The 55213-nt window shown below is 69.1% G+C and carries 55 protein-coding genes (2 of these 55 running past the window's edge); 17 read left to right on the forward strand and 38 right to left on the reverse strand.

From position 1 onward, the window contains the following. Positions 1-570: the 5' portion of an NAD(P)H:quinone oxidoreductase gene (gene wrbA, locus ASF25_RS16570; protein WP_056305972.1), read on the reverse strand. It extends 30 nt beyond the left edge of the window; 570 of the gene's 600 nt are visible here — the first part of the coding sequence; its start codon is at positions 568-570; the stop codon falls past the left edge of the window. Positions 571-715: 145 nt separating this feature from the next. Here wrbA and ASF25_RS16575 point away from each other — a divergent pair, with 145 nt between their 5' ends. Beyond that, positions 716-1597: a LysR family transcriptional regulator gene (locus tag ASF25_RS16575; RefSeq protein WP_056305974.1), complete on the forward strand. Its 882-nt coding sequence runs from the start codon at positions 716-718 to the stop codon at positions 1595-1597. A gap of 9 nt (positions 1598-1606) precedes the next feature. On the opposite strand, the gene greA is transcribed toward ASF25_RS16575, so the two are convergent. The 8 genes from greA to ASF25_RS16610 all read right to left on the reverse strand — a co-directional run bounded on the left by greA (position 1607) and on the right by ASF25_RS16610 (position 9260). Beyond that, positions 1607-2068: a transcription elongation factor GreA gene (gene greA, locus ASF25_RS16580; RefSeq protein WP_056173438.1), complete on the reverse strand. Its 462-nt coding sequence runs from the start codon at positions 2066-2068 to the stop codon at positions 1607-1609. Positions 2069-2122: 54 nt separating this feature from the next. Next, on the reverse strand, positions 2123-3109 hold the full coding sequence (locus tag ASF25_RS16585; protein ID WP_056260953.1) for an MDR family oxidoreductase: 987 nt from the start codon (positions 3107-3109) through the stop codon (positions 2123-2125). Positions 3110-3194: 85 nt separating this feature from the next. Continuing rightward, positions 3195-3782, reverse strand: coding sequence for a hypothetical protein (locus ASF25_RS16590; RefSeq protein ID WP_056305976.1), 588 nt, complete (start codon positions 3780-3782; stop codon positions 3195-3197). A 221-nt stretch (positions 3783-4003) separates the two neighbouring features. After that, positions 4004-5011, reverse strand: a complete 1008-nt coding sequence (locus ASF25_RS16595) for a cell wall hydrolase (protein WP_056305978.1) — start codon at positions 5009-5011, stop codon at positions 4004-4006. A gap of 140 nt (positions 5012-5151) precedes the next feature. Beyond that, on the reverse strand, positions 5152-5406 hold the full coding sequence (locus ASF25_RS16600) for a hypothetical protein (protein WP_056305981.1): 255 nt from the start codon (positions 5404-5406) through the stop codon (positions 5152-5154). Between the two features lie 190 nt (positions 5407-5596). Next, on the reverse strand, positions 5597-8290 hold the full coding sequence (gene ppdK, locus ASF25_RS16605; protein WP_056305983.1) for a pyruvate, phosphate dikinase: 2694 nt from the start codon (positions 8288-8290) through the stop codon (positions 5597-5599). A 157-nt stretch (positions 8291-8447) separates the two neighbouring features. Continuing rightward, positions 8448-8600 carry a DUF3096 domain-containing protein gene (locus ASF25_RS22180; RefSeq protein ID WP_082483460.1) on the reverse strand — a complete coding sequence of 51 codons (153 nt, stop codon included), beginning with the start codon at positions 8598-8600 and terminating at the stop codon, positions 8448-8450. Between the two features lie 18 nt (positions 8601-8618). Further along, on the reverse strand, positions 8619-9260 hold the full coding sequence (locus ASF25_RS16610; protein ID WP_056173418.1) for a L,D-transpeptidase: 642 nt from the start codon (positions 9258-9260) through the stop codon (positions 8619-8621). 235 nt (positions 9261-9495) lie between these two features. On the opposite strand from ASF25_RS16610, the gene ASF25_RS16615 reads away from it, so the two are divergent. After that, entirely contained in the window at positions 9496-9936 is a 441-nt protein-coding gene (locus tag ASF25_RS16615) for a VOC family protein (protein ID WP_056260962.1), read from the forward strand. 3 nt (positions 9937-9939) lie between these two features. On the opposite strand, the gene ASF25_RS16620 is transcribed toward ASF25_RS16615, so the two are convergent. After that, positions 9940-10383 (reverse strand): Crp/Fnr family transcriptional regulator, encoded by a 444-nt coding sequence (locus ASF25_RS16620; protein ID WP_056305984.1) that lies wholly within the window; start codon positions 10381-10383, stop codon positions 9940-9942. Positions 10384-10652: 269 nt separating this feature from the next. Between ASF25_RS16620 and ASF25_RS16625 the strand changes: the two genes are divergently transcribed. Continuing rightward, a complete protein-coding gene (locus ASF25_RS16625) occupies positions 10653-10847 on the forward strand; it encodes a general stress protein (RefSeq protein WP_056305986.1) in 195 nt (64 codons plus the stop codon). Positions 10848-11857: 1010 nt separating this feature from the next. Here ASF25_RS16625 and ASF25_RS16630 read toward each other — a convergent pair. Then, a complete protein-coding gene (locus tag ASF25_RS16630) occupies positions 11858-12661 on the reverse strand; it encodes a response regulator (protein ID WP_056173403.1) in 804 nt (267 codons plus the stop codon). 191 nt (positions 12662-12852) lie between these two features. On the opposite strand from ASF25_RS16630, the gene ASF25_RS16635 reads away from it, so the two are divergent. After that, complete coding sequence (locus tag ASF25_RS16635) at positions 12853-13071, forward strand: NepR family anti-sigma factor (RefSeq protein WP_056306129.1); 219 nt, start codon at positions 12853-12855, stop codon at positions 13069-13071. A gap of 125 nt (positions 13072-13196) precedes the next feature. On the opposite strand, the gene ASF25_RS22190 is transcribed toward ASF25_RS16635, so the two are convergent. From ASF25_RS22190 to ASF25_RS16645, 3 genes are all read right to left on the reverse strand, one after another. After that, complete coding sequence (locus tag ASF25_RS22190; protein ID WP_003599466.1) at positions 13197-13373, reverse strand: DUF1328 domain-containing protein; 177 nt, start codon at positions 13371-13373, stop codon at positions 13197-13199. Between the two features lie 559 nt (positions 13374-13932). Beyond that, entirely contained in the window at positions 13933-15342 is a 1410-nt protein-coding gene (locus tag ASF25_RS16640; protein ID WP_244473068.1) for a carbohydrate porin, read from the reverse strand. A 148-nt stretch (positions 15343-15490) separates the two neighbouring features. Beyond that, positions 15491-16831, reverse strand: coding sequence for an Nramp family divalent metal transporter (locus ASF25_RS16645; protein WP_056305988.1), 1341 nt, complete (start codon positions 16829-16831; stop codon positions 15491-15493). A 165-nt stretch (positions 16832-16996) separates the two neighbouring features. Between ASF25_RS16645 and ASF25_RS16650 the strand changes: the two genes are divergently transcribed. Beyond that, positions 16997-17914 (forward strand): MBL fold metallo-hydrolase, encoded by a 918-nt coding sequence (locus tag ASF25_RS16650; RefSeq protein WP_056306133.1) that lies wholly within the window; start codon positions 16997-16999, stop codon positions 17912-17914. 3 nt (positions 17915-17917) lie between these two features. Here ASF25_RS16650 and ASF25_RS16655 read toward each other — a convergent pair whose 3' ends face one another. Then, on the reverse strand, positions 17918-18697 hold the full coding sequence (locus ASF25_RS16655) for a DUF1499 domain-containing protein (RefSeq protein ID WP_056305989.1): 780 nt from the start codon (positions 18695-18697) through the stop codon (positions 17918-17920). Positions 18698-18847: 150 nt separating this feature from the next. Between ASF25_RS16655 and ASF25_RS16660 the strand changes: the two genes are divergently transcribed. Beyond that, on the forward strand, positions 18848-19339 hold the full coding sequence (locus ASF25_RS16660) for a MarR family transcriptional regulator (RefSeq protein ID WP_056173392.1): 492 nt from the start codon (positions 18848-18850) through the stop codon (positions 19337-19339). Here the strand turns inward: ASF25_RS16660 and ASF25_RS16665 are convergent. Both ASF25_RS16665 and ASF25_RS16670 read right to left on the reverse strand, forming a co-directional pair. Then, positions 19336-20082: an HAD family hydrolase gene (locus ASF25_RS16665; RefSeq protein ID WP_056305991.1), complete on the reverse strand. Its 747-nt coding sequence runs from the start codon at positions 20080-20082 to the stop codon at positions 19336-19338. The two genes, ASF25_RS16660 and ASF25_RS16665, sit on opposite strands and share 4 nt — an antisense overlap. Next, positions 20072-20626 carry a hypothetical protein gene (locus ASF25_RS16670; protein ID WP_056173385.1) on the reverse strand — a complete coding sequence of 185 codons (555 nt, stop codon included), beginning with the start codon at positions 20624-20626 and terminating at the stop codon, positions 20072-20074. Before ASF25_RS16670 ends, ASF25_RS16665 begins: the two co-directional genes overlap by 11 nt. 112 nt (positions 20627-20738) lie before the next feature. On the opposite strand from ASF25_RS16670, the gene ASF25_RS16675 reads away from it, so the two are divergent. From ASF25_RS16675 to ASF25_RS16685, 3 genes are all read left to right on the forward strand, one after another. After that, positions 20739-22136 carry an aminotransferase gene (locus ASF25_RS16675; RefSeq protein WP_056173377.1) on the forward strand — a complete coding sequence of 466 codons (1398 nt, stop codon included), beginning with the start codon at positions 20739-20741 and terminating at the stop codon, positions 22134-22136. A 299-nt stretch (positions 22137-22435) separates the two neighbouring features. Continuing rightward, positions 22436-22651 (forward strand): hypothetical protein, encoded by a 216-nt coding sequence (locus ASF25_RS16680; protein WP_056174120.1) that lies wholly within the window; start codon positions 22436-22438, stop codon positions 22649-22651. A gap of 117 nt (positions 22652-22768) precedes the next feature. Next, the gene (locus ASF25_RS16685; protein ID WP_056173374.1) at positions 22769-23731 is read left to right on the forward strand and encodes a metallophosphoesterase; all 963 of its coding nucleotides are present in this window, start codon (positions 22769-22771) and stop codon (positions 23729-23731) included. A 15-nt stretch (positions 23732-23746) separates the two neighbouring features. Here the strand turns inward: ASF25_RS16685 and ASF25_RS23920 are convergent, their stop codons facing one another. Next, positions 23747-23875, reverse strand: a complete 129-nt coding sequence (locus tag ASF25_RS23920) for a hypothetical protein (protein WP_274533103.1) — start codon at positions 23873-23875, stop codon at positions 23747-23749. Between the two features lie 217 nt (positions 23876-24092). On the opposite strand from ASF25_RS23920, the gene ASF25_RS16690 reads away from it, so the two are divergent. Further along, entirely contained in the window at positions 24093-24647 is a 555-nt protein-coding gene (locus tag ASF25_RS16690) for a TerB family tellurite resistance protein (protein WP_056173371.1), read from the forward strand. 124 nt (positions 24648-24771) lie between these two features. On the opposite strand, the gene ASF25_RS16695 is transcribed toward ASF25_RS16690, so the two are convergent. The 11 genes from ASF25_RS16695 to ASF25_RS16740 form a co-directional block, all read right to left on the reverse strand. Then, entirely contained in the window at positions 24772-26304 is a 1533-nt protein-coding gene (locus tag ASF25_RS16695) for an acyl-CoA carboxylase subunit beta (protein ID WP_056260978.1), read from the reverse strand. Positions 26305-26424: 120 nt separating this feature from the next. Next, positions 26425-27258: an ATP12 family protein gene (locus ASF25_RS16700; protein WP_056174118.1), complete on the reverse strand. Its 834-nt coding sequence runs from the start codon at positions 27256-27258 to the stop codon at positions 26425-26427. 62 nt (positions 27259-27320) lie between these two features. Continuing rightward, positions 27321-27980 (reverse strand): HAD-IA family hydrolase, encoded by a 660-nt coding sequence (locus ASF25_RS16705; protein WP_056173366.1) that lies wholly within the window; start codon positions 27978-27980, stop codon positions 27321-27323. 13 nt (positions 27981-27993) lie between these two features. After that, positions 27994-28479: a hypothetical protein gene (locus ASF25_RS22195; protein ID WP_082502849.1), complete on the reverse strand. Its 486-nt coding sequence runs from the start codon at positions 28477-28479 to the stop codon at positions 27994-27996. Between the two features lie 200 nt (positions 28480-28679). After that, positions 28680-30137 carry an RluA family pseudouridine synthase gene (locus ASF25_RS16710; protein WP_056305994.1) on the reverse strand — a complete coding sequence of 486 codons (1458 nt, stop codon included), beginning with the start codon at positions 30135-30137 and terminating at the stop codon, positions 28680-28682. A gap of 72 nt (positions 30138-30209) precedes the next feature. Continuing rightward, positions 30210-31457 (reverse strand): Hsp70 family protein, encoded by a 1248-nt coding sequence (locus tag ASF25_RS16715; RefSeq protein WP_056305996.1) that lies wholly within the window; start codon positions 31455-31457, stop codon positions 30210-30212. Between the two features lie 203 nt (positions 31458-31660). Then, on the reverse strand, positions 31661-32977 hold the full coding sequence (locus ASF25_RS16720) for a replication-associated recombination protein A (protein WP_056305998.1): 1317 nt from the start codon (positions 32975-32977) through the stop codon (positions 31661-31663). A gap of 80 nt (positions 32978-33057) precedes the next feature. Next, positions 33058-34551 (reverse strand): Do family serine endopeptidase, encoded by a 1494-nt coding sequence (locus ASF25_RS16725; protein WP_056305999.1) that lies wholly within the window; start codon positions 34549-34551, stop codon positions 33058-33060. Positions 34552-34665: 114 nt separating this feature from the next. Then, complete coding sequence (locus ASF25_RS16730; protein WP_156369044.1) at positions 34666-35394, reverse strand: hypothetical protein; 729 nt, start codon at positions 35392-35394, stop codon at positions 34666-34668. 235 nt (positions 35395-35629) lie between these two features. After that, positions 35630-35992, reverse strand: coding sequence for a phasin (locus ASF25_RS16735; protein WP_056306003.1), 363 nt, complete (start codon positions 35990-35992; stop codon positions 35630-35632). 142 nt (positions 35993-36134) lie between these two features. Further along, positions 36135-37382 carry a glycosyltransferase gene (locus ASF25_RS16740; protein ID WP_056306005.1) on the reverse strand — a complete coding sequence of 416 codons (1248 nt, stop codon included), beginning with the start codon at positions 37380-37382 and terminating at the stop codon, positions 36135-36137. A 109-nt stretch (positions 37383-37491) separates the two neighbouring features. Here ASF25_RS16740 and ASF25_RS16745 point away from each other — a divergent pair, with 109 nt between their 5' ends. Then, positions 37492-38805 (forward strand): glycosyltransferase family 4 protein, encoded by a 1314-nt coding sequence (locus tag ASF25_RS16745; RefSeq protein ID WP_056260990.1) that lies wholly within the window; start codon positions 37492-37494, stop codon positions 38803-38805. A 53-nt stretch (positions 38806-38858) separates the two neighbouring features. Beyond that, entirely contained in the window at positions 38859-39041 is a 183-nt protein-coding gene (locus tag ASF25_RS16750; RefSeq protein WP_056173340.1) for a hypothetical protein, read from the forward strand. Between the two features lie 148 nt (positions 39042-39189). On the opposite strand, the gene ASF25_RS16755 is transcribed toward ASF25_RS16750, so the two are convergent. Both ASF25_RS16755 and ASF25_RS16760 read right to left on the reverse strand, forming a co-directional pair. Then, the gene (locus ASF25_RS16755; RefSeq protein ID WP_056173337.1) at positions 39190-40872 is read right to left on the reverse strand and encodes an acyl-CoA dehydrogenase family protein; all 1683 of its coding nucleotides are present in this window, start codon (positions 40870-40872) and stop codon (positions 39190-39192) included. 192 nt (positions 40873-41064) lie between these two features. Further along, complete coding sequence (locus ASF25_RS16760) at positions 41065-41949, reverse strand: DMT family transporter (RefSeq protein WP_056306006.1); 885 nt, start codon at positions 41947-41949, stop codon at positions 41065-41067. A 162-nt stretch (positions 41950-42111) separates the two neighbouring features. On the opposite strand from ASF25_RS16760, the gene ASF25_RS16765 reads away from it, so the two are divergent. Together ASF25_RS16765 and ASF25_RS16770 are read left to right on the forward strand one after the other, a co-directional pair. Beyond that, entirely contained in the window at positions 42112-42996 is an 885-nt protein-coding gene (locus tag ASF25_RS16765; RefSeq protein ID WP_056173331.1) for a YihY/virulence factor BrkB family protein, read from the forward strand. Between the two features lie 148 nt (positions 42997-43144). Next, positions 43145-43966, forward strand: coding sequence for a transglutaminase family protein (locus ASF25_RS16770; protein ID WP_056260992.1), 822 nt, complete (start codon positions 43145-43147; stop codon positions 43964-43966). 86 nt (positions 43967-44052) lie between these two features. Here the strand turns inward: ASF25_RS16770 and ASF25_RS16775 are convergent, their stop codons facing one another. Continuing rightward, positions 44053-45828 (reverse strand): glucan ABC transporter ATP-binding protein/ permease, encoded by a 1776-nt coding sequence (locus ASF25_RS16775; RefSeq protein WP_056260994.1) that lies wholly within the window; start codon positions 45826-45828, stop codon positions 44053-44055. 280 nt (positions 45829-46108) lie between these two features. On the opposite strand from ASF25_RS16775, the gene ASF25_RS16780 reads away from it, so the two are divergent. Continuing rightward, the gene (locus tag ASF25_RS16780; RefSeq protein WP_056306008.1) at positions 46109-46882 is read left to right on the forward strand and encodes a MotA/TolQ/ExbB proton channel family protein; all 774 of its coding nucleotides are present in this window, start codon (positions 46109-46111) and stop codon (positions 46880-46882) included. 40 nt (positions 46883-46922) lie between these two features. Beyond that, complete coding sequence (locus tag ASF25_RS16785) at positions 46923-47753, forward strand: flagellar motor protein MotB (RefSeq protein ID WP_056173318.1); 831 nt, start codon at positions 46923-46925, stop codon at positions 47751-47753. Between the two features lie 8 nt (positions 47754-47761). On the opposite strand, the gene ASF25_RS16790 is transcribed toward ASF25_RS16785, so the two are convergent. Together ASF25_RS16790 and ASF25_RS16795 are read right to left on the reverse strand one after the other, a co-directional pair. Then, positions 47762-48250, reverse strand: a complete 489-nt coding sequence (locus ASF25_RS16790; RefSeq protein WP_056174116.1) for a CAP domain-containing protein — start codon at positions 48248-48250, stop codon at positions 47762-47764. Between the two features lie 34 nt (positions 48251-48284). Beyond that, positions 48285-50879 carry a DUF3772 domain-containing protein gene (locus ASF25_RS16795; protein ID WP_056306010.1) on the reverse strand — a complete coding sequence of 865 codons (2595 nt, stop codon included), beginning with the start codon at positions 50877-50879 and terminating at the stop codon, positions 48285-48287. A 656-nt stretch (positions 50880-51535) separates the two neighbouring features. On the opposite strand from ASF25_RS16795, the gene ASF25_RS16800 reads away from it, so the two are divergent. Then, the gene (locus tag ASF25_RS16800) at positions 51536-52084 is read left to right on the forward strand and encodes an HNH endonuclease (protein WP_056173314.1); all 549 of its coding nucleotides are present in this window, start codon (positions 51536-51538) and stop codon (positions 52082-52084) included. Here the strand turns inward: ASF25_RS16800 and ASF25_RS16805 are convergent, their stop codons facing one another. The 4 genes from ASF25_RS16805 to ASF25_RS16820 all read right to left on the reverse strand — a co-directional run. Beyond that, a complete protein-coding gene (locus tag ASF25_RS16805) occupies positions 52085-52309 on the reverse strand; it encodes a hypothetical protein (protein ID WP_156369045.1) in 225 nt (74 codons plus the stop codon). It abuts the gene before it with no gap. 170 nt (positions 52310-52479) lie between these two features. Continuing rightward, complete coding sequence (locus tag ASF25_RS16810) at positions 52480-53418, reverse strand: outer membrane beta-barrel protein (RefSeq protein ID WP_056173308.1); 939 nt, start codon at positions 53416-53418, stop codon at positions 52480-52482. Positions 53419-53527: 109 nt separating this feature from the next. Beyond that, positions 53528-54334, reverse strand: a complete 807-nt coding sequence (locus tag ASF25_RS16815) for an outer membrane beta-barrel protein (protein WP_244473078.1) — start codon at positions 54332-54334, stop codon at positions 53528-53530. Positions 54335-54627: 293 nt separating this feature from the next. Beyond that, positions 54628-55213 carry the 3' portion of an outer membrane beta-barrel protein gene (locus tag ASF25_RS16820; protein ID WP_056173301.1) on the reverse strand. The gene runs 293 nt beyond the window's last position, so 586 of the gene's 879 nt are visible here — the last part of the coding sequence; the start codon falls outside the window, past its right edge; it ends in the stop codon at positions 54628-54630.

Below are 55213 nucleotides of genomic sequence, written 5' to 3' on the forward strand. Positions count from 1 at the left end.
GACGTGGCGGCCCTGGTAGCGGGCACCGGCCAGATCCGTGGCGCTCGGCTGGCGCGAGCCGTCGCCGTCCGCCAGGGTGGTGGAGCCGTAGGGCGAGCCGCCCTTCACCTCGTCGACACCCATCTGGCCCTGGAACGCGTAGGGCAGGCCGACCACCACCATGCCGTGGTGCAGCAGCACCGTGTGGAAGCTCGTCAGTGTCGTCTCCTGGCCGCCATGCTGGCTCGCCGTCGAGGTGAAGGCCGAGCCGACCTTGCCGACGAGTGCGCCCTTGGCCCAGAGGCCGCCGGTCTGATCGATGAACTGCTTCATCTGCGCGGCCATGTTGCCGTAACGGGTCGGGGTACCGAAGATGATGGCGTCGTAGTCCGGGAGTTCGTCCACCGTCGCGATGGGGGCGGCCTGATCTAGCTTGTAGTGCGATTGGCGGGCGACCTCCTCGGGCACCAGTTCCGGCACGCGCTTGATCGTGACCTCGGCCCCGGCCTCGCGAACGCCCTCGGCGACGGCCTCGGCCATCTTCTCCACGTGGCCCCACGACGAATAGTACAGCACCAGAACCTTGGTCATCGGGTCGTCTCCTACGGTGTGGCACGGGTCGGCCCATCGGAGCCGGCACGCGTTTCGCCGTGCCTTATCGCTCGGAACTGCCTTTGCGAAAACGCCCTGTTCTGCAAAACGATCTTTGCAGGAATGCACGATCGGAGCCGACGGAATGGACTGGGACGATTTTCGCCTCGTGCGCAGCGTCGCTGAACACGGCGGCCTGGCGCGGGCGGCCGAGCATCTCGGCATCAATCCCTCGACCGCGTTCCGTCGTCTCGCCGGGATCGAGGCAGCCCTCGACACGACGCTGTTCGACCGTCACCGCGCCGGCTACGCACTGACGGGCGCCGGTCTCGCCATGGTGGAGGCTGCCGGGCGGATGGAAGCCGACGTCGCGCGCTTCACCCGCGAACTCGCCGGACAGGATCGCAGTCCCGTGGGCGACCTTCGAATCACCACCCCGGCGGGTCTCGTCGCCGATATGCTGATGCCGGTGCTGGCCCGATTCACCGTGCGCTACCCACGCATCCGCCTGCACCTGCTGGTTTCGGAGGAGGCCCTCAACCTGTCGCGCCACGACGCGGACGTGGCGCTGCGCGCCAGTGATGCACCCGCCACGAACCTGGTCGGGCGCCGGCTCGCCACCATCGCCTGGGCCGTCTACGGGCGGTCCGAGTTCACCGGGCGACCGACGGAGGAATGTCCGTGGGTGGTGCCGGGTAACGGTGTGGCGGGTGGACGTTTCGTACGGTTCCGCGAGAGCCATGCCGCCGCCGAGCGCGTGGTCCTCACCCTCAACACGGTGCTGGGCCTGCGAGAGGCGGTGGAGGCCGGCATCGGCATCGGCCCCCTGCCCTGCTGGTCGGCCGACGCACGCCCGGGTCTCGTGCGGATGTCGGACCACCTGCCGGAGCTGTCCGCCGGCCTGTGGCTCCTGACCCATCCGGACCTGCGCCATGCCGCGCGGGTCCGGGCCTTCATGGATTTCATGACCGAGGAGATCGTGACGTTGCGCCCCGGAATTGAGGGCAAGACGGCTCCGCCTCGATGATCTCCGAGCCTACTTGGTCTCGATGATCTCGATCTCCTGGCCGTTCACCTCGACGGTGTCGCCGACGCCCTTGCCGGTCAGGGCCCGTGCCATGGGCGAAACGTAGGACAGGCTGCCCTGGGTCGGATCCGCCTCGTCTTCGCCCACGATACGGAAGCTCTGATGACTTTCGTCCGCGCGGGCGATGGTCACTGTGGAGCCGAACCGCACCACGTCGCCGGGCTCGACCTCGACGAGCTGGGCCGATCCCAGCCGCGCCGTCCAGTAATGCAGGTCGCGGGTCACGCGGGACTCGTCCGCCTTGGCGTCGGGCGTCAGGGCCGAGAACGCATCGCGCAGGCGGGCGACCTCGGCCTCGATCTGCGCCAACCCCTCGGGTGTGACGAAGTTCGGGTGCTCCGAGATGGGGCGATCGGGGAGATCCTCGAAGGCTTCGCCGCCTTCGGTCTCTTTGACAAATGCACTGCTCATGAAACCAGCAATGCGCCTCGGTACGGCTAAGTTCCGCCCCGACCGACGATCCGTTTAAGGAACGGTCACCACCGTCCGTCCGCGTACGCCGCCCGAAAGGATCCGTTCGGCGAGGCGATCCACCTCGGCCAGGGGCACCGTCGTGGTCATCGCGGCCAAGGCCGTGCGGTCGAGGTCGCTGGCGAGGCGCGCCCACGCCGCGCGGCGTTTCGGCAGCGGCGTGGTCACGCTGTTGATGCCGAGGAGCGACACGCCGCGCAGGATGAACGGTGCCACGGAGGTCGGCAGGTCCATGCCCTGGGCGAGCCCGCAGGCGGCGACGGCGCCGTCCGCCTTGGTCCCGGCGAGCACGTTGGCGAGGGTCACGGAGCCGACGGCGTCGACGGCGACGGCCCAACGCTCCTTCGCCAGGGGTTTGCCCGGGGACGAGAGTTCGGCACGGTCGAGGATCTCCGTGGCGCCGAGGCCGCGGAGGTAATCCTCCTCGCCGGTCCGGCCCGTGGAGGCGATGACCTGCCAGCCGGCCCGGGCGAGCAGCGCCACGGCGACGGAGCCGACGCCGCCGGATGCGCCGGTGACCAAGGCGGGCCCGTCGCCGGGCCGAGCGCCGTGATGTTCAAGGGCCATGAGACACAGCATCGCCGTGTAGCCCGCGGTGCCGATGGCCATGGCGTCGGCTGCGTCGAGCCCTTCCGGCAGGGGCACGAGCCAGTCGCCCTTCACCCGCGCCCGCTCGGCATAGGCGCCGAGATGGGTCTCACCAACGCCCCAGCCCGTGAGGATCACCGCATCGCCGGGGGCGTAATTCGGGTGATCCGACGCCTCGACCACACCGGAGAAGTCGATGCCGGGGATCATCGGGAAGCGGCGCACCACCGGCGAGCGCCCGGTCATGGCCAGTCCGTCCTTGTAGTTCACGGTGGAATGGGTGACCCGGACGGTGACGTCGCCGTCCATGAGGTCGGCCGCGTCGAAATCGCGGAACGTCAGGGCTTGCCCCGTCTCGGTCTTCTCGACCACCCACGCCTTGAACCGGTCCATGCGCACCTCCCGCGTCAGCAGGGAGGTGTGGCATGGCCGGGCGGAATCAACCGCCCCGGCCGGTTCGGCCGGGGCGTCAGGCGTCTCAGTACCCGTCGTAGATGCTGCCCGTCGAGAAACCGAGGCCGACGCCGATATCCGCCGAGCTGGCGCCGGCGATGCCGACGGCATCCGGGATCGAGCCGATGCGGGGTCCGTAGACGCCCGGATAGCCGCCGCCGTTGCCGTAATTGGCCGGGACCCATCCGGCGCGGGCCGGCTGCACGAGGACGCGGCGGCGGATGCTGGCGTACTCGGCCGGGATCGTCTCGGGGATCGATTGGGCCGGCTGGACCAGCACCCGGCGATGGCGCACAGAGTATTGCGGCGGCACGTCGACCCAGCAGCCGATGAGCGCGCCGTAGGGATCGCGACGGGTCTGCCAGACCCGGCCGCCCGGGCTGACGACGACGCGCTCGGACACGGTCTCGTAGATCGGCGGGATCGTGCGGTAGACGGTCTCGGCTGGGCGCACGAGGACGCGCTCGGACACGGCGCCGTAGACCGGCGGGGTCGAGACGTGGCGGTAGCATTCGGCACCGCCACAGCCGCCCGCCTGGGCGGAGGCTGCGAACAGAACGGCGCCGGCGATGGCGGAGGCAAACGGGATGAATCGGGTGACCGGCGCGGTCATGCGGGCTTCCTCGGGCTGTGACGCGGATACTGGCGGGATGGCGCCGTTGTGGTGCGCGCATCTCGACGTATCAGAGGCAGCCAAGTTGCCGCTCGGGCAAGCCGAATCCAGACTCAGGGTAAAATTAACCTAAGCTTAGGACTACTTAGATCTTCCCCTACTTAGGTAGAATTCGATGGAACCGGATCACTTTTGCTCATTGGTTTGCGCTGGACCGGCCTTCAGGTCTGCCCGCGCTTGAGCTGGTAGAAGATGTGCCTCCCGATGACGTCCATCTTGCGCAGGCGCCGCGACCAGCCGGGTTTCACGTAATCGGCATGGTAATGCGTCGCCCCGCCGACCTCGCTGAGGTACGTCCGTCCCTCGATCACCGCGCTTGCAATGCGGGTGGCCGATTGCCACGACGGCCCGTCGGTGATGCGCAGGGACTTGCCCTCGCAGGCGAAGGAGAACTGGCAGCCCATGTAGCGGTGGCGGTTCTGGTAGACCACACCGCAGACGTTGCTGGGGTAGAGCCCGCTCTTGACCCGGTTCAGCACCACCTGTGCCACGGCGGCCTGGCCGTCCTCAGGCTCGCTGCGGGCTTCGAAGTAGACGGCTTCGGCGAGGCAGCGCTGTTCGCGATCGAGGGCGTCGGGACCGATGAGGTCGGCGTAGCGATGGCGGGCGCTGTCGCCGACCAGCCCCTCGGCGTCGCGGCGCGGCGAGAACCCCGGAATGGCGAGCCCGCCCGGAATGGCGAGGTTCGCGGCCGCGACCTCGATGGGCGTCGCATCGGCCGGGGCCGGGGTCGTCGACGACAGGGCGACGGCGCGGGGGATCGCGGGCGTCGCACCGTCGCTTGTCTCGACGGCCTCCTCCCCGTCGGCCGGGGGCGGGACGAAGCCGAGATCCGGTTCGAGCTCCGGATTCCAGACGGCCGGTCCCGGCAGGAGGGCGCCGTTGGCCGAGCCGGAGAGGTTGGCATGCAGAACCGAAGCGGTGCCGCGGTCGAGCTCGGCAGAAAGCCCCGCCCGCATCCGCTCGGTGCTCACCCGTCCACCGATGAGGGGGACCCCGTGCGGCAAGGCCGAGGCGATCCGCACATCGTGCGCGAGGGAGCGGGTCGTGCCTTCGGTGCCGGCGCTGGCTGTGAAGGAGACAAGGAAGCCCATGCCGGCGGCCCAGGGCGCCATGGCGGCGCTGAACCAGCGCAGGCTCGAATCGCGTCGTACCCGTTTCGTGCCCACGCCCAACCGATCCACGTTCCGCAACACCGTTCCGGTCGGCCGATCAGGTCACCCGAAGGGGTTCCCTATGCAGCAGCCGGTTCAGGCATATTTGCGTGGCATGGTTGCGGAGCGGTTAAGCCCGTTCCGCAACGGTTGGTTCAGAATGTGCCGGGGCGTCCGTGGGCGACGGCAAATGCCTTGACCAGGGCGGAGGGTGCGCTGTCGCCGCCCGTCCGCATCTCGGCGATCCGCTCCGCATCCGCACCGCTCTGGGTGGCGACGGCGAACACGAACAGCGCCAGGGTGGCGAGGCCGCCGAATGTCCAGAGGGAGGCCTGCTGGACCACCTTCGGGATCGGGGTGACGGCGGAATTTTCGTTGAGGTAGAGCGGGGTGGGCGTCGTATCGATCATGGCCGGCGTTCCCACGCGATGGCAGCCGCCCCAATGAGCTGGAATGCTCGCGCAATGGATCGGCACTAGCATTGAACGTGCCGGCACGAAATCGGTTCGCCGCGTTTTCGACAATTTGTTGAACGGATTTCGCCGCGACTCTCCCGGGCGGCGCGAAGCCACCCGGAAGAGTTCGGATCGAGCCTCCGGATCAGGCCTTCTTGACGGCGTCCTTGGCGGCGTCGCGGGCGGCCAGAGCCGCCTGTGCCGCAGCGAGGCGGGCGATCGGCACGCGGTAGGGCGAGCACGACACGTAGTCGAGGCCGACCTCCTGGCAGAAGCCGATGGAGGCCGGGTCGCCGCCGTGCTCGCCGCAGATGCCGAGCTTGATGTCCGGACGCACGGCCCGGCCGCGCTCGACGCCGATGCGCACGAGTTCGCCGACCCCCTCCTGATCGATGGAGATGAACGGGTCGGCCGCGAGAATCCCCTTCTGGGTGTAGGCCCCGAGGAAGGTCGCGGCGTCATCGCGGGAAATGCCGAGCGCCGTCTGGGTCAGGTCGTTGGTGCCGAAGGAGAAGAACTCCGCCGTCTCGGCGATGTCGCCCGCCCGCAGGGCGGCGCGGGGCAGCTCGATCATGGTGCCGACCTGATAGTCCACCGCGCTGCCGGTCTCCTCGGAGACGGCCTTCGCCATGGCGTCGATGCGCGCCTTGACGATGTCGAACTCCATCTTGGTGAAGACCAGCGGGACCATCACCTCCGAGGTCACCGGGGCGCCGGTCTCCTTGGCGGCCTGGACGGCGGCCTCGAAGATGGCGCGGGCCTGCATCTCGGCGATCTCCGGGAACGCGATGGCGAGGCGGCACCCACGGAAGCCCAGCATCGGGTTGAACTCGTGCAGTTCCGTCATCCGACGGCGCAGCTTGTCCTCCGACACGCCCATGCTGCTGGCGACGTCCCGCACCTCCACGTCGGTATGCGGCAGGAACTCGTGCAGCGGCGGATCGAGCAGGCGGATCGTGACGGGCAGACCCGACATGATCGTGAACAGCTCGACGAAGTCCTGGCGCTGGTAGGGCAGGATCTTGGCCAGCGCCGAGCGGCGCCCTTCGGCGTCGTCGGCGAGGATCATCTCACGCACGGCGACGATGCGGTCGCCCTCGAAGAACATGTGCTCGGTGCGGCACAGGCCGATGCCCTCGGCGCCGAAGTTGCGGGCGGCGCGGGCGTCGGTCGGCGTGTCGGCGTTGGTTCGGACCTTCATGGTGCGGACCTTGTCGGCCCAACCCATCAGGGTCGCGAACTCGCCCGACAGGGACGGCTCCAGCATCGCCACCTCGCCCAGCAGCACCTGACCGGTGGACCCGTCGATGGTGATCTTGTCGCCGGCCTTCAGAACCGTGCCGGCCACCGACAGGGTGCCGGCCTTGTAATCAACCCGGACGGTGCCGCAGCCCGAAACGCAGGGCTTGCCCATGCCGCGCGCCACCACGGCTGCGTGCGAGGTCATGCCGCCGCGCGTGGTGAGGATGCCCTCGGAGGCGTGCATGCCGTGGATGTCCTCTGGCGAGGTCTCCACGCGCACCAGGATACACTTCCGCTCGGCCTTGCGGGCGGCCTCGGCATCCTCGGAATTGAACACGATCTCGCCCGTGGCGGCGCCCGGCGAAGCGGGCAGGCCCGACGCGATCACCTTGCGCTCAGCCTTCGGGTCGATGGTCGGGTGCAGGAGCTGGTCGAGGGCCGCCGGTTCGATCCGGCCGATGGCCTCCTCCTGGGTGATCAGACCCTCCGCCGCGAGATCGACGGCGATGCGCAAAGCGGCCTTGGCCGTGCGCTTGCCGTTGCGGGTCTGAAGCATCCAGAGCTTGCCGCTCTCGATGGTGAACTCCATGTCCTGCATGTCGCGGTAGTGGTTCTCGAGGAGACCGTAGATCCGGACCAACTCGGCGTAGGATTCGGGCATCGCCCGCTCCATCGACGGCTTTTCGGACTTAGCCTCAAGCCGAGCCTTCTCGGTGATGTCCTGTGGGGTGCGGATGCCCGCCACCACGTCCTCGCCCTGGGCGTTGATCAGGAACTCGCCGTAGAGGGCGCGCTCGCCGGTGGACGGGTTGCGGGTGAACGCGACGCCCGTGGCCGAGGTGTCGCCCATGTTGCCGAACACCATGGCCTGGACGTTGACGGCCGTGCCCCAGCTCTCGGGGATGTTGTTCAACTCGCGATATTTCTTGGCGCGCGGGATCATCCACGAATCGAACACGGCACCGATGGCACCCCAGAGCTGGTCCTCCGCGCCCTGCGGGAAGTCGGAACCGTGCTCGGCCTTCACGATGGCCTTGTAGCGCCCGACGAGATGCTTCCAGTCGTCTGCCCCGAGTTCGGTGTCGAGGCTGACGCCCTTCTCCTCCTTGTAATGCTCCAAAGCCTCCTCGAAGGCGTGGTGCTCCACGCCCAGAACCACGTTGGAATACATGGTGATGAAGCGCCGGTAGGAATCGTAGGCGAAGCGCGGGTCACCGGCGCCCGTCGCCAGGGCCTCGACGGTGACGTCGTTGAGGCCGAGGTTGAGCACCGTGTCCATCATACCGGGCATCGAGGCGCGGGCGCCCGAGCGGACCGAGACGAGGAGCGGGTTCTTCGGATCGCCGAAACCGCGACCGGTGAGCTTGCCGACGGCCTCCAGGGCTGCGGCCACCTCGGCCTTCAGCTCGGCCGGGTAGGTCTGCGCGTTGTCGTAGTAGGCGGTGCAGACTTCCGTCGTGATGGTGAAGCCCGGGGGCACCGGAAGGCCGAGATTGGACATCTCGGCGAGGTTCGCGCCCTTGCCGCCGAGCAAGTTGCGCATGGACGACTGGCCTTCGGCCCTGCCGTCACCGAAGGAATAGACCCACTTGCCCATCGTCACCCGTCCGGTTGCTGGAATGAAACGCGAATTGCGCGCCTATCGTACCCGGCGGGTTGGACCATCTCATGCTGCAACGCAAGATGAACGCCGCGCGGAGTGGGGACCCGCGTGACGGTTCTGTACCTCTGTCACCGACCGCCGTCGCGCCGGCTCACGATAGCGCGCGAAACACCCCGAGGCCAATCAGCCCGACGAGGATGAGGTAGGCCGCGACGATGAAATTCAGCAGCCGGGGGATCAGCAGGATCAGCACCCCGGCGCCGAGGGCGACGAGGGGCTGCAGGTGGGCGATGGTGATGGTCATGGCCGAACGGTCCTCGTCTTACACCCGATACTTGCCGTTGCGCTTCACCAGCACCTGGGTGCCGACGGGAACGCGCTCGTAGAGGTCGACGATGTCCTCGTTCAGCATCCGCACGCAGCCGGACGACAGTTGCTCGCCGATGCTCCAGGGCTCGTTGGTGCCGTGGATGCGAAACAGCGTGTCGCGGTTGCCCTGGTAGAGGTAGAGCGCGCGGGCGCCGAGCGGGTTGTCGAGGCCGCCCTTGCGGGTGCGCGGCAGATCGGGATTGAGCGAGACCATGGTGGTGGTCGGGCTCCAATCCGGCCACACGCCCTTGCGGGCGATGCGGGCCTCGCCCTTCCACGAGAAGCCGGCCTTGCCGACGCCGACGCCGTACTGAACGGCGGTGCCGTCCTCCTGCACCAGGGCGATCTGCCGATTGTCGATGTCGACGACGATGGTGCCGGGCTTCTCCGGCCCGGTGTAGCGCACGATCTGGCGCCGGTACTTCGGATCGAGGCGCGACTTGTCGACGATGGGCACGTCGAACGGCTTGTCCGGCATGGTGCCGGTGTACCAGGCGGCATCGTCGTCGGCCGCGACGTTGACGGGGCCGCGCGCGTTGCAGGCCGCCAGGGGCGCGATGAGGAGCAGGCCGAAGATGAGGCGGCGGGTGGACATGGCTGGCTCCGCGGGGTGTGGGTTGAGGGGGGCGGGTTGCAGGATTCTTCCCCCTGACTAGCCGTCCCGGACCGCCGAGGGTGTATCTTTCCCGCCGCAGGTGTGGGGAAGCGTCGCCCCCGCATCGCCATATTCAGGCGAGGCTGCGAGGCAACCGCGGCTCGATCAGGCGATCCGCGGTGTTGCGTCGGCGTCGCGCTTGATCGCATCATGAACGCTACACGAGGATCCGCCCATGGCCGACACCCAGACCCTGCCCGTCTCCGACGCAGGCGACGTCCTCGACAACCTCGCCCCGGCGATCCATCTCGATCATTGCGTGATCCACGTCTCCGATTGGGCACGTTCGACGGCCTTCTACCGCGACGTGCTCGGGGCCGAGATCGTGGAGCGCCCCGTCGGGGCCGCCTTTCGCTTCGGTGGCGTGCAGCTCAATGTCCATGGTCCGGGCATCGAGGCGACGCCGCTTGCCGAGAAGCCGGTGATGCCCGGCAACAGCGACCTGTGCTTTCGCTGGTCCGGCCCCATCGAGGGGGCCATGGCGCATCTCGCGACGCACGGCGTGCCGGTCGAGCGCGGGCCCGTGGAACGCGACGGTGCGGCCGGTCGGGGCCTCAGCGTCTATTTCCGGGATCCGGACGGATCGCTGATGGAGTTCATCACCTACCCGGAGTGAACGTCAGCTCCGGCTCTGCGCCAATTGCTGGTTGGTCTGCTCGAGGCGCAGGGCGAGTTCACGCATGACCGCGATGCCGATCTGCGGGAACTGAGCGAGAAGCTCGAGGAAGACCGTGCGGTCGATGCGCAGGGCCGTCAGGGGTGTCAGAGCCGCGACCGTGGCCGAGCGGGGCTGGTCGGCCAGGATTCCCATTTCGCCGAGGAGGGCGTTGGCGCCGAGGAGCGCCAGCCGAAACGGTCCCTGCGGCCCTTCGATGGAAACCTCGGCTTCGCCTTCGAGAATCAGATAAGCCGCATCGGCGGTATCGCCGCGCGCGAACAGCTCTTGGGTGGGCTCGAAATGAACCCGCTCGCTGGTGAAGGCGAGGAGCTTCAGGCGCGACGGTTCGACGCCTCGAAACAGCGGCACCTGCCGTAACGACGAGACCTCGGTGTCGAGGGTCATTGGCGCACCCCAGCGTCGCGCGGCGGCATCGAACGGTTTTCCATGCCGCATCCATGCGGGTCGCACACGGATTGTCCAGTCCCGGCAAAGCCACGGGGCGGGAGAGCCGCCGCGCCGAGGCCGTCGAAGTGCCCTGTACGCGAGCGTTTCCTATACCCATGCTTATAGCCACGCTTGCCCCGCTCTACGCTGATCAGCCCGGGTTTCCCTAAGGAACCATCGATATTGGTGAAGGTTGTCTTGGCAGTGAGAGCAAATCTGAGGAGGCGCTGATGGCATCGAACTCCACCTCGAAGCGGGGCTTTGCCTCGATGGATCTGGAGCGGCAGCGGGAGATCGCGAGCAAGGGCGGGCGCAGTGTGCCGGCCGAGAAGCGCTCGTTCTCCCAGGATCGCGAACTGGCGTCGTCCGCCGGCCGCAAGGGTGGTCAGGCCACCGGCACCGGTCGCCCAGGCGAGGACTGATACCGGTCATTGGAACCCCTCCGGGGGTTCCAAGCTCAATCGAAACGAAAAGGCCTCGTCCGAAATGGACGAGGCCTTTTTCATGCCCCTTCAGCGTCTTCTCATCCAAGAACCAGTTCTTGGCGCTGTCGGCCTATGCGCGACCATGACGAAGGTTGTGCTGGAGCGACTTCCCGGTCGACGAAAATCAGGAAATGCAACGACCCGGGAGCATGCGGCGCGCCTCTGGTCCGGCCAGTGAGCTGATGGCGCCTTCGCAGCCTTCGCGCATCGAGCGGCGAACCTTCGGCTGATCCTTCTCACTCGCGGTCCGGCCGCTCTGTCCGAGTACACCGGGCTTCGGGGGGGATGACGGGCGGCTCACGGACGCGAAGCGCACCGGCCTGATCGCCGTCGATGCCACGCGCTGCCCGGGAAGATCCGGTCCCGACAAGGTGAACTGAAGGACAGTCAACGGTGCTGCCTGGGATGCCCTCTGGTCGGCAGCCTGCTGGACGGTCGGCTGGATCAGCAATGTCAGGAGCGCAGCCGGTGCACTGACACTGAGGAGGAGGCCTGACCGAAACATCGTCGTAATCTCCGATGAGGAGCTTGACAGGATATCGAGCAAACGCGTCTCACAGTCTCGGGTTCCTCGACTGTTTCGAATTGAGCAATCTCCAGTACAGCTCGAAGTACGGATCGTTACGATTTGACGGAAATCCTGCTTCCGCCGAACTGCAAGTGTTGCGAAAAAACCGCTGTGCGCAAAAAATTCGAGTTGCCCATGCCGGGAGACGGAACGACAGCGAGGTCGGATCGTTGTCTGGTCACCCCGGCCGCCTGGTCCTCCCCCCGCATCCCCTTGTGCATAGGCCGGAACCTTTTCGACGGGCTGGAGAGCGATCTCCGGCCCGTTTTTTCGTCCTTCAGCCGCCACGGGCCCGGTCCGAACAGGTCAGCAAAAAGGCCCCGGCATGTGACGGGGCCTTTCGTCGTTTGTTGCCGAGGATCGTGGGGTCGAGGGGCGTTCAGGCCGACTTGACCTCGCGGCGGCGTGCGCTCTGCTGGAAGAACAGCGCCTGGCTGATCACCGCGGAGACGTTCGCGGGCTGGAACGGCTTGGCGATGAGGAAGGCCGGCTCCGGACGCTCGCCGGTGAGGAAGCGCTCGGGGTAGGCGGTGATGAAGATCACCGGCACCTCGAAGGTCTTCAAGAGGTCGTTGACCGCATCGAGGCCCGAGCTTCCATCGGCGAGCTGAATGTCCGCCAGGATGAGTCCGGGGCGGGTCCCCTCGGACGCGATCTTGATCGCCTCCGTGCGGGTGCGGGCCACGCCGATGACGTTGTGGCCGAGCCCTTCCACCAGGGCTTCGAGGTCCATGGCGATGAGCGGCTCGTCCTCGATGATGAGGATCTCGGTCGCCATGTCGGCCGCGAGCTCACGGCCGGCCTCGTCGACGAGGTCGCGAACCTGGCTGACGTCGACGTCGAGGATGATTGCAGCGTCTTCCTCCGAGAACCCTTCGAGGCACGAGAGAAGGAAGGCCTGGCGCGGCAGGGGCGTGATCTGGCCGAGCCGGACTTCGGCCGGCAGGTCGTGCTGCACCTGCTCGCTCTGGCCGTTCACCGACAGGGAATTCCAGATACGCGTGAACACGCGAAAGAGATCGGCCTTGACGTTGGCACTGCGGCCGAGCGTCTCGGGCTCGTTCACGAGGGTCTCGAGGGTGGCGGCGACGTAAGCGTCTCCGGCGACCTGACTACCCGTGAGCGCCCGAGCGTAGCGGCGCAGATACGGCAGGTGCTGCACCACGAGTTGGGCTGTCGACATACTATCCCCTTGGCTTTGCCGTTCTTGGCCGCGTGCCTTGGCCGCTTCCGCCACAACGCGGATTGGAGAGCTCCGTTCCGCCTGACGGGAACCGACTGATCGCATCGGCGTTGCAGCTGCAGCCATGACCTATGTCAAGCCGCAAAACAATCGCGGCGATGCCGGTGTCCGGCATCAAGGGGAATCGACGCATGAACACACACGACAAGGACGATCCCGCCCCTGGGGATCGTACCGTGCGTGCCGACGAGGACACCCGTGGCCGTGGCCTCAGCGACCACACCCAGAAGCGCATCGGTCTGCACCTTCGGGCCATGTACGATACGGTCGTGCAGCAACCGGTACCCGACCGCTTCCGCGATCTCATTGCCAAGCTCGAAGCGTCCCCGCCGGACGAAGCGACGTCCTAAGGCGCCGATCCGGCGCCCGTACCATCCGAATCGACGAGGGCCGCACGGCAATGCGCCGGCGGCCCTCATCGATCGCTTCGGGTGGGCCGATGCCCACCCGGCCGGTGCGTGCGAACCGGCGCCCGTCAGAGGGTTGGGGAACGTCCGCGCATCAGGCCGATGACGGCGGAGATGGCGAACAGAACGATGGCGACGAAGAACACGAGCTTTGCGGCTTCCATGGCGGTGCCGGCAATACCGCCGAAACCGAGCAGAGCTGCCACGAGGGCGACGACGAGGAATGTTACGGCCCAACCGAGCATCTGACTCTATCCTTCGAAAGATTTGGCGCAGCGTCAGGCTGCGACCTCATTGCAGCGATAACGCCAAGTTTTCGCCCCGGTTCCGGCGTCGTCCGGTCGGATTCACAGCGACTGCGAAGGATTTTCGCGCACGGCTCGTTTCAAACCTCAACGGCCGTGTGCCGCCTTGCCGGACCGGTGCTCGGCGTGCCAGATTTGCCGTCAAGCTCACGGCCCAGGGGGCAGCTGAGGGCGCAGCGGCGTGATGGTGCGACGGATCGACCTCCGGTCCTGCGCAGGCACGACATCGCTCCTTACCTGTCTCTTAACCGTCATCGGAACCGGCCCGTCGCCGGTCGCGTTCGGTACCCGTCGCTGATCAAGGAGCCCGTCATGAGTACATCGTTCGTCGGATCGATCGTGCGGCGCCTCGTGAAGGCAGCGGGTTCGGTTGGCGAAGCCGTGTCCCGTGGACTCGGCGCCCTGGTGGAAGGGTCGGCCCCCGCGCCGCAGCTCGTACCCGTGCGCGTTCGCCCCACGCGTCGGCGGTCGTAATCGCCTCGATCCGGGACGCGTCCGGTCAGTAGACCAAGGTCGAACGCATTCCGAAGACGAAACCACCCTTGATCCGTGTGTTCGGGCGCTCGGGGTCCGCGAGGCCGCCCCCAGGATTGAAGATGTACTGAAGATCCGGCTGCACGGTCCAGCCGGGTCTGATCTGGGCCTGATACGACAGTTCGAAGGTCGCTTCCGCCGTGCGGATCGGCTCCCCACTCGCCTGCAGGTCGACACGGTCGCGGTCGAAGCCGCGCGCGGCCTCACTGATCCGGGCGTAGATCACGCTGGCGCCGAACAGATCGTCCGGCCGCCCTGGGATCAAGCCGGCGACGACGACACCGCCATCCGCCCACAGGTCGATCGGGTTGCGGTCCGAGGGGCTCGCCGAGACGCGGGCGTAGACCGACACACCGCTCGATGGACCGCCCCCGCCCGGGCGGTAGAGTTGCTGATCTGCGACTGCGTAGATCCCACTGGTCCCGCGCAGGCGCCGCGCCGTCCCGAGGCTGGATCGATCCGCGAGGCGTAGGCCGTCCGCGCCGAAGCGCAGATCGTCGAACCGGCCGAAATGCCTGTATCCCCCGAGTTTCAGGGTTCCCGCGAGCGCAGGTGTCTCCGTCTCCTGGTTCCGCCGCATCTGGATCTCGGCCATCACCAGGGGCGGGTCGCCGACGCGAAAGTTCGTTCCGTACCGGTTGACCACGCGCTGGTCGCCGGGATCGCCGTTGAACACCGCCACCAGAGCCGAGAGGTCCGCGCCGGCTTCGTAGCGCAGGCGGATGCCGGGGGTGGCCAGGGGATAGGCCGGTCCGCCGCTCGGAAGGTTGGAGCCGGTGATCGTCGGCCAGTCGTTGCTGAGAAACGGCTTGCCCGTCTCGGAGGCGAAGAACTCCCCGTCGGCGGCGAGCTGCCCGATCCGCAGGCCGAGCCCCGAGTCCCACCGCCGTTCGAGCCAGAGTTCCGACAGGCGGGTGGTGGGATACGCTTCGATGTTGCTGACCGTGATGAGCCGTTGAAAACTTCGGTCGCGCAGGCCGCCGGTGTCGTGAATCCGGAAGGCGTTGGCAAAAGCGCTCACGCCGTCGAGGCCCGCGAGGCGCTCGAGGTCGAGCCTGAGGATGGCCTCGACCTTGCCCGCGTAGATCGGGCCGGTGCGCACGCCGCCATGGGGATTCCCCAGCACTTCGTCGGTCGACAGCAGGGTCAGATTCACTCCGCGTGCGGCCCAGGCGGCGCGAAGGCCGCCGGGATCGCCCCACGGGCCGAGCGACGACCGGATCGAGACCGGGAAATCACCCTGCGGCTCGGCGGCGGCCGATTGCGGCGGCCGTTCGGGGATCTCCCCGGGAGCCTGCGCCAGGGCGAGCGGCGGGGTTGCTGAGATCATCAGGGAGACGAATGCCGCCCGCCAGGCGCGGGGTGGACCGGACATGGTGAAGCCTCTGCTGGAAGAGTAAGCCACGGCTATGTTTTCAAGGTGTGTTTGTCCGGCGGCGCCCGGGTGTGCCCCGGGTCCGTTTCCGTCGTGCGGTGGTCCGGAAGAGGCAGCCCGCGACCCTCTCGGGCTGCGGGCCGCCGGATCAGGCGCCCAAGACGGTGTCGATCAGGAGCTTGACGTTGAGGACGACGATCAGCCCGGCGATGGCCCAGGACAGGACCTTCAGCCACCCGGGAATCACCAGGGCGCCCATCTTGCTCCGATCGGAGACGAACCGGACCAGGGGGATCACGGCAAACGGCAACTGCATCGACAGCACCACTTGGCTCAGGACGAGGAGGCGGGCGGTGCCCTGTTCGCCGTAGAGCGCCGTGACGACGATCACCGGCACGATGGCAATGCTCCGGGTGATGAGCCGGCGCGCCCAGTCGGGGATGCGCAACCGCAGGAAGCCTTCCATGACGATCTGGCCGGCAAGCGTCGCGGTCACGGTGGAATTCAGCCCCGAGGCGAGGAGTGCCACGGCGAACAGGGTCGAGGCGATGCCGGCTCCGAGGAGCGGCGACAGGAGCTCGTAGGCCTGTTCGATCTCCTGCACGTCGGTCCGCCCGTTGGCGTGGAAGACCGAGGCCGCCAGGATGAGGATCGCCGCATTGACGAACAGCGCCAGCATCAGCGCGATGGTGGAATCCGTGAAGGCGAAGCGGTAGGCCGCGCGCTTGCCCTCGTCGGTGCGCGGGTAGGCGCGGGTCTGTACGATGGAGGAGTGCAGGTAGAGGTTATGCGGCATCACCGTGGCGCCGATGATGCCGATGGCGATGTAGAGGGCCGCCGGGTTCGTCACGATCTCGGGCGTCGGCAGGAAACCGCCGAGCACCGCCTGCAGGGGTGGGCTCGCCAGGGCGATCTGCACACCGAAGCAGACGAAGATCACGCCGAGCAGCGCGATCACGAACGCTTCGAGGGCGCGAAAGCCGCGCCGCATCAGCAGCAGGATCAGGAACACGTCCAGCGCCGTGATCGTCGCCCCCAGCACGAGGGGAATGCCGAACAGGAGCTTGAGGGCTATGGCGGTGCCGATCACCTCGGCGAGGTCGCAGGCGATGATCGCCGCCTCGCAGGCGAGCCACAGGACGAGGCCGACGGGACGCGAATAGTGGTCGCGGCAGGCCTGGGCGAGGTCGCGGCCCGTGGCGATGCCGAGCCGCGCGGCCAGCGCCTGCAGCACGATGGCCATGAGGTTCGAGAGCAGGATGACGGAGAGCAGGGTGTAGCCGAACTGGGCCCCCCCGGCGATGTCGGTGGCCCAGTTGCCCGGGTCCATGTAGCCGACCGAGATCATGTACCCCGGCCCGATGAAGGCCAGGAGCCGGCGCAGCCACGTCCCGGTGGCGAGCACCGGAACGCTGCCGTTCATGGCGCCGAGGCTCGGCTGCTCCTGCGTGTCGCGGTGGAAGCGCCACGTGCCGTCCTGATAACCCATCGTTCCGTACGGTCCCTCGGTGACGGCGCGGCTCCGCGCCCAGCTTGCCTTCTCGCGATATAGCATTGGCTATAATGAAAATAAAAGGCTTCATTCCCGTGGCGTTGTCGCGCGCCCGGGGATCGCGTAGGGGCGGGCATGTCCATGGACCTCCCCGGAGACCGCATGAGCGAAACGCGCGACGATCCGGACTTCGACTCGGGCGCTCCCACGAGTGGCGAGGCGCAGCGGCTGTCGGCCCTGATCCGGCGCCGCGTCTGCTCCAACGCGAGCCCGTTCACGGCGAGCGGCACCTGCACCTACATCGTCGGCAGCGGTGCCGTCGCGGTCATCGACCCCGGCCCGGAGGATGCGGCTCACATCGACGCGCTCCTGGCCTCGATCGCCGGCGAGCGGGTCGAGGCCATCGTGGTCACCCACACCCATCGCGACCATTCGCCGGCAGCGCGCCTGCTCCAGGCCCGCACGGGGGCGCCCATCGTCGGCTGCGGACCGCACCGGGCGGCGCGCGATCTGGCCGAGGGCGAGTTCCCGCACCTCGACGCGAGTGCGGACCGCGACCATGTCCCGGATCGCCTCATGCGCGAGGGCGATACCCTGACGGGGGATGGCTGGACCCTGGAGGCGGTGGAGACCCCGGGCCACACCATGAACCACCTCGCCTTCGCGCTGCCGCAAGAATCCGCCCTGTTCTCGGGCGATCACGTCATGGCTTGGTCGACGAGCATCGTGGCGCCGCCGGACGGCTCCATGCGGGCCTACATGGCCTCCCTCGACAAGCTCCGCGAGCGGACCGAGACCGTGTACTGGCCGGGGCATGGCGGTCCGGTTCGGGACCCGCGCCGGTTCGTCCGCGGGCTCAGCGCCCATCGCCGGCAGCGCGAGACGACGATCCGTGCGCGGATCGAGGCCGGCGACCGCGATATCCGCGCCATCGTCGGGGCGATCTACCAGGGGCTGAATCCAGCCCTCCGGGGCGCCGCCGCCCTATCGGTCTTCGCCCATCTGGAGGATCTGGTGGAGCGCGGCCTCGTCGTCACCGAGGGGCCACCGCGCCTGGAGGGGCGCTACGCCCCCGCCTGACGCCTATTTGACGGCGATGGCGAGGTTGGCGACCTCGTCGAGATAGGCGCGGATGCGGTCGGCGTTGCCGCCGAAATCGTGGCTCCCGAGGCGGGACGCGGAGCGCACGTCGATCCGGGCACCATCGGCCCGGGGATGGACCCGGACGGTGACGTCGTCGGCGAGGTTGAGCAGGAGGCCACGCGACACTGCCTCGATCCGGCCGTTGCCGATCCGGCCGCCGGGGCGGATCGCCTCGACGATCTGCCAGCGCCGATTCACCGCCGCCTTGCGGGCGAGCTCGAACGCGACGTCGGCATCGAGGTCGAGGGTCAAGGGCGCGACCTGCGGATAGGCCGCGCGCTGGCTGGCCCGCGCCGCCGGTCCGGGGTCCGGCGGATAGCGCCCGTCCCGAGCCGCGAAGGCGGTGCGCGAGCGCGAGAACGCCGGTGGGTTGTCGATATCGGTGGAGATATCCGTGAGTGCGGGCAGGCGCAGGGCCCGCAGGCCCACGAAGGCCGGATAGGCGAGGATCAGGCAGGCCACGAACAGCCCGGCCAGCGCCGCGCCGAGGCCGCGCGCGCCCTCGCGCCAGACCCGTACGAAGGCGAACGCCGCGAGCCCCACGGCGGTGACGGCGAGGACCAGGCCGGCGCCGAGGGTCGCCAGGGCCGGACCGGCCTCCGCACGCGGATCGCGCACGAGCACGAGGGCGAACAGGCTGACGAACAGGGCGAGGCCGGCGACCGTGCGGGCGAGCGGGCCGGCGCGGGTGACGGGCTCCTCGAAGGGCAGACGACGCATGGGTTTGACGACGATCCCTGTCGGGCACGCTGCCCCTCGCGCGGCCGCGGGAGACTCCGAGGCGGCCCGCCGAGCTTTACCGGGCGTCGGCACCGCGCGCCACCCGCCCGTGCTTCCGCTGCCCACCGGTTCTGCTATAGCGAGGCGACCATGAGCGCGACCGCCCCAGACCGATCCGCGGCGTTGCCGGAGGCCGAGACCCCGGATCCGCTTCGGGTCTGGTTCCGGTTCATCCGCCTCAACCGCCGCGTCACCGCCGCCATGGGCGCGGAACTGCGTGGGCTGGGCCTCTCGATCCCGCAATTCGATGCGCTGTCCACCCTGACCGAGCGCGAGGGCGCCACCCAGCAGGATCTCGCGGCGCGGCTCTATGTCACGAAGGGGAATGTCTCCGGCCTGGTCGATCGCCTGGTGGAGGCCGGATGGGTCGAGCGCCGCGCGATCCCCGGGGACCGGCGCTCGCACGCCCTCCACCTCACGCGTGCCGGCGCGGATCTCGCCGCCCGTGGCATCGCGGCTCAGAAGGCCTACGTCGCCCGGACCCTCGGCCGTCTCGCTCCGGAGGACATCGCCGGGTTCGAGCGGCTGGTGCTGCGCTGGCGCGATGTCGCCCGCGAGGATGCGGCCGCTCCCCGGGGCTAGCCTTGAGTCTTCGCGCCTTCGATCTCGGCCAGCAGGGCGGGCAGGTCGTCGATGGAGCCGATGACGTGATCGGCCAGGGCCGCCATGGTCTCGCGGGCGCCCTCCCCCGCCGGTCCGCTGAGCACCGCGATGGCGACAGCCCCCGCGGCCCGTGCCGCCTGGGTGTCGGCGGGCGTATCGCCCACCAGCGCGACGCGGGACGGGTCGACCCCGAGATGAGCGGCGAAGGCCAGGACCATGCCGGGCTCGGGCTTGGCCCCGTGCCCGGAATCGTAACCGGCGAGGAATCCGAGATGCGGCATCAGACCCAGCACCGCGGACTGGGCCCGGGCGGACGCTTCCGCGTCGTTGGTGGCGATGCCGAGCGCGTAGCCTCCCGCGGCCAGATGCGCGAGAAGGTCCGCCGGTGCGCCGATGGGATGGAGCGAGCGCAGGGCGGCCTCGCGGAACAGCCGGTCCATCTCGGCGTACAGCTCCGGTCCGGCGGGACGGCCGAGCACCCGCGCCCAGAGCGGCCCGTAGATCGAGGATGCACCGGCGAGGAGCGGCGACGTCGGCAGGAAGCGCCGCTCGGCCTCGACGTAGTGGCTCACGCGCATCAGATCTTCGAAGCGGCCGCGGTCCCCGCCCGTGAGGGTCGCCATCACCGCGTGGGCGGCGGGGCCCCAGGTGCGGTCGAAATCGACGAGCGTCCCGTCCTTGTCGAACAGGATGCCGCACAATCCCCCGCGCTCACGCCGCATGGGAAACTTTCTCGACCTCGATGACGATGCCGGTGGGCGTCACGCGCTCGCGGGCCACCATACGGTCGCCGGGCTCGAATACGCCGAGGTTCACGTCGCGGTCGGGCAGCACCACGGTGGTGACCTTGTTGAGATGGACCAGCACGTGGCGCTTCTGCGGCAGGGACGACGCGGCCCAGCGCTTGAGCTGGGTATAGTACGGCTCGCGCCGCCAGGCGTTGGGCTGGCCGGGATCGACCTGCACGTTCATGTGGCGCGACACGGGATCGAGGCTGAGCACCATCTTGGCGCGGTCCGGCTTCCATTCGGGGCCGAGCCAGGCCTCCGTCATCCAGAGGCAGTGGAAGGCCCGGCAATGGTCCGGCCGGCTGGCGTGGATGGCGCACCCGCGGCCTTGGGCAGTGTGCCGGCACCATTGCCCGGCGGTGCTCTCGACGGCCGGCACATCGTAGACCTTGCAGCACAGGGTGCAGGGGCCGCAGGCCCGCCCGGGGGCGGGTGTGGCGATGACGCTCGCGGGGTCGAGGGTGGTGGGCGAGAGCATGACAGCGTGCGTCCGGTGCGACGGTGAGCGGGTTTATGCCCGGGCATCGGGCCGTTAGTGTGGCCGCTCCGATCAGGGCCCCGTGCGGCCCGCTTCATGGAACGGACACCCGATGCTCTCGAACCTGGCGGCCCGCGACGTCGAGACCCTCATCCACCCCTACACCAACCTCGCGACCTTCCGCGAGACCGGGGGGTTGGTCCTGGAGCGCGGCCATGGCGTCTGGGTCTACGACAGCGACGGTCGTCCGTATCTCGAAGGCATGGCCGGCCTGTGGTGCACGGCACTCGGCTATTCCAACGAGGAGCTGGTGGAGGCGGCGAAAGAGCAGATGTCGCGTCTGCCGTTCACGCACCTGTTCTCGGGCCGCAGCCACGACCCGGCCATCGAGCTCGCCGAGACCCTGAAGGAGCTCATGCCGGTCCCGACCTCGAAGATCTTCTTCACTTCGTCGGGCTCCGAGGCCAACGACACCCAGGTCAAGCTGACCTGGTACCTGAACAACGCGCTCGGCCGGCCGAAGAAGAAGAAGATCATCTCCCACGTGAAGGGCTACCACGGCGTCACGGTGGCCACCGCCTCGATGACCGGGCTGCCCGCCAACCATGCCGATTGGGACCTGCCCCTGCCGGGCTTCCTCCACACGGGCTGCCCGCACCATTACCGCTACGGCGAAGCGGGCGAGACCGAGGAGGCGTTCGCCACGCGTCTCGCCGCCGAACTCGAGGCCCTCATCCAGCGTGAAGGCCCCGACACGGTGGCGGCGTTCGTGGCCGAGCCGGTGCTGGGGGCCGGTGGCGCCATCGTGCCGCCGGCGGGCTACTACGCCAAGATCCAGGCGGTGCTCGACCGCCACGACGTGCGCTTCATCGCCGACGAGGTGATCTGCGGCTTCGGGCGGCTCGGCACCTGGTTCGGGTCCGAGGCCATGGGCATGCGGCCCGACAGCCTGTCCTTCGCCAAGGCGGTGACCTCCGGCTACATGCCGCTCGGCGGCATCTCCATCGACGAGCCGCTCTATCGGCACATGGTCTCGCAGAGCGCCAAGCTCGGCACCTTCGGTCACGGCACCACCTATTCCGGGCACCCCGTCGCCTGTGCGGTGGCCCTCAAGACCATTGCGATCTACCGCCGCGACGGGATCATCGAGGGCGTCGCCCGCAAGGCGCCGCATTTCCAGGCCCGCCTGTCGGCACTCGCCGATCACCCCATCGTCGGCGAGGCGCGCGGGCTCGGCCTCATCGGCGGTCTCGAAATCGTCGCCGATAAGAAGACGAAGCGGCAGTACGACCCCAAGCTGGGCGTTGCCGCCCGGTGCGTCGCGTTCGCTCAGGCCGAGGGTTTGATCGTCCGGTTTCTCGCCGGCGACCGCGTCGCCGTGTGCCCGCCCCTCGTCATCGCGCCCGACGAGATCGACACCCTGTTCGATCGCCTGACCCGTGCCCTCGATCGGACCCAGGCGTGGATCGCCGCGGAAGGGCTCGAAGCCATGTCCCACGCCCGTGGCTGACGGGCCACACGCCAGCTGTATTCAAGCAACGACCGCATTGCGGTGCGGGTTATTGCAATGCCGCAACGTCGATCACGGATCTGTTGCCTCGGCTGTCTGTGACGAGAAACAAGGCTGCCGTGATTTCGGGCATCCGCGTAGTCTTAATCCGCCATTCATATTGCGACCACCTTTATGGTTGCTGTGAAGCTCGACACGCGTCCGGGTCGAACCGCAAGGTGCCCGCGAGCGTGGGGCGACCGGGCGGGTCAGGACACCCCGGCGGCCGCCGTATGAGCGCAAAGCAGGACACCCGTTTCATGTACGCCCCCGATCAGACCCAGAGCGCCGCCCCCGAACTCGACCGTCGTACCCCCGCCTCCGGCCGGGTCGCGGAGAGCTTCCGGCCCGTGGCCCTTCCGGCGCTTGCCGCCGCGGTCCTCGTGTCGGCTCTGGCGGGCAAGGCGGTGGCGACCCGGGCAAAGGCTGCCCGGATGGCGGCGCGCTTCGAGCACGAGGACGCTCCGCAGGTCTGATGCTCGGGTGGTCCTTCGGTGGTGCGGGGACCGTCTGAATCGCCCTGCGCCGTCGTCAATTCGTCACCATTGGCGCCGAGGGAGACGGGATCGGCCCGTCACCCGAGGACCCTTTCGATGTTGATCCTGCCGAGTCGCAGGCAAGTGCTGGGCGGCCTCGGCGCGGCGGGCGTTCTCGGCCTATCCACCGGGGCCTATGCCTTCGTCATCGAGCCGCGCTTCCGCCTCGTCGTGACCCGGTACAGCCCGGTGCTTCCACGCTGGACGCCGGGCTTGCGCCTGCGGGTCGCGGTCCTAGCGGATTTTCACGTCGGCGAGCCGTTCATGCCCCTCGACCGCATCGCCGAGATCGTCGATGCGACCAACGCGCTGAAGCCGGACCTGATCCTGATGCTGGGCGACTATCCGGCGAGTCCGACCGTCACCTTCCGCAAGGTGCCGCTGATGGAGTTCGCCCGGGTGGTCGAGGGCCTGCGCGCACCCCTCGGCGTCCACGCCATCCTGGGCAATCACGACTGGTGGGATGACGCCGACACGCAGGCGGGCAGAAGCGACGTCACCGAGGCGCAGCGCGTGCTGGAGGCGCGCGGCATCCCGGTGATGGAGAACACCGTGCTTCGCTTGGAGAAGGACGGGCACCCGTTCTGGATCGCGGGCCTCGGCGACCAGGAGCCGTTCGTGAAGGTCGGCAATTACGAGGGCCGCGACGACCTGCCCGGCACCCTCGCGCAGATCACCGATCCGGCCCCGGTGCTCCTCATGGTGCACGAGCCCGACGTATTTCTCGATGTGCCCGACCGCGTCTCCCTCACCCTCGCGGGCCACACCCATGGGGGTCAGATCCGCCTGTTCGGCTACTCACCCGTGATTCCATCGCGAAAAGGCAACGACTTCGCCTACGGGCACGTGGTGCTGAAGAACCGGCACATGATCGTCTCGGGCGGCTTCGGCGTCAGCCGGGTCCCGGTGCGCTTCGGCGTTCCGCCCGAGATCGTCCTGCTCGAACTCGGTGGTGCGGCAGGACCCGGCATCGTCACGCCCGGTCACGCCGTGCAGGAAGACGCGCTCCGGCACGGCTGACGGTTCGCCGGACTGTTATTTCTTGGCGTTCTTCACCGCCGCGCTGACCATATCCTTGGTCGAGGCCGCCGCCGCGATGGTCTTGACCACGGGCTTTTTCGGCTTCTTCGCTTCGCGACTGCCGCGTTTGTTTTCGGTCGCCATGATGGTCTCCTCGATCGTCCGGGGGACGATCATGGCACGACTTTCTAAAACCACAGCACAGAAACTGAGAAATCCCCTGCACTACCTTGAATACGGGTATCTTCAACAGACGCTCACATCGTGGATAAGTCGTTTCCCGATCACGGGGATTTGACCATCTCCTCGGTCTGTGTTGCGCTCGTGTTCGACCCGATTCATCGTTCGCGGAGCATGTAGTTTGCCGATCCTCCTCCTTGCCTTGGCCATCGTGGCGGGCGTCGTGTTCTGGGTCTTGCGGGTGCACGGCACCGTCTCGCAACTCCGCGAGGTCGACCGGGACACGAAGGGGCTGCAGCGCCGCGCGCGAAGCGCCTTCACCGATTTCTTCGGATCACCCCTCCAGCGCGTCAACGATGTCAGGCTGGCCGCCGTGATCCTGCTGATCCAGATCGTGCGCACCGGCAGTCCGATCACCGCCGCGGAGAAGACGCGCATCCTCGAAGTCATGGAGACGCCCCTGGAGATCGAGCGGATCTCCCAGATGTTCGAGCGGGCCTGGACCTACACGCAGCCACGCCACCCGTTCTCGCAAATCGCCGATCCCCTGGTGCCGCTGTTGAAGGCCCACCTGACGGAGGCCGAGCGGCTGCAGTTCGTTGAACTCGTGAGATCGGTCGCCTCCGCGCATTCGGCGCCGAGCGAGTTGCAGCGGGAGGCATTGATCCGTCTGAAACGGCGCCTCGTGGCGGATCGGCCAATCCTCGCGACCAGCCGAACCGACGGCCACGGCTGATGGATATCGAGAACGAAACCGCCGGCCCGGAGGTGTCGGGCCGGCGATTTCGGTCTGCCTCATGCGCAGCATGGGCCCGTGTCCGGCCTGCGCGCCCGGCGAGCGGGACTCCGGCTCCCTGCCCTCAGAGCGGGATGTTGTCGTGCTTCTTCCAGGGCTGCTCCATCTCCTTGGTGCGCAGCATGCCCAACGCCCGGGCGATGCGCTTGCGGGTGGAGTGGGGCATGATCACCTCGTCGATGTAGCCGCGCTCGGCCGCCACGAAGGGCGACAGGAAGCGGTCCTCGTACTCGCTCGTCCGCTCCGCGATCTTCTCCGGGTCGCCGATTTCGCTCCGGAAGATGATCTCCACAGCACCCTTGGCGCCCATCACGGCGATCTGGGCCGTCGGCCAGGCGTAGTTGAGGTCGGCGCCGACGTGCTTGGAGGCCATCACGTCGTAGGCGCCGCCGAACGCCTTGCGGGTGATGATGGTGACCAGCGGCACGGTCGCTTGGGAGTAGGCGAACAGCAGCTTGGCGCCGTGCTTGATCAGGCCGCCGTATTCCTGGGCGGTGCCGGGCAGGAAGCCCGGTACGTCGACGAAGGTGACGATCGGGATCGAGAACGCGTCGCAGAAGCGCACGAAGCGGGCGGCTTTTCGCGATGCATCGGAATCGAGCACGCCGGCCAGCACCATGGGCTGGTTGGCGACGAAGCCGACGGTGCGGCCTTCGATGCGGCCGAAGCCCGTCATGATGTTGCGGGCGTAGGTCGCCTGGATCTCGAAGAAGTCGCCCTCGTCGGCCACGCGGCGGATGAGCTCGCCCATGTCGTAGGGCTTGTTCGGGTTGTCGGGGATGAGCGTGTCGAGGCTCATGTCGAGGCGCAGCGGATCGTCGAAGCTCTCGAGCTCTGGCACGCCGTCGATGTTGTTGGCGGGCAGGAAGTCGACGAGGCGGCGGATCTGCAGCAACGCCTCGACGTCGTTCTCGAACGAGCCGTCGGCGATGGAGGACTTGGTGGTGTGGACCTTGGCCCCACCCAGTTCCTCGGCGGTCACGACCTCGTTGGTGACGGTCTTGACCACGTCGGGGCCGGTCACGAACATGTAGCTCGTGTCGCGCACCATGAAGATGAAGTCGGTCATGGCCGGCGAGTAGACGTCGCCGCCGGCGCACGGGCCCATGATGACGGAGATCTGCGGGATGACGCCGGAGGCGGCGACGTTGCGGCGGAAGACCTCGCCGTAGCCGCCGAGCGCCGCGACGCCCTCCTGGATGCGGGCGCCGCCGGCATCGAAGATGCCGATGATCGGGGCGCGCATCTTCAGGGCCATGTCCTGGACCTTGACGATCTTGGCCGCGTGCGACTCCGACAGGGAGCCGCCGAACACCGTGAAGTCCTTCGAGAACAGGAAGACGGTGCGGCCGTTGATGGTGCCCCAGCCGGTGACGACGCCGTCGCCGGGGATCTTCTGCTTCTCCATCCCGAAATCGGTCGAGCGGTGCTGCACGAACATGTCGAATTCCTCGAACGACCCATGGTCGAGGAGGAGTTCGATGCGCTCGCGCGCCGTCAGCTTGCCGCGCTTGTGCTGGGCCACGACGCGGTTCTCACCGCCGCCGAGGCGGGCCTGGGCGCGCCGCTCCTCGAGCCGTTCGAGAATGTCTTTCATGCGGAAAACGCCTTGCCTTGGAGAGATGACGGGACCCGCGCCCACGGGCTCTCTCGCGAGAGCCCAACGGCTACGGTTTGAAGCGCACTTAGCACGCGGCGCTTTCAGCGAAAATGGATTTCAAGTCTTCGGCGAACCACGTTCCGGCTCTCGGCGCGCCAGTGCGGCGAGGTGGGCTGCCGCCTCGAACTCGGCCGTGCGCAGGGCGTGGCGCGCCGCCGCCTCGGCGTCCGTGCCCCAGACGCTCGCCTGATAGGTCTCGTCCACGTGGGCGGCGGCCCAGGCCTCGGCCGGCGTGAGATGCCCGGCGAGCACGGCCAGCGCCAGGACGAGGGAGCCCGTGAGGGTCGTCAGGGTGTGGAGGGCCGCAAGCCGGAACGGCCCGTCCGTCGCCGCGATGGCCCGGCGCAGGGCCGCGACGGTGTCCTCCGGTTGGGCGACGTGCATCACCCCTTCGCCGAGGATGAAGCGGGCGCCGAGATTCTCGCGGGCCCAGTCGAGCACGGGGTCCCAGGCGGCGGATTGCGCGGCTACGAGGCGATCCGGCTCACCGGCCCGGTAGGCGAGGAGGTCGGTGCCCGCATAGGCCGAGAGGTCGTCGATCACCGCGTCGCGCCGGGGGGCGACGCCATCGATGGCGGTGTTGGCGAGCCGCGTCAGCGGCATGGTCGCGGGATCGATCACCCCGACCTGCGCCTCCCATTCCCTCGCCACGGCCTCGGCGAGCCCTCGGTTCGGCAGAACGAGGGGGTTGCGCGCCGGCGTGTGGGCAGGGCGGCCGTCGAGGGTCAGGCGCAGGCCGCCCTCGGCCTCGGCGAGTCCGGCGGCGGCGTAGAAGCGCTTCGGCAGGGCCGGCTTGCCGGGGCCGCGGGCGGAGGCGGTGGGGTCGGCAGCGGGCTTCGGGGGCGGGGCGTCGGCGCCGCCGAGCCAGTCGGATTTGGGATCGTCGCTCATGGGCCGGGGATAGCGCATCGGCGCGGCGCCCGCGAGACCCGCCGCCATCCCGGATCCGGGGATCAGGGGTGGGCGGGGCCGGGAAACAGCTCGCCGAGGGCGGTCGCAGTGTCCACCACCGTCGCGGCACCGGCGCCGAACAGGGCACCGGCCGGATGGTAGCCCCAGCCGACCCCGATGGCGACGGCGCCTGCGCTCACCGCCATCTCCATGTCGTAGGTGGTGTCGCCGATCATCACCGTGGTCTCGGGCGTGGCGCCGGCCTCCGCCATGGCCTGGCGCAGCATGGTCGGGTCGGGCTTCGAGGGCGCGTCGTCGGCAGATTGGGTGGTGGCGAACCAGCCCCGCCAGCCATGGGTCTCGATGAGCCGGTCCACCCCGCGCCGGGCCTTGCCGGTGGCGATGCCGAGCCGGATGTCGCTTCGGGCGTGCAGGCGCTGGAGCAGCGCCTCCATACCGGGGAACAGCGGCTCCTCGTAGTTCGGGTCGAGGCGCAGCAGGTTGAAGGCACGCCGGTAGCTTTCCGACAGGCCGTCCACCGGACCCTCGTCGCCGACGAGGCGCCGGAACGCCTGAGGCAGGGACAGGCCGACGACGGAGAGGGACTCGGCCCGGCTCGGGGCCGCGAGGCCGTGCTCGGCGAAGGCGAGGCCCTGCGCCGCCACGATGAGGTGCTGGCTGTCGATGAGGGTGCCATCGACGTCGAAGACGATGAGCGTCACGGGGGGGCGCCCGTCACGGCTGGCGCGCCGGTGCGGACTGGGGCTGACGCGGACGTTCATAGCCGAGCTTGCACCGGATGAGAAAGCGGCGTCGCGCCCCGCCGCGCAGGCCACGGGCATGGGCCTGCCGGTTGCAGCTCGCGTAGGACGCCCGAGCGCGCCGGCCCGCACCCGCCGCGCGTCCGCCCGGCGCCTGGGCCGCCTGGGTCGGGAGCTGGCCGGGGTTGGCCTGTCGTGGAGCGGGCGTCGGTTGCGGCGCCGTGGCCTGGTTCGGATTGGATTGGCCGGCGCCCGCTTGTCCAGGGTTCGCTTGTCCAGGGTTCGTCTGTCCAGGACCGGTCGTACCGGAGGTTGCCGAGCGCTGCTGGGCGGGGGACGGGGGCGTGGGTGCCGGTCGCACCTGCGGAGCCGTCGGCGCCGTTTGCGCCAGGGTGCCGGACGCGAGTGTCAGCAGGGACAGGGACAGGAGCGCGCTACAGGCGACAGTCGCGGGGTTCATGGACGTGACCTTCGAGACGGCTTGCGAGACGACCCGCAGGCCAGCTTGGCGCGGTTGAGGTCCCGCCGCGGCGCGGCGGAGCCTTCAGGTTGCACGAGAGGATAAGGCATGCGGTCGGATTGCCAAGGTCGCCGCGTGCGGCACCGTCGCCTTGTCCGCCTCCGCGGTGGCCTTCCCGGCCGGATGCCGGTGGCCGTGCCTCAGGCCTCGGGTGCCTCGACGATGGGATCGTAGCGCGACGCGTCGAAGCCGAGGAGGTTCCAGCTTTGGGCCATGTGGGGTGGCAGGGGGGCCGTCACGTCCACGGGCTTGCCCGTGCGCGGATGCGGAATCACGATGCGGCGCGCGAGCAGGTGCAGACGGTTCTGGATGCCGCCGGGCAACTCCCAGTTCTCTATGCTGAAGTATTTCGGATCGCCCACGATGGGATGGCCGATATGCGCCGCGTGCGCGCGCAACTGGTGCGTGCGCCCCGTCACCGGTTTGAGGGACAGCCATGAGAGCTTCTGGGCCGCGTTGTCCACCATGGCGTAGTAGGTCAGCGCGTGCGCCGCCCCGTCGTCGCCGTGCTGGGCCACCCGCATGCGGGCATCCGCGTCGGTGGGCTCCTCCTTGGCGAGGTAGGTCGAGATCCGGCCCTGCGGCACCCGCGGCACCCCGGCGGTGAGGGCCCAGTAGACCTTGCGGGCCGAGCGGGAACGAAAGCTCTTCGCCAGCGTCGCGGCGGCGAGCCGGGTCTTGGCCACGATGAGGCAACCGGCCGTGTCCTTGTCGAGGCGGTGGACCAGACGCGGCTTCTGCCCGTCCGCGCCGGCCAGGGATTCGAGCAGGCCGTCGACGTGCCGCACGGTGCCCGACCCGCCCTGGACCGCGAGGCCGAAGGGCTTGTTGAGGATCATCATCTCGGCATCCTCGTAGAGGATCAGCGAGCGGATGAAGTCCGCATCCGTGGCGTCGCGCTGAGGGCTGCGCGGCCGCTCGCCCACGGCATCGAGCTTGAGGGGCGGCACCCGCACGCTCATGCCGGGCAGGAGCCGGTCGTTGGGCTTGGCGCGACGGCCGTCGACGCGGAGCTCGCCCTTGCGGACGATGCTCTGGACGCGGGTGAAGGGCAGCTGCGGAAACCGCGTGGTGAGGAAGCGGTCGATCCGCATCTCGGCCTCGTCCTCCTCGACCACGAGGGTCTGGACCCCCGACGCCAGGGTGGCGGAGGCGGCGGCGCGCTGCTCGCGCCGGGTCGGGCCTTCGACGGGGGCGGCCGTCTCGGCGCGCGGCGCACGGGCGCGGCGCGGCGCGTCCTCAGGGGTCGCCTCGGGCTTCTGCGGCCGGGGGCTGCGGATGCGGCTCGGCAGCTCCTGCTGATCGCGCTGCTCGGCTTGCAGATCCGGGGCGTCGCCGGGGCGCCAGGGCGCACGCTTGTCGGCCTCGCCGCGCATGGACGCCGCCCGCTGGGCCGCGTCGAGGGCGCTGGTGCGCGGCCCCGTGCGTTCGCGATCGGGGTCCTTGGCGTTGCGGAACGGGCGCTTGCCGCCGAACGCGCTTTTCGCGCCGAACGGGCTCTTGCCGGCGGGGCCGGGTCCGCGCCCGGGGCGCTTGGTCGCTCCGGCCCCGGAGCCCTTGCGTCCGGCGCCGCCGCGTGAAGGTGGTCGTGTGGTCATGCCCCGCTCGTACCACCGGCACCCGCCGGGGCATAGCGCAGGCCGCGCAAGGCCCCGCCGACCAACAGGAAATCAGGCGGTGCGCCGGGCCGCCTCGATGGTGAGACCCGTGCCGACGGAGCCGAAGGTGTCGCCGTCGACGATCCGGGCGTTGGGCACCGCCGCCGTCAGGGCCGCGCGGACATGCGGCAGCCCGGTGGACCCGCCCGTGAGGAACAGGGCGTCGATCCGGTCGGCTGTGAGCCCGGCCTGGGCGAGGCAGCGGCCGATCCGCTCGGCGATGCGCCGGGCGAGTTCGTCGGTGTGGGCGACGAGGCCGGTGCGGTCGATGTCGGCGACGAGCCCGCGCTCGACCCAGTCGAGATCGATGCTGCCGCGGCCCGCATCCGACGTGGCGATCTTGGCGCCCTCGACTTCCATGGCCAACGAATGCCCGCGCTCGGCCTCCACCACCGCGTAGAGCCGGTCGATGAGCTCGGGTCGGCGGGCGTCGCGGCGTACCTCCTCGATCTCCCGCAGGGTCCGGGGATTGTAGAGCCGGTTGATGCTCGACCACGTGGCGAGGTCGTGGAAATAGGCGTTGGGCACGTTGATGTCGCCCCGGCTCATGGGGCTGCCGAGGCCGAGCAGCGGCATCACCGTGCCGAGGCTGAGGCGCCGGTCGAAATCGGTGCCGCCGATGCGCACGCCGTCGTTGGCCAGGATGTCGTCCGCCCGCTCGGTCTTGGCGTGGCGCTCGGGCGACAGGCGCACGATGGAGAAATCCGAGGTGCCGCCGCCGATATCGGCGATGAGGGCGATCTCCTCGGCGCGAACCTGTTGCTCGTAGTCGAGGGCCGCCGCGATGGGCTCGAACTGGAAGGAGACGTGCTTGAAGCCGATGCCCCGGGCGATCTCCCGCAGGGCGTCCTCCGCGCGGGCATCGCCCTCCGGGTCGCCGTCGACGAAGTGGACCGGGCGGCCGTGCACCACCGTGTCGAGGGAGGCGCCGGTGGCGGTCTCGGCCCGACTTTTCACGGCGGCGAGGTAGCGGCCGATGACATCGCGGAACTTGATGCGCTCGCGGCCGACGGGCGTGGTCTCTTCCAGGAGGGACGAGCCGAGCACGGATTTGAGGCTGCGCATGAGGCGCCCCGGCGTGCCCTCGACGTATTCCATCATGGCGGCGCGTCCGACGAAGGCGGTCTGGCCAGGCGGAAAGAAGATCGCGCTCGGGATCGTGACGTGCCGGTCTTCCAGGGGGACCAGGGCGGGCGCCTGCCCGGTGACGAGGCCGAGGGTGGTGTTCGAGGTACCGAAATCGAGGCCGCAGGCCGCCATGGTGGGTCTCCGGCGATGGGTCGGGTGCGCTGGGCCGGCTCCCCTACAGGCTCGACCGTCTCCGGTCCACGGAATTTTGTGCAGCGCGGCGACGCGGCACGCCCCGCCGACGCAGCGGATCGGCCGCCGCGAAGACGCGCGTCGCAGCCACCAGCGCCCCGCCGAACCTGCCGACGCGCCGCCCCGTCGTCCCTCCTCGACCGTCACCCGTCCGCGTCGCGCCGCGCTTGCCGCAGGCGTTCCCAATGGGCGAGGCGATCGGTGTAGCGGCTCTCCATGCCCCGGTCGGTGGGTTCGTAGAAGTGCTGCCGGCCCAGCTTCTCCGGCCAGTAATCCTGGCCCGAGAACGCGTCCGGTTCGTCGTGGTCGTAGCGGTAGCCCTCGCCGTAGCCGATCTTGCGCATCAGCTTGGTCGAGCCGTTGAGGATGGTGCGCGGCGGCGGCAGGGAGCCGTGCTCTTTCGCGACCCGCGTCGCGGCCTTGTAGGCGTTGTAGACCGCGTTCGATTTGGGCGCGCAGGCGAGGTAGGTGGTGACCTGCGCGAGCGCCAGTTCACCCTCCGGGGAGCCCAAGAAATCGAAGGCGTCCTTGGCGGCGGTCGCGACCACGAGGGCCTGCGGGTCGGCGAGCCCGATATCCTCCACCGCCATCCTGACGAGACGGCGCGCGATGAACAGGCGGTCCTCGCCCCCGTCGAGCATCCGGCAGAGGTAGTACAGGGCCGCGTCCGGGTCGGAACCCCGCACGGTCTTATGCAGGGCGCTGATGAGGTTGTAGTGCCCCTCCTGGGACTTGTCGTAGATCGGCGCCCGGCGCTGGATGATGGTCTGCAGCGCCTCGGCGCCGAAGACCTCACCGGGTTTGGCCGAGCGCCAGACCTCCTCCGCCAGGGTCAGGGAGGCGCGCCCGTCGCCGTCAGCCATCCGCACCAGCACGCCGCGCGCCTCCTCGTCCAACGGCAGCGGCCGGCTGGTCAGGGCCTCGGCCCGAACCATCAGCTTGGCGATGGCGGCGTCGTCCAGCGCCCGGAACAGCAGGACGCGGGCGCGCGACAGCAGGGCGGCGTTGAGCTCGAAGGACGGGTTCTCGGTAGTGGCGCCGACGAGGGTGACCGTGCCGTCCTCCATCACCGGCAGGAAGGCATCGAGCTGCGAGCGGTTGAACCGATGGATCTCGTCGACGAACAGCAGGGTCCCCTGCCCCAGGGTCCGCCGCTGACGCGCCGCCTCGAACACCTTCTTGAGGTCGGCGATGCCGGAGAAGATCGCCGAGATCTGCTCGAAATGCAGGCTGGTCTCGTGGGCGAGCAGGCGCGCCACGGTGGTCTTGCCGGTGCCGGGCGGCCCCCAGAACACCAGGGAGCCGAACGACTTGCCCGCGAGCAACCGGGTCAGCGCCCCGTCCGGCCCCGTGAGATGCTCCTGGCCCACCACCTCGGCCAGGGTCTGGGGGCGTAGCCGGTCGGCGAGCGGACGCGGCGCGGCGTTCTGGAGGCCGGCGGAGACGAAGAGATCGGACATGGCCGCATCAAGACGCGGGGGCGCCGGCTTCGCAACCCGGAACGCCGCGCGAACCCCGCCCGCGGGATTCGCGCCGGCTGTTATCCCCCGAACACCGAGGTGAGCACCTCGCCGCCGCGGTTGATCGAGACCTCCCACATGTTCAGGCTGTTGCGGGTGATCCGCTCCAGGTCCTTCGTGGTCGAGATGGGGGCGCCGTTGATGGCGACGATGATGTCGCCCTTCTGAAGTCCGGCGCGGGCCGCGATGGAATTCTCCTCCACCCCCGCCACGGCGACGCCCTCGGCGGGCAGGTCGACCTGGATCTCTTCCGCCACGGCCGGCGAGGTGTTGACCAGGGTGGCGCCGAGGAACGGCGAGCGGGTGCGGACCTTGAGGGTGTCGCGCGGCCGGGTCTCCGGCGCGGGGCCGAGCTTCACCAGCACGTTGGTCCGGCTGGTGCCGCGCAGGATGCCGAACTTCGTGGTGCCGGTGAGCCCCTTCAGGGCGAAACGGTATCCGAAGGCCTCCGGGTCGTCGACGGTCTTGCCGTCGACGCTGAGGATGAGGTCGCCGCGCTTGAGGCCGGCTTCCTCGGCCGGGCTCTTCGGCTGCAGGCTCGCCACCAGGACGCCGGTGGGGTGGTCGAGCCCCATGCTGTCGGCGATGTCCGGGGTCACGCTCTGCACCCGAGCGCCGAGCCAGGGCCGGCGCACGGAGGTGGCCCCGCCCTTGGCGGTCTCCACCACGGCGCGGACCATGCTCGCCGGAATGGCGAAGCCGATGCCGTGGCTGCCGCCCGATTGCGAATAGATGGCGGTGTTGACGCCCACCAGCCGTCCGTTGAGATCGACCAACGCTCCGCCGGAATTGCCCGGATTGATCGCCGCGTCGGTCTGGATGAAGAACTGGTAGTCCGACGAGCCGACCTGGGTGCGGGCGAGCGCCGAGACGATGCCCTGGGTCACCGTCTGGCCGACGCCGAACGGGTTGCCGATGGCCATGACGAAGTCGCCGACCTCGAGGGCTTCCGAATCGCCGAACGGCATCGCCACGAGGCCGCCCGTCGGGCTCTTGATCTTGACCACGGCGAGGTCCGTGCGTGGATCGCGCAGCACGATGGTCGCCTCGAACTCGCGCCGGTCCGCCAGGGCGACACGAACCTCGTTCATGTTCTCGATGACGTGGTTGTTGGTGATGACGAGGCCGGATTCGTCGAGGATCACACCGGATCCGAGGGATTTCTGCGCCCGCTCGCCCGGTGCTCCACCCCGGCCGCGACCGCCGCCGTTCTCCCCGAAGAAGCGCCGCATGAACTCGTCCATCGCGCTGCGGCTGGCCCCCCGCGTCTCGACATGGGAGGCGTAGACGTTGACCACGGACGGCGCGGCCCGCTTCACTACGGGCGCGAACGAGAGATGCACCTGCCCCTTGGATTGCGGGACCGTCTTCTCGGCGCTGTCCGGGCTCGCCTTCTCGGGCGCGGATCTGTCCGGCGCGATCTTGTCCGGCGTCTGCGCCATCTGCGCGACGGCCGGCCCGGTGGCGAGCCAGGTCGCCACGAGGGGAACGAGCAGGGGGTACGAGCGCGGCATCGAGGACTCCCAGGAGCACGAACCGCGTGCCCCCCGTCGGCAACGGGTGATGGGGGGCGAGGCGGCGATCTCGGGTTATCTAGACGGGCCGGGGGCTCGGCGCGAGGGGCCCCGTCAGACCCGGCCGATCCCCGCTGCGAGACGGCCGGCCCGGCGGGCCAGGACGCTGAAGCAGGTCAGCGACGCATCGGCGGCCCGCTGCATCTCGTCCACCTGGATGCGGATGGCGTCGGCCGGCGTCCTGGCGCCGGACAGGCTGTGCCAATGCGCCATGGCGGCGCTGCCCTCGCTCCGCAGGAACGCCAGGATCGTCGCGTTCGCCTGCGTGATCTCGCCGATCATGTCGAAGGAGGCCTCGGTCGGACGGGTGAGCGCGGGTTGGGCCATGGCCACGGCCTGCCCGACCGATGCGGTTTCCATCACCGCGACGGGGAGCGTCGCCACCGCCGGAGCGGTCTCGGGCGCGACGTCCGGAATGGTGACGGTATCCGGGGCGGCCTCGAGGGCTTCGGGCGGCTGCATGACGGCGGCCGGCTCGGTCGCGTCGTCGGCGGGCTCCGCGGGCACGGCCGCCTCCGCCGGCTCGGCCTCGGCCGGTCGATCGGACACGGGCTGCCCCGCCGCAGCTTCGAGGGCGTCGGCGGAGACCGTCTCCAATAGGGCGTCGTGGACCGACGGCACGTGAGCCTCGGTGCAGAGGGCGGACGCCTCCGCGGACTCCGGCGCGATCTCGGGCTCGGAGAGCGTCTCGGGGAGACGGGATTCCACGACCATTTGAGCTTCCTCCGGATTGCGCCGCACCGCGCTCGACCGCGCGGGCGGCCCCTTACGCCGTTTCACCATGGTCATGTCTCCTCGAGCCGTTCGGACGCATCCTACCCGAATCGGAGCACTCCGCCGAAATCCCGTCCTCGCGCCGCTGGCGGAGGGGACGGGCCTCAATGGAATGCGCCGAAGGGGTGAAGCGATCCGTTCCGGAGCCGTGCCCGAATCGGTCGGATCACACCTCCGGCGCTTGTTTCATCCGACCGTCCCGCGGCGCGCCGATACGGGCGGCGCCGTCGGGGTAGGGAGCGGATCAGGCCAACGGGCGCAGGGTGTTCTGCGCGAGGGCGCCGAGATCCTTGGCCTGGTTCTGCAGGCTGGCGATCTGGCTGCGCAGGAACTCGGACTGCAGCTCGAAGGCCTCGCGCAGGTCGCGGGTCCGCACCAGCTTCTGGGCGAAGTCGAACGTCGCGGTGGCGTTCTCCTGGGCGTGGTCGAAGCTCTTGGCGAGGGCGGTCTGCATCGACTCCTGCACGGTCTTCGACTGGGTCTGAAGCTGTTCGGAGGTCTTGATCGCAGTTCCGATGAGGTTGCCGACGGCGCTGCGGGCCTGATCGACGCTCTTCTCGGCGAAGGCGCGCATCTCGGTCGGGATCTCGAAGGTCTGGCCGGTCATGGCGTATCTCTCTCTTGCGGGAGCGCGCTCCAAAACGTCGCGCCGCGAAGGCTTTATGTTGCAGTGCAACATAGACGTCAAGATCGTCGCGGAAGGAAAATGCCGGCCGTCGGAAATCGTTCGCCCGACCGCAGGACGCGCGTCAGGCGGCCCGTCCCTTGCCCGACTGTCCCGCCACGGCCCTCGCCGCGATGACGCGTCCATAGACGGCCTCGAGCGACGCGGCGTGGGCGGCCGGAGTCGTCGGTGTCGCCCAGTACCGCTCGCTCGCCGCACGCCCGAGGCGGCGCAGCCCCGAATCCTCGGACAGGCGCCGCATGGCCCCCGCCAGAGCCTCGATCTCGGGTTCCACGGTGAAGCCGGTGACGCCGTCGACGATCCGCTCGGCAGCACCCGCCCGAACCGAGGCGATCACCGGAATGCCGTGGGCCAGGGCCTCGTAGACCGTGAGCGGACCGGTCTCGTACCAGCGCGACGGCGCCACGAGGGCCCGGGCCCGGGCCCGCACCGTCTCCCAGACCGCCTCGGGGCTGCGCCAGCCCAGGATCTCGACGTGGGGATGGGCGCCGAGTTCGGCTTCCAGGGGGCCGGCGCCGATGAAGACGGCCGGCAGGCCGGCACGGGCGGCCGCCGCGGCCACGAGGTCGGCCCCCTTCTCCCGGGTGAGGCGGCCGACATACACCACGGCGTCGCCCTGCGCCGGATCGGCGGGCTCGGTGCGCGCCACCCGCACGGGATTGTCGACGCGGTGGTGGGTCAGGTCGAGATGGCCGAGGAGGCGGCCCATCCGCGCGACGCTGGCGTCGCAGACATGGATCACGTCGAGGGCATGCCCCCGCAGGACGGTGCGCAGAACGGCGTTGCGCCCGACCCGGACGAGCTTGTGCAGGCGGCTCCGGCCGTCGCAGGGGGCGGCGAGGCACCCCGTCGACAGGGGGGTGAGCGCGCAGGGCGCGGCGCGGTCGAACCGGTAGTAGACCCCGTTCGGGCAGGCCATGAAGTAATCGTGCAGGGTGACGACCACGGGCACGCCGCGGGCGAACAGCGGCGGAAACACGCTCGGCGACAGGCTGCGGGTCCATTGGTGCAGGTGCACGAGGTCCGGCCGCACCGGCAGGGCGTCGAGGGCGGCACCGAGGCGGGCGGCCGACGGCCCGTCCCAGATGCCCGAGACGGCGGCCCGGTGCGCCGGTCTGTCCCAGATGTCGCGATTGTGCAGGGTCAGGCGGGTGATGCCCGGATGGTCGAGGAGCGCGTCGGCCGGCCCGTCGATGGCCTGAAGATAGGTGACGCTGTGTCCGGCCTCGGCGAGGCCGCGGGCGGATTCCACCGCCACCTTCTCGGCGCCTCCGCTCGCCACGGCGAATTCGGCCAATATCGCGATGTGCATGGCGTCGGCCGAGTCCCCGGGGCGAGCACGCCCGGACCTCGGTTTACCGGAGATCAACGCACGAGCGGTAAACGTTGCCGACGCATCATCTTCGACGGAAACGCCCGCCATGCACGTCGTTCTCGTCGTCGATCACGCCTTCATCAATGGCGGGCAGGCCAAGGTGGCCCTCGATGCGGGGCTCGGCCTACGGGCACGGGGACACGAGGTGACGGTGTTCGCCGCCGTCGGTCCGGCCGATCCACGCCTGGAGGCCGCCGGCATCCGGGTGGTCTGTCTCGGCCAGGACGACATCGCCTCCACTCGCAACAAGCTCGCGTTCGCCGTGCAGGCGATCTGGAACGCAAAGGCCGCGCAGCGCCTGTCCGAGGTCCTGGCGGGGCTCGACCCGCGCGAGACGGTGGTCCACGTCCACGCCTTCGCCAAGGCCCTGTCGCCCTCCATCGGGGTGAGCCTGCGGGCCTCCGGCCTGCCGCTACTCTACACCATGCACGAGTTCTTCCTCGTCTGCCCCAATGGCGGCTTCTACGAGTACCCGGCGCAGAGCATCTGCCACCGCACGCCGATGTCGCGGGACTGCCTGACGACGAACTGCGATGCGCGGAGCTATCCCCGCAAGCTCCTGCGGGTGGTGCGTCATGCCGCCCTCGACCACGTCGCCGGGATGCGGCGGCTGTTCCCCCACATCGTCACCATCAGCGCCCTGCAGGAAGCGGTGATCCGGCCGCACCTGCCGGCCACGACCCTGTTTCATCGGGTCGACAACCCGATCGCCGTCGCGAAGGCAGCGCCGCGTTCCGAACCGCCGGGGGATTTCCTGTTCGTCGGGCGCATCTCCACGGAGAAGGGCGCGCCGGTCTTCGCCGAAGCCGCGCGCCGCGCCGGGGTGCGCCCGGTCTTCGTCGGCGACGGTCCCGCCGCCGCGGATCTCGCGGCGCGCTACCCCGAGGCACGGATGCTCGGGTGGAAGGACGAGGCCGCCGTGCACGCCCTGATGCGCGAGGCCCGCGCCCTCGTTTTCCCGAGCGTCTGGTACGAGGGCCAGCCGCTGACAGTCTACGAAGCCCTGGCCTGCGGCGCGCCCGTCATCGTCAGCGATGCCTGCGCCGGTCGCGAGGCGGTGGAGGACGGCGAGACCGGATTCTGGTTCCGCTCCGGCGATGCCGAGGCCCTGGCCGCCCATCTCGTCCGGTTGAAGGACGACGCCTGCGCCGCGCGGATGAGCCGGGCCGCCCACGGGCGCTACTGGGCCGCCCCCCTCACCCTCGACGCCCATCTCGACCGGGTGAGCGAAGTCTACGAGACCGTTCTGCGCGAAGCCGCATCCCGGGTGCCGGTGCCCGGACGTCGGGGCAGTGCCGCCGTGGCTGCCCTGCCCCGCCGTGGCTCGGCGGTGGATACGGGGGCGGGTCACCCGCGTTGATCCCGCGAGGTTCGCCCGATGCGGCGGACCACGGGAATCGGAGAAACGCCGCCATGGCCGAGGACACCAAGTCACCGGAGACCGACACGATCTCCACCACGGGCCAACCCGCGCCGAAGGGGTCCGACAAGAGCCGGCCCGAGAACCAGCAGGGTGAACTCAGCGAACGCCTCGACGAGGCCCTGGAAGAGACTTTTCCGTCGAGCGATCCGGTCTCGGTGAAGATCACCAAGTAGCACCTTCCCGGGCAAGCGGCGCTTTCCCAGGCAAAAGTGGCGCCTTCGCGGAGCCGAAACGAAGAACGCCGGGGCCATGGGCTCCGGCGTTCTTCGTTCGGCGGCTCGACCGTGCCGCTCCGCGAACGGAGCGATACGGGTGTCGGGATCAGGCGGCTTCGAGCAGCCGGCGGGCGATGACCTGGGCCTGGATCTCGGCCGCGCCCTCGAAGATCGAGAGGATGCGGGCGTCGCAGAGCACGCGGCTGACCGCGTATTCCAGCGCGAAGCCGTTGCCGCCGTGGATCTGCAGGGCGTTGTCGGCCGCCGCCCAGGCGACGCGGGCGCCCAGCAGCTTGGCCATGCCGGCCTCGAGATCGCAGCGCTTGCCCTCGTCCTTCTCGCGGGCCGAGAAGTAGGTGAGCTGACGGGCGATGTTGATCTCCACCGCCATCATGGCGATCTTGTCGGCGACGCGCGGGAAGTTGATCAGGGCCTTGCCGAACTGCACCCGGTCCTCGGCGTAGCGCAGGCCGAGGTCGAGGGCGTTCTGCGCCACACCGATGGCGCGGGCGGCGGTCTGGATGCGGGCCGACTCGAAGGTCTGCATGAGCTGGGTGAAGCCCTTGCCCTCGACTTCGCCGAGAAGGTTGGCGCCCGGCACCTCGAAATTGTCGAAGGCGAGCTCGTACTCCTTCATGCCGCGGTAGCCGAGCACGTGGATCTCGCCGCCGGACAGGCCCGCGACGGGGAAAGGCTCGGCGTCGGTGCCGCGCGGCTTCTCGGCGATGAGGAGCGACAGGCCCTTGTGGCCCTTCTCCTCGGGCTTGGTGCGCACGAGACAGGTCATGATGTCGGCGCGCACGGGGTGGGTGATCCAGGTCTTGTTGCCCGAGATCTTCCAGACGTCGCCGTCCTTGACCGCCTTGGTGCGGAGCGAGGCCAGGTCCGAGCCGGTGTTCGGCTCGGTGAACACGGCGGTGGGGAGCGTGTCGCCGGACGCGATGCCGGGCAGGAAGCGGTGCTTCTGCTCCTCGGTGCCGCCGCACAGGATGAGTTCGGCGGCGATCTCCGAGCGGGTTCCGAGGGAGCCGACGCCGATATAGGCGCGCGACAGCTCCTCGGAGACCACGCACATGGAGATCTTGGGCAGGCCCATGCCGCCGTACTCTTCCGGAATCGTCAGGCCGAAGACGCCGAGCTCGGCCATCTTCGTCACGATCTCCATGGGGATGTAGGCGTTCTCGCTGTGCCACGCGTGGGCGTGCGGCACGACCTCGGCCAAGCCGAAGCGGCGCATCTCGGAGCGGATCGCCTCCATATCCTCGTCGAGGCCGGACTTGCCGATGGTGGCCGAGCCGCCGTTGTCGCGAATGCGGGCGACGAGCGCCGCACGGTTCTCGGCCGTGTTGCCGTCGGCGATGAGGGCCTCGACGGCGTCGTTGCGGAACTGGGCGACTTCACGGGCGCCGAGGCCGAGGGACCCCGTCGGGCGCACCATTTCGCCCTGGCTCATGGGAATGCCGGAGAACATCTGGTCGAGGTATTCGCCGAGCCCGATCCTGACGAGGAGCGCCTCTGTCTCGCCGAACTCGCCCGACTCCGTCAGGCGGGCGGCGTAGGCACCGAGTTCGCGCACGCCCTCGGCGTAGGTGGCGATCCAGGCGAGCCCGTGGGTGGCGTGCTGCTCGAGCTCCATCTTCTCCGCCGAGATCTTACCCTCGGGCGAGAGCACGCGGGTGCGGACCCGGCGGGTGGCCTCGGCGACGAGCGCCTTGGCCGCCTCGGCGGCCTCGCGGGCGAGGGTCAGCAGATCCTGCGGTTCGGAGGTCGTGACGGGAGAAGCGGACATGCGGCAACTCTTTCCAGAAAAGAGGATGGGTTGCCGCTCATTATAGGCAGGTTCGGCGGGTCTGTAGAGGCGTCTCGCCGCAGAGTGGCACTTTCCCGCTTGAATTCATTATTTTACGAGAGAAGAATCCCTCTTGTCCTTCGCGCGCGGCAGGTTCGCTAATTTAATTGCCGGTCGCATCAAAGAAAAACATCAGCCGCGGCTCGCCAGGGCGACCCCGGCGGCGGCGAGCGCCATGCCGGCGAGCTGCACCGGCGCGAGGGATTCGCCGAACAGGCAGTAGGCCATCAGGGCCGAGACCGGGGGGACGAGGAACAGCAGGGAGGCGACGCCCGCCACCGCCCCGCGCCGGATCAAGAGCAGAAGCAGCAGGATCCCCGCCACGGAATTGACGAGGACCGACCAGGCGAGGCCGAACCAGGCCGGAAGGGTGGCGTCGAACCGGCCGGTCCCGACGAGAAGCGCCACGGGGATCGCCAGGGCGGCGGCACCAACGAACTGGATCGCGGCGTTGGACAGGAGGTCGGCGGACCCGCCCCGGCTCTTCTGCCACAGGGTCCCGCCGGTCATGGCGACCATGGCGGCGAGACAGGCGGCGAGCGCCGGCACCGGAATGCCCGAGGTGCCGCTTGCCCCGACCTTGGGGGCGAGCACCAGGGCGGCGCCGGCAAAGCCCAATCCAATGCCGGACCAGCGCCGCGGGCTCACCCGCTCGCCCAGTACCGGCCCGGCGAGGAGCGCCGTAAGAAGGGGCTGGAGGCTGCCGACGAGGGCGGCGATGCCGGCCGGCAGGCCGTTCTGCACCGACCAGAATACCCCGATGACGTAGATGCCCTGCATCAGGATGCCGGCCACGAGGGCGTCGGCCCAGCCCCGGCGCCCGCGCGGCCAGCGCGCGCCGAGCATCGCGGCGAGGACCGCCAGGACGCCGGCGACGCAGACGACGCGCAGGGCCACGAAGGTCACGGCATCGGCATGGGGCGCCACGAAGCGCGCGGCGACGAAGCCCGTCGCCCAGATGAGCACGAAGACGGCCGGCACGGTGGCCGTGGATCCGGGGGAGGATGGGCTGGTCATGCTGGTGGCGCAGGCACCACAGTGCGGCCTGGAACACAAGGCACGCCGGATCGATGCACCCCCCAAACGCCCCTTGCGCGTTGCGCCGGACCCCGGCGTCGCGTTTAGAGGACGGCCGATCCGTCGACCGACGACGCATCAGCAGAGGACAAGCCCGCCCCCGTGAGCCGCCTGACGAAGCCCCTCGAGATCGGAAGCGTCGCCGCCCGGCGCTTCATCGCCCATGACGGCTGGGCCATCGCCAGCCACATCGCCCTCTCGATCCTCATCGCGCTGTTCCCGTTCCTCATCCTGCTGGCCGCGCTGGCCGGCCTGTTCGGCACCAAGTCGCTTGCCGATGAAGCCGGGGTGCTGATCTTCGACGCCTGGCCGCGCGAGATCGCCAAGCCCGTGGTCAACGAGATGCACCGGGTGCTCACCGAGCAGCGCGGCGGCGTTCTCACCGTCGGTGCCGTGCTGGCCCTGTACTTCTCCTCGGCCGGGGTCGAGAGCCTGCGGGTCGGGCTCAATCGCGCGTACGGCCTGCGCGAGCAGCGGCCGTGGTGGCTCACGCGGCTGGAATCCATCGCCTACGTGATCTGCGGCGCCCTCGCGATGCTGGCCTTCGCCCTGCTGGTGGTTCTCGGACCCCTGATCTGGCGCAACGTCATCAACGTCGCCCCCGGCCTCGAGCCCCTGAGCCTGACGGTGGCCATCGGGCGCATTGGCATCACGGCCTTCCTGCTCGTGAGCGTCCTCGTCATCGCCCACAAATTCATCGCCACCGGGCGGCGCTCGTTCCTCGCCGTGATTCCGGGTGTCGCCGTGACCCTGCTGCTGTGGTTCCTCGCCGGCCTCGGTTTCGGCTACTATCTCGACCGGTTCTCCAACGCCTACGTCTCGACCTACGGGAGTCTGGCCACCGCCATGGTGGCCCTGGTGTTCCTGTACTGGCTCGCCGCGATGTTCCTGTTCGGCGGCGAGATCAATGGCACCGTCATTGCAGCGCGGCGCGTGCGGCTCCAGGCGCGGATGCGGGAGAAGCAGGCTCGGGCCCACGGTCTCTAGGGGTTCACCCGGCTTCGACGACCCGGACGCTTCATCTGCGCACAGGGGACGCAATGACATGCGCGTGTGACATGCGCGGCCTATTCCCTCCCACCAGGGCCGGGCATAGGGCGGAGGTCGGCGCGGCGGCCGGCCGGAGAGGGTTTCCATGCGGATCAGGTTCGGTTGCGAGATGGGCTACGAGTTTTCCCATCCGACCCCGCTGATCGCCCGTCTCAACACCTATCCGGTCAAGGGGCTCGCGGCCGTCCCGCCCGACGTGCTGCAGCTCGATCCGCCGGTGCCGACCAGGACCTTTCGCGATGCCTTCGGCAATCGCACCGTGCGCTTCCTCGCCCCGGCGGGCTCCATCACCCTCAGCGTTCACGCCGAGATCCCCGACGACGGCGCCCTCGACGCGATTGTGCCCGACGCCGTGGAGCACCCCGTCGAGCAGTTGCCCGAGGAGGCCCTGCCCTTCCTCGTCGCGAGCCGGTACTGCGAATCCGACCTGCTGTCCGACGAGGCCTGGGACCGGTTCGGGCACCTCGAACCCGGCTGGGCGCGGGTGCAGGCGGTGTGCGACTTCGTCCACCACCACATCACCTTCGGGTACGCCTTCTCGCATGTGGACCGTACGGCGGTGGACGCCATGGCGGGCGGGCGCGGCGTGTGCCGGGATTACGCGCACCTGTTCGTCGCGTTGTGCCGGGCCCTGAACGTTCCGACGCGCTACTGCACCGGCTATCTCAGTTTCATCGGCGAGCCCGAGCCGCACGGGCCGGGGGATTTCGCCGCCTGGACGGAATGCTATCTCGGCGGCGCCTGGCACGTGTTCGATCCGCGCAACAACGCCCCGCGCCGGGGCCGCATCCTCGTCGCCCGCGGGCGTGACGCGGCGGACGTACCCCTCACACACACCTTCGGCGGCAACCGCCTGACCAAGTTCCGGGTGTGGGCGGAGGATGCGGCGACGCCGCATCGGGAATAGCGCGCCCGGCGCGCAGCGCCACCGCGACTCAGCCGAGCGCCCTCCCCGATCCCGGCCGAGCCGGAGATCGGGGAGGGCCTTTTCGTTCAGGCCGCGAGCTGCATCGCGACAGGCTCTTCCGCCGCCATGAACTGGGCTCGGGCCAGATCGGCGAAGCGGCCGTTCTGCTCCACGAGGCTGTCGAACGTGCCAGACTCGACGATCCGGCCCTCGTGGAAGACGAGGATGCGGTCGGCGTTGCGGATGGTCGCGAGGCGGTGGGCGATGACGAAGGTGGTGCGGCCCTCCATCACGGCTTCGAGGGCGCCCTGGAGCTTGCGCTCGGTGGTGGCGTCGAGGGCCGAGGTTGCCTCGTCGAGGATCAGAACCGGCGGATTCTTGAGCAGGGCGCGGGCGATCGACAGGCGCTGGCGCTCGCCGCCGGAGAGCGAGCGGCCGCGCTCGCCGATGACCGTGTCGAGGCCGTCGGCCTGACGGGCCATGAATTCGGTGGCCTGGGCCCGCTCGAGGGCGTCGATCATCTCGGCATCCGTCGCGTCCGGCCGGCCGACGAGGAGGTTCTCGCGGATCGAGCGGGCGAACAGCATCGGCTCCTGGAACACCACGCCGATGTTGTGGCGCAGGGAGGACAGGCCGATGTCGCGGATGTCGGTGCCGTCGATGCGGATGGCGCCGTGGTCGGGGTCGAAGGCGCGGTGCAGCAGGCCGAGGGTCGTGGACTTGCCCGAACCCGTGGTGCCGACGAGCGCGATGGTCTCGCCGGCCTGCGCTGTGAACGACACGTCCTCCAGGGCCTTGCGGCGGGAATTGTAGGAGAAGCCGACGGCGTCGAACGAGACGGCGCCGTCGAAGCGGGCGACCTGAGCCGCACCGGGACGGTCGTGCACCGCCGGGGTGGTGTCGAGGATCTCGAAATACTCGGCGATCTTAGGCATCTGCTGGAACAGGCCGTTGATGCAGGTGGCGACCTGATCGAGGCGCGAGACCAGCATCGTGGCCAGACTCATGAAGGCGACGACCTCGCCGACGGTGGCCTGGCCGTGCTGGTGCAGGGCGATGCCGGTGATGAAGATGGCCGTCATGGTCAGGGTCGCGGAGGCGCGGGTGGCGACGTTGGCGAGCGCCCACCAGGACAGGACCGGGATCTGGGCCGCGAGCAGGTTGCGGATGATGTCGTGCATGGCGTCCTTCTCCGCCTTGGCGCGGGTGAAGGACTGGATGACGGCGACGTTGCCGAGCGCGTCCGAGGCGTGCTCGGCGAGGCCCGACTGATATTCCTCGACCCGGCCCTGCAGGGTCTCGGTGCGGCGCATGACCAGGGTGGTGAGCACCGTAAAGGCCAGCACCAGCACGACGAGGATCGAGCCGAGCTGCCAGTTCACGAACAGGGTCATGGGCAGGAGGACGGCGAGCGACACGAAGGCGACGAAATGGTCGCGGAAGAAGCCGAGCCACAGCCAGAACATGCCGTTCGAGCCTTCCAGCATCGCCTTGAGGACGCGGCCGGAATGGTTCGAGGAATGGAAGGCGAGCGGCAGTTCGAGGACGTGCTCGAAATAGTTCGCCATGGACGACAGGCGGTTGCGGTGGGCCAGCCGGTCGGCGTGGAGCGCGATGGTCACGCCTGCCGCGATGGTGAACAGTCCGAAGGCCACCCAGGCGCCGATGAGGGGCGCCAGGGTCGCGAAGGCGTTGGACTTGGCGTTCAGGTGGGTGAGCTGGTCGATGATCCGGCCCATGAGCAGGGGCTCGGCGAAGGCCGCGACGGCGAGGGCGACGTTCGCCGTCGCCAGAACCACCGCCAGGCGCTTGTCGGCCCCGAGGAGGCCCATGACGCGGGCATAGAGACGAATCAACGACATGATACCGTTCGCTCCGAGTGCCGATCCTGGCGCGGCCCGCATGGGGTTGGATGCGCCGTGACGCGTCGCCGGTCCGGTCTCCGCCCGCCGCGTGCGGGGTCGGCCAAATCCTTGACGTGACGCGCTTATGGCGTTCGCTCCCTGAACGGCGAATGACACGATCGGCCAAGCCGCGCGAGGTCTTTTACGGTTCGTTCACGCTGAATCCGCCAACGTGGGGACGGCGCCTCGTCCCGGGGCGCTCTCGCGGCCCCCGACGGCCGCCGAAGGCTCGGTGATCATGGACCTCGCAACCGGTATCGGGCTCATCGGCGGCTTCCTCACCGTCTTTGTCCTGATCATGATCGATGGCGGCAATTTCGCCGCCTATTTCGATAAGCACGCGGTCATCGTGATCTTCGGCGGCGCCACCGCCGCGACCATGATGCGTTTTCCGTTCTCGACCATGATGCACGGCCTGCCCATGGGCCTGCGCTACGCGTTCTCCATGCGGGCCATCAAGCCGCGCGAACTCATCGAGGAGATCACCCGGATCGCCGACGTGGTGCGCAAATCCGGCCCGATGGCCCTCGAAAGCATGGAGATTTCCGACCCGTTCCTCGCCCAGGGCGCGCGCTACATCGCCGACGGCTACGACCGGGACTTCATCCGCGACACCATGGAGCGGGACCGCGACAACTTCCTCATGCACCTCGACGAGGGCTCGAAGATCTACCGCGCCTTCGGGGATTGCGCGCCGGCCTGGGGCATGATCGGCACCATCCTCGGGATGGTCACCATGTTCGCCAACATGTCGGACCCGTCGAAGCTCGGTCCCGCCATGGCGACGGCCCTGCTCGCCACTCTGTACGGCGCACTCCTCGCCAATATGGTCACTCTTCCGCTCGCCGACAAACTCCACGTCAAGCTGGAGGAGGAGGACGTCTCGCGCTCGCTCATCATCGACGGCATCCTGCTCATCCGCGATTCCAAGAGCTCCTCGCTCGTGCGCGAAATGCTGATCGCATACCTGCCGCACAATCACCGCGACGACGTCGGGGCCGAGGCGGCCTGACGGGCGCGGCCGGTCCGACGGGCGAGAGGGAGACCAAGTCGTGGCCAAGAAGAAGCGCGGCGCGCATGGCGGCCACGGCTGGTTCGTGACCTTCGCGGACCTGATGGCGCTGCTCATGAGTTTCTTCGTGATGATCGCCGCCTACTCGACGCAGGACCAGAAGAAGATGCAGGCGGTGGCCGGCTCCATGCGCGACGCCTTCGGCGTCAACAAGGAATCGCGCTTCGCCGGCATCATCGAGAAGGACGGCTTGCCGACGGCGAACTTCGTCAAGCACAAGCGCGACATCCCGCCGGAGCAGTCCACCGACCACACCAATCCGCCGGACGTCGAGGGGACGGCGGACGACGGCGCACCGGACACCGGCATGCCTGAGGCGTACGGCCTCGCCGCCGCCAGCCTGCGCCAGGCCCTGCAGGACATGCCGGAGATCGCCGAGGCCTCGAAGAACATCATGGTCACGCCGACCGCCAAGGGCCTCGACATCGCCATCGTCGATCAGGACGGCGCCTCGATGTTTCCGGACGGGTCGAGCCGGCCGAACGACCGCACCCGGCGCCTGCTGGAACGTTTGGCGCCGACTTTGCGCAAGATGCCAAACCGCATCGCCATCGCGGGCTTCACCGCTTCGGAGCGTCCCGGCGCGCGGCCAGCCGCTCCGCCCTGGGAGCTCTCGGCCAACCGGGCCATCTCGGTGCGGGAGATCCTCGCCGGCAGCGGCGTGCCCGACGATCGCTTCGCCTCGGTCACGGGCAAGGCCGACACCGAGCCGCTGTTTCCCGACAACCCGTTTCTCGCAGCCAACCGCCGGGTGACGGTGACGCTCCTGTCGGAGGCGCCGGTGGTTTCGCGGAAGATGAAGTTCCCCTGACGGGGACGCTACTTCGACACCAGCAGCGCCCAGTAGACCCGGTATTTCGAGTTCGGCGCGTAGGCCGTGGCGATGCCCATGCGGGTGGCGTCGGGCGCCAGCATCACGGCATTGTGGGCCGGGCTGTCGCGCCACCCCGAGAACGCCTCCGCCAGGGTGTGGTAGCCGGCCGACAGATTGGCGCCGGCCGACGGGTGGCCGAGGCGCTCCATGGCGACCCGCACGGTCTGGGCGCGGCTCGGCCGATCGGCGGCCGCCATGGCGGCGGCCTCGGCTTCGGCGAGCTTCTGCAGTTCGGGGTCGAGGCGCAGCGCCGTGCCGCCGGTGCGGGCGCGGTAGGCCGAGATCATGTCGCGGGCCGTGGCCGCGTCGACCTGCGCCGCGGCGGTGGTCATCGGCCAGTACAGGCTCGGCAGGGCCGTGGCGGTCTCGAGGGGCTGCTGCGTCGCGCACCCCGTGAGCGTCGCTCCGGCGACGAGGCAGGCTCCGAAACACACGCCCCGGACACCCGAAAATCCCTGGCCCACCTGCTCACCCCTTCGGCATCTCGGCCTCCCGCCGGCCCGCCGATCCGTTCGCGTCGCCCCTCGGCTCCGCGAACGAACTGGCGATCCGGCCCATGGCCTCCTGGAACGGTTCGAGCCCCTGCACGACGACGTTGCTGGAGCCCGGACCCATGGCCGGGATCATTCCGACCTCGGACAAGGACTTGAACACGGCAAAGTTCAAATCGTTCTGCACCTTCAGGCCGAAACTCACGTCGATGATCATGGCGATGAGCTCGAACTCGAGGAACGGGTCGCCGATCTTGCGGAAGACCACCCGGGGCGGAGGCTCCTTCAGCACGTCCGGGTGGGCGCTGGCGCAAGCGACCAGCATCTCGGCGGCGCGCACGGGGTCCTGGTTGCGCAGGACGTTGACCGTGATGGAGACCCGGCCGGTACGGTCGCCCCGGACCCGGTTCTTGACGATGCCGGAGATGAGGTTCGAGTTCGGCACGATGACGGCGGAGCGGTCGAAGGTCTGGATCTCCGTGGAGCGCACGGAAATGCGCTTCACGATGCCCTCGCTGTCGCCGATGAGCACCTGGTCGCCGACGCGGATCGGGCGCTCCCACAGGAGCAGCAGGCCCGAGACGAAGTTGTTGACGATGGATTGCAGGCCGAAACCGATACCGACCGACAGGGCGCCGGCCACGATGGTGAGTTTCTCGAGACTCAGGCCGAGATACGAGAACGCGAGCGCCAGGGTGAGCAGGAAGCCGCAATAGCCCGCGATGGTCGAGATCGAGTTGCGCAGGCCCGCATCGAGGTCGGTGGCCGGCAGGTAGGTGTTTTCGAGCCAGCGCTGGATCGCCCGGGTGACGGCCATACCGAGCACGAGCAGGCCGACGGCCAGCGCGATGGTGGAGAGCGAGATGGTGACGTCGCCGACCTTGAATCCGAAGAAGGCGCTGCGCACGGAGGTGAACACGTCCGTCGAATCGAGGCCCCAGGGGGCGAGCGCCAAGAGGGCCGCGACCAGGATGAGGACGACGCGGGCGAAGCCCGTGGCCAGCACGGCGATCTGGTTCAGGGAGCGCTTGCGCAGGCCGGTGTTGGCCTGGAGCGCGGTCGCGATCTTGGTGTCGTCGCGCAGGGTCCCGCCGATGAAGGTGTCGGCGCTGCCGATGAACAGGAACAGCAGCACGAACAGGCTGGCGGTCCAGACGAGCTGGTCGATGAGGAAGGTCGAGAACGCGACGTAGCCGACGAGCGCGGCCGCGCCGATGACCGCCACCGCAGCCCAACCGAGGAGCCGGGCCGGGCCGCCGATGCCGGTGGCGGCCTCGGGGGCCACGTAGGGCCCGAAGCACGCCTCCTCCTTCTCCGCCGTGTCGGCGAAGCGGTGCAGGCCGATGGCGAGGATGAGGGCGGTGGCGATGGCGCCGAGGCCGCGCGTGGCGATGGAGATCGGCAGGGCCGCGGAGATCGCGGAATTCAGGGCTTCGACGGATTTCACCACGGTGATCACCACCGCGATGCTCACCGCCAGGGTGGTGATCCGCGAGGCGGCCGCATCGGTCATCGCCGTGGTGCGCCAGGACGGCTTGTCGGGCGACAGCAGGGCGTCGGCGAGGGCCTCGACGAAGGCGATGAAGGCGAGCCCGATGAGGATCGCCCCGGCCACCGGCAGCAGCCGCATGGGCAGGAGGTTGGTGACGTCGAGGGCGTAGTAGACCGCATAGCTCCCGAGCACCGCCGGCACGGTGCCGAGGAGAAAGACCCGCCAGGCGGCCAGCAGCTTCTTGCGCTGTGACGGATCCGTGGCCTTGGCGTCGCGCCGACCGAGGCGCGGGGCGATGTTGCGGCGACCGAAATACAGGGCGATGGAGATGCCGAAGGCGATCCCGAGGAAGAGCAGATTGGTGAGGGTGCCGTTGCGCGCGAACAGGTCGGCGGTGTCCGAGACGGCGTTCTGAAGCGCGCGGACGTCGCGCGGGATGTCGGCGGCGATCCGCATCCACAGGTCCGGGGTGACCAGGGCGGTGGAGCGCTCGAACAGGCCGCGGGTGAAGGCCGCGCGGCGCTTGTTGGTGACCTGATCGACGATCTGGTCGCTCTGCACGAGGAGGGATTTCGCGAGGCGCTGGGTCTCGTCGATCTCGGCCACCGCCTGTTCGCGCTCCGTGCGCTCGCGGGCGACGTCCTCGCCCTCCGCCCCCTCCTTCGGCTTGGGGCCGAGCTGCGTCAGGCGTTCGCGGGCCGCCTCCAGGCGCGGAGAGGTGAGATCGATCACGTGGCGGATGCGGTCGGCGATGGCGTCGACGCCATCGCGCGCGCGGGTCAGGTCGCCGCTGCCGACAGTCTCGCCGGCGAGGATCTTTTCGCGGTGTTCGAGGTCGTCCTTCGCCTTGTCGAGGGTGTCGCGGACGGTCTTGATCTCCTCCGACACCACGGGCTTCGGGGCCGGAGGCTTGGCGGGTGCGGCCGGCTGGGCGGCGGGTGGGGCGGCCGGCTGGGCGGCGGGTGCCGCCGGCTGGGGCGCCTGTCCGAAGACCGCGCCGGGAACGAAGCTCGCGAGGCCGAGCCATCCCGCTGCCAGGACCGGGACGAGACGCAGCCTGCGCCCGGTCCCGCCGGGCATGCGACGCACCCTCCCCTCGGTGGGCCGATGAGCGGTCGGGGCGTTCGTCTCGTGCAAGGTGCCGTCCTTCGTGTCGGGGGCCCTGCCCGCTCGGAATGGCGCGGCGTGCCGGGGCGACGCTGCGGGATCGCACGAACGAGGCCAGGGCGATCAGGGTCGGGAGACGCGGCAATCGCCGAGCAATGGGGCGAAAGGCTGACCGTGCCCCGCCCCGGCCGCATCGCTGGCGTGCGGATCGCGGGCAGACGACCTGTGGGGAAACGAACTGCCGGCCCGGCGGCCCGTGGGCATCGCTCCTTGTGGGCATGGCGTCGCGCGCATGCGGGGCGACCTTCACAAGCGTGTCATGCTGATATTAGACTAACCCGTGATGGACTTTGCCTTTTCGTATCGGTGCGAGGAGGTGGTGACGGTCGTCCGCGTCGAGGGACGTTGCCACCAGCCGGGCGCTTTCGCCCGATGCGACCGCTTTTGGCCTAAGCCTTCCGTGATTTCCGCCGCGCCTGCGCCGCTCCGACGGCGCCTTCTGCGCGCGCCCGTCCACGGGACGCACCGGTCCAAACTCCGAAAACGTTTGATCTTTCATCCGACAGGGGCAGCGCGCCGGGCGATTCCCGCGCGTTGTCCCCGTGTCGACCCGCCGAGAGGGGTGCGCCATGCTGGATCTCCAAACGCTCGTGCTGAACGCCGATTACCGGCCGCTGTCCTACAATCCGCTCTCGCTGTGGTCCTGGAAGGACGCCTTCACCGCCCTGTTCCTCGACCGCGTCACCCTGGTGGCGAGCTACGACGTCGAGGCGCGTAGCCCGAGCCGCTCCCTGCGGGTGCCGAGCGTCGTCGCCCTCAAGAGCTACGTGACCCTGGCGCGCAGCCCGGCCTTCACCCGCTACAACATCTACCTGCGCGACACGTTCTCGTGCCAGTATTGCGGCCTGCGCCTGCCGTCCGGCGGGCTCACCTTCGATCACGTGGTGCCGCGCTCGCGCGGCGGGCTGTCGAGCTGGGAAAACGTGGTCGCGGCCTGTTCGCCGTGCAACCTGCGCAAGGCCAACCGCACCCCGGCCGAGGCCGAGATGCCCCTCTTGCACGAGCCGCACCGCCCGACCCGGCACGAGCTGCACCGCCGCCAGCCGGAATTCGACCACCGGCAGTACCACCACACCTGGGTGGACTACCTCTACTGGGATTCCGAGCTGGAGAGCTGATCAGAACCGGCGCGGCGGCTCGTTGTAGAGGGGCAGATTGAGGGAGCGCGGCACCAGCACCACGGGCAGAGGCGGGGGCGGCGGCAGGTAGGCCGGATCGCGATAGGCGATCTCGGGCGGCGGCAACGGCCGGTGACGGAGTTCTCCGCCCGCCTGTGCCGGGCCGAGACCGGCGAGGACGAGGCTGGCCGAGGCCAGTCCAGCGCTGAGGACGAGGCGGATCATGGTTCGGGCGTTTCCGGCATCTTCGGGCGTTTCCGGCATCGGTGAAATCGATCGGGTGCGGCACCCCTATCCTACCCCGCCAAAAGCGAGTGCTGCCTTAACAAGCCGGCGTGTGTTCCGTCCCATTGCGCAGCGGCCGGTCATCCACCGGAGGCGGTGTCGAGGCACAATCAGAACTTCACGGCCGCACCGCCGCGCACGGTGTTGAGATTGACCTTGTGGCCGTCGAAATCGTTGAACAGCACGTACTGATATTCGGCCCGCAGGAGAATGTTCTGCGTCAGGGCATATTCCATGCCCGCGCCAAGGGCGATGCCGCCGACGATCTTCTCCGTCGGCCCCTTGGAAATCGCAACTGGAGCCGCGGGGACGGTCTGCAACGCTCCGTTGGGGGATGATTGAACGCCAGGATAAGCCGGGTTGAAGCTGAGGTAATCGTGACGGGACACGTAAGCCGGTGCTCCCGCAGTCAGAGCTTGGTTGGCTGCATAAGTTCTGGCATCGTATCCATAGTTCTGTACGAGGACTTGGTCCGTAACGATGGCGCGGCCGATCGCAACGCCGCCTGTGACGAAGGGAAGAAAGCTGCCAAAACTCCAGCCACCACGCGCACGAATAGTTCCATAATCTTCGATTTTTGTGGTGGATTCACCAAAGAGATTGACCGTTTCCGCAATGCCGCCGGATGTCATCATAATTCGGCCGATGCCGTTCGATGCGACGCCCGTGCGATTGAAACGCGTGTAGTCCGCTTCGATGCCGACGACGGCTTCGTCGAACTGATAGTTGAATCCGGCGAACGCACCGTAGCTCGTTCCTTCGATACGCGTCGAAGGGATCGCTAGCAGGTTCGAGGCCGAGAACTGGCTTTCGATATCGCGTGCTCGGAATTGGAGGGCCAGGATATCCTGGAAGACGTTCTTCTGCTGGAGCGCGGCCGACGTATAGCCGCCATGCCCACCGACATACACGCCGTTCCAATCGATGATCGGGGCCGCCGGCTCGTAGTCCGGGCCGCGCAGGACGCCGTAATCGAGGTCGGCGGCGCCGGCGGTGGAGCCGGCGCCGAGGGCGAGCGTCGTCAGGAGCGCGAGGGTCAGGGTCCGCATCGATGTCGTCCTCAAGGCGTCAGATCGACTGGGTTTTTACTGAGCCTGTTCTGGAATGTGTACTTGAGTAACCTTAACGGAGCGTTTCGGTCTCCGAAGCCGGCCGGGCCTACTCGTAGGGGTTTCCGCTGCTCCACACCGTGGGCAGTCCCTGCAGGCTCGGAATGCCGTCGCGGAAGGCATAGCGCAGGCCGACGCGGACTTCGTTGGCGGCGAGATCCTTGAGACTGCTGCCGGACCGGAAGGCGTCGAGGCCGGATTCGGCGCGCCCGAGATCGACGTAGCGGTAGCTCGCATCCAGGCTGAAGCCGGCGCCGAGCTCGTAGGCGACGCCGCCCGTGAGCGCCCAGGCGAGGTTGGTGACGGAGCGGTTGGGCCGGATCACCGCCGGGCGTGGGCCCGCGCCCGGCCCGCCGTCGCAGGCGTCGATGAGGCAGGTGGTCTGGGTGTAGCCCCGGCGAAAAACGTTTCGTGCGAAACCGACGCCGGCGCCGATATACGGGGTCAGGCCCCACCAGGTCCCGAGGTCGGCGTAGACGTTGACGAGGCCCGTGAGTGCGCCGAGGCGACCGGCCTCGACGTTGTAGCCCGTGGCGAAGTTGGTGCGCGACGAGTACGCGCTGTAGGTCGAATCCTGGCGCTGGTCGAAGGTGGCGTCCACGCGCAGCCAGGGGTTGATGCGGTAGCCGACGCCGCCGCCGTAGCCGGCCTCGCGGCTCAGGGTCCGCCGCACCAGGGGCGGCATGCCCGGATCGTTGGGATCGGGCAGCGTCGCGTCCGTCGGGCGCAGCGGAAAGCTCTCGGTGAAATCAGCGCGGAGATACCAGCCGCCGCCGATGGGTACGGGGGGGGCCTCCGGCGGCGGGGGCGGCAGCAGGTCGGCGCCCCACGCGGGCACGAGGGCTGCGAGCGACATCAGGGTCAAGGCAGATCCGGCGACCGCGGCGCGCGTCCGCCCATGGGCGCGATGCGATGGGCGCGTCTGCTGTGTCATGGTGTCCCCGAACCGTTTGCACCCTGTCCCGGGCGGCACGCACCCGTAGGGACCGACCTGGCTGTCGTCATGCGCGCGAGTATCGGAGAGGAAGGTTAGGAGCGGATTAAGCTTAACGCGATTGCTGGCGAAGGTTTGCTGTCGCAAACCAAGACGGCGCGAACCGGAGGGTTCGCGCCGTCTTGGTCATGGGCGCTGTGATGCCCAAGGGTGTGTCAGTACTTGCGGATCAGCGGAACCGGCTCGGGCTGGTAATCGGCGATGACCGGAGCGGCGACGATACCGCCGAGCATCCAGCGCATGCCGATGCGCACATCGTGGGAGGTGACTTCCTTGAGCTTGTAGGAGGCGCCGGCACAGCCCGGATCGTTGAAGCAGCTCACCGAGCCGGTGCCGACATGGCCGAGGTTCATGTAGCGGTAGCCGAGCTCGAGCTTGAGGTTCGGCGTGACGCTGTAGCCGAGGCCGGCCATGGCCGCCCAGGCGAGGTTAGTGGTGCGCTTGGTGGCGGCGATGCCGAAGCCGCCGGCGGCCGAACCGGCGCCGGTGTCGTTGAAGCCGTGCACCGTGTGGAAGGCCGAGCCGACGCCGCCGCCGATGAAGGGCGTCACGCCGTACCAGCTGCCGAGATCGACGTAGCCGTTGGCCATGGCGACCACGGTGGAAAGGTTGCCCTGGTCGTAGTCGATCCCCTTGGCCGGCACGCCGTTGCCGTAGGGCAGATCGAACTTCTCGACGAAGGAGAAGCGGCCTCCGCCCCGGTATTCACCGGTGATGTCGCCGCGCAGGAAGCCGTTGAAC

This window comes from Methylobacterium sp. Leaf100 (assembly GCF_001422845.1).
Classification (GTDB): Bacteria; Pseudomonadota; Alphaproteobacteria; order Rhizobiales; family Beijerinckiaceae; genus Methylobacterium.

What these genes read in the sequence shown, in the direction of transcription:
- ASF25_RS16575 (WP_056305974.1), top strand. Translation starts at nt 716, where the DNA reads ATGGACTGGGACGATTTTCGCCTCGTGCGCAGCGTCGCTGAACACGGC.
- greA (WP_056173438.1), bottom strand. Translation starts at nt 2,068, where the DNA reads ATGAGCAGTGCATTTGTCAAAGAGACCGAAGGCGGCGAAGCCTTCGAG.
- ASF25_RS16585 (WP_056260953.1), bottom strand. Translation starts at nt 3,109, where the DNA reads ATGGACCGGTTCAAGGCGTGGGTGGTCGAGAAGACCGAGACGGGGCAA.
- ASF25_RS16590 (WP_056305976.1), bottom strand. Translation starts at nt 3,782, where the DNA reads ATGACCGCGCCGGTCACCCGATTCATCCCGTTTGCCTCCGCCATCGCC.
- ASF25_RS16600 (WP_056305981.1), bottom strand. Translation starts at nt 5,406, where the DNA reads ATGATCGATACGACGCCCACCCCGCTCTACCTCAACGAAAATTCCGCC.
- ppdK (WP_056305983.1), bottom strand. Translation starts at nt 8,290, where the DNA reads ATGGGCAAGTGGGTCTATTCCTTCGGTGACGGCAGGGCCGAAGGCCAG.
- ASF25_RS22180 (WP_082483460.1), bottom strand. Translation starts at nt 8,600, where the DNA reads ATGACCATCACCATCGCCCACCTGCAGCCCCTCGTCGCCCTCGGCGCC.
- ASF25_RS16610 (WP_056173418.1), bottom strand. Translation starts at nt 9,260, where the DNA reads ATGTCCACCCGCCGCCTCATCTTCGGCCTGCTCCTCATCGCGCCCCTG.
- ASF25_RS16615 (WP_056260962.1), top strand. Translation starts at nt 9,496, where the DNA reads ATGGCCGACACCCAGACCCTGCCCGTCTCCGACGCAGGCGACGTCCTC.
- ASF25_RS16620 (WP_056305984.1), bottom strand. Translation starts at nt 10,383, where the DNA reads ATGACCCTCGACACCGAGGTCTCGTCGTTACGGCAGGTGCCGCTGTTT.
- ASF25_RS16630 (WP_056173403.1), bottom strand. Translation starts at nt 12,661, where the DNA reads ATGTCGACAGCCCAACTCGTGGTGCAGCACCTGCCGTATCTGCGCCGC.
- ASF25_RS16635 (WP_056306129.1), top strand. Translation starts at nt 12,853, where the DNA reads ATGAACACACACGACAAGGACGATCCCGCCCCTGGGGATCGTACCGTG.
- ASF25_RS22190 (WP_003599466.1), bottom strand. Translation starts at nt 13,373, where the DNA reads ATGCTCGGTTGGGCCGTAACATTCCTCGTCGTCGCCCTCGTGGCAGCT.
- ASF25_RS16640 (WP_244473068.1), bottom strand. Translation starts at nt 15,342, where the DNA reads ATGTCCGGTCCACCCCGCGCCTGGCGGGCGGCATTCGTCTCCCTGATG.
- ASF25_RS16645 (WP_056305988.1), bottom strand. Translation starts at nt 16,831, where the DNA reads ATGGGTTATCAGGACGGCACGTGGCGCTTCCACCGCGACACGCAGGAG.
- ASF25_RS16650 (WP_056306133.1), top strand. Translation starts at nt 16,997, where the DNA reads ATGAGCGAAACGCGCGACGATCCGGACTTCGACTCGGGCGCTCCCACG.
- ASF25_RS16655 (WP_056305989.1), bottom strand. Translation starts at nt 18,697, where the DNA reads ATGCGTCGTCTGCCCTTCGAGGAGCCCGTCACCCGCGCCGGCCCGCTC.
- ASF25_RS16660 (WP_056173392.1), top strand. Translation starts at nt 18,848, where the DNA reads ATGAGCGCGACCGCCCCAGACCGATCCGCGGCGTTGCCGGAGGCCGAG.
- ASF25_RS16665 (WP_056305991.1), bottom strand. Translation starts at nt 20,082, where the DNA reads ATGCGGCGTGAGCGCGGGGGATTGTGCGGCATCCTGTTCGACAAGGAC.
- ASF25_RS16670 (WP_056173385.1), bottom strand. Translation starts at nt 20,626, where the DNA reads ATGCTCTCGCCCACCACCCTCGACCCCGCGAGCGTCATCGCCACACCC.
- ASF25_RS16675 (WP_056173377.1), top strand. Translation starts at nt 20,739, where the DNA reads ATGCTCTCGAACCTGGCGGCCCGCGACGTCGAGACCCTCATCCACCCC.
- ASF25_RS16680 (WP_056174120.1), top strand. Translation starts at nt 22,436, where the DNA reads ATGTACGCCCCCGATCAGACCCAGAGCGCCGCCCCCGAACTCGACCGT.
- ASF25_RS16685 (WP_056173374.1), top strand. Translation starts at nt 22,769, where the DNA reads ATGTTGATCCTGCCGAGTCGCAGGCAAGTGCTGGGCGGCCTCGGCGCG.
- ASF25_RS23920 (WP_274533103.1), bottom strand. Translation starts at nt 23,875, where the DNA reads ATGGCGACCGAAAACAAACGCGGCAGTCGCGAAGCGAAGAAGCCGAAA.
- ASF25_RS16695 (WP_056260978.1), bottom strand. Translation starts at nt 26,304, where the DNA reads ATGAAAGACATTCTCGAACGGCTCGAGGAGCGGCGCGCCCAGGCCCGC.
- ASF25_RS16700 (WP_056174118.1), bottom strand. Translation starts at nt 27,258, where the DNA reads ATGAGCGACGATCCCAAATCCGACTGGCTCGGCGGCGCCGACGCCCCG.
- ASF25_RS22195 (WP_082502849.1), bottom strand. Translation starts at nt 28,479, where the DNA reads ATGAACCCCGCGACTGTCGCCTGTAGCGCGCTCCTGTCCCTGTCCCTG.
- ASF25_RS16710 (WP_056305994.1), bottom strand. Translation starts at nt 30,137, where the DNA reads ATGACCACACGACCACCTTCACGCGGCGGCGCCGGACGCAAGGGCTCC.
- ASF25_RS16715 (WP_056305996.1), bottom strand. Translation starts at nt 31,457, where the DNA reads ATGGCGGCCTGCGGCCTCGATTTCGGTACCTCGAACACCACCCTCGGC.
- ASF25_RS16720 (WP_056305998.1), bottom strand. Translation starts at nt 32,977, where the DNA reads ATGTCCGATCTCTTCGTCTCCGCCGGCCTCCAGAACGCCGCGCCGCGT.
- ASF25_RS16725 (WP_056305999.1), bottom strand. Translation starts at nt 34,551, where the DNA reads ATGCCGCGCTCGTACCCCCTGCTCGTTCCCCTCGTGGCGACCTGGCTC.
- ASF25_RS16730 (WP_156369044.1), bottom strand. Translation starts at nt 35,394, where the DNA reads ATGGTGAAACGGCGTAAGGGGCCGCCCGCGCGGTCGAGCGCGGTGCGG.
- ASF25_RS16735 (WP_056306003.1), bottom strand. Translation starts at nt 35,992, where the DNA reads ATGACCGGCCAGACCTTCGAGATCCCGACCGAGATGCGCGCCTTCGCC.
- ASF25_RS16740 (WP_056306005.1), bottom strand. Translation starts at nt 37,382, where the DNA reads ATGCACATCGCGATATTGGCCGAATTCGCCGTGGCGAGCGGAGGCGCC.
- ASF25_RS16745 (WP_056260990.1), top strand. Translation starts at nt 37,492, where the DNA reads ATGCACGTCGTTCTCGTCGTCGATCACGCCTTCATCAATGGCGGGCAG.
- ASF25_RS16750 (WP_056173340.1), top strand. Translation starts at nt 38,859, where the DNA reads ATGGCCGAGGACACCAAGTCACCGGAGACCGACACGATCTCCACCACG.
- ASF25_RS16755 (WP_056173337.1), bottom strand. Translation starts at nt 40,872, where the DNA reads ATGTCCGCTTCTCCCGTCACGACCTCCGAACCGCAGGATCTGCTGACC.
- ASF25_RS16760 (WP_056306006.1), bottom strand. Translation starts at nt 41,949, where the DNA reads ATGACCAGCCCATCCTCCCCCGGATCCACGGCCACCGTGCCGGCCGTC.
- ASF25_RS16770 (WP_056260992.1), top strand. Translation starts at nt 43,145, where the DNA reads ATGCGGATCAGGTTCGGTTGCGAGATGGGCTACGAGTTTTCCCATCCG.
- ASF25_RS16775 (WP_056260994.1), bottom strand. Translation starts at nt 45,828, where the DNA reads ATGTCGTTGATTCGTCTCTATGCCCGCGTCATGGGCCTCCTCGGGGCC.
- ASF25_RS16780 (WP_056306008.1), top strand. Translation starts at nt 46,109, where the DNA reads ATGGACCTCGCAACCGGTATCGGGCTCATCGGCGGCTTCCTCACCGTC.
- ASF25_RS16795 (WP_056306010.1), bottom strand. Translation starts at nt 50,879, where the DNA reads ATGCCCGGCGGGACCGGGCGCAGGCTGCGTCTCGTCCCGGTCCTGGCA.
- ASF25_RS16800 (WP_056173314.1), top strand. Translation starts at nt 51,536, where the DNA reads ATGCTGGATCTCCAAACGCTCGTGCTGAACGCCGATTACCGGCCGCTG.
- ASF25_RS16805 (WP_156369045.1), bottom strand. Translation starts at nt 52,309, where the DNA reads ATGATCCGCCTCGTCCTCAGCGCTGGACTGGCCTCGGCCAGCCTCGTC.
- ASF25_RS16810 (WP_056173308.1), bottom strand. Translation starts at nt 53,418, where the DNA reads ATGCGGACCCTGACCCTCGCGCTCCTGACGACGCTCGCCCTCGGCGCC.
- ASF25_RS16815 (WP_244473078.1), bottom strand. Translation starts at nt 54,334, where the DNA reads ATGTCGCTCGCAGCCCTCGTGCCCGCGTGGGGCGCCGACCTGCTGCCG.